This window comes from Microbacterium awajiense (assembly GCF_039536545.1).
Classification (GTDB): domain Bacteria; phylum Actinomycetota; class Actinomycetes; order Actinomycetales; family Microbacteriaceae; genus Microbacterium; species Microbacterium awajiense.
Window position 1 is genome coordinate 311386 of record NZ_BAAAYU010000001.1, and the last position, 41715, is coordinate 353100.

Annotated in this window: 43 protein-coding genes and 1 tRNA gene (1 of these 44 only partly in view); 30 read left to right on the forward strand and 14 right to left on the reverse strand. The window is 70.3% G+C overall.

Annotated elements, in window-relative coordinates:
- Positions 1-870 carry the 5' portion of a glucose-1-phosphate adenylyltransferase gene (locus ABD663_RS01545; RefSeq protein WP_344736086.1) on the reverse strand. 375 nt of this gene lie to the left of the window's left edge, so only the first 870 of its 1245 coding nucleotides appear in the window; it begins with the start codon at positions 868-870; the stop codon falls past the left edge of the window.
- A gap of 46 nt (positions 871-916) precedes the next feature.
- On the opposite strand from ABD663_RS01545, the gene glgA reads away from it, so the two are divergent.
- From glgA to ABD663_RS01560, 3 genes are all read left to right on the forward strand, one after another.
- Positions 917-2110 carry a glycogen synthase gene (gene glgA, locus ABD663_RS01550; protein WP_344736087.1) on the forward strand — a complete coding sequence of 398 codons (1194 nt, stop codon included), beginning with the start codon at positions 917-919 and terminating at the stop codon, positions 2108-2110.
- A 9-nt stretch (positions 2111-2119) separates the two neighbouring features.
- A complete protein-coding gene (locus ABD663_RS01555) occupies positions 2120-2905 on the forward strand; it encodes an ABC transporter ATP-binding protein (RefSeq protein ID WP_344736088.1) in 786 nt (261 codons plus the stop codon).
- A gap of 89 nt (positions 2906-2994) precedes the next feature.
- Complete coding sequence (locus tag ABD663_RS01560) at positions 2995-3249, forward strand: type B 50S ribosomal protein L31 (RefSeq protein WP_344736089.1); 255 nt, start codon at positions 2995-2997, stop codon at positions 3247-3249.
- 57 nt (positions 3250-3306) lie between these two features.
- On the opposite strand, the gene ABD663_RS01565 is transcribed toward ABD663_RS01560, so the two are convergent.
- Positions 3307-4038, reverse strand: coding sequence for a 3'-5' exonuclease (locus ABD663_RS01565; protein ID WP_344736090.1), 732 nt, complete (start codon positions 4036-4038; stop codon positions 3307-3309).
- A 79-nt stretch (positions 4039-4117) separates the two neighbouring features.
- On the opposite strand from ABD663_RS01565, the gene ABD663_RS01570 reads away from it, so the two are divergent.
- Entirely contained in the window at positions 4118-5011 is an 894-nt protein-coding gene (locus ABD663_RS01570; protein ID WP_344736091.1) for an alpha/beta fold hydrolase, read from the forward strand.
- Here ABD663_RS01570 and ABD663_RS01575 read toward each other — a convergent pair.
- Positions 4998-5567 (reverse strand): CGNR zinc finger domain-containing protein, encoded by a 570-nt coding sequence (locus ABD663_RS01575; protein WP_344736092.1) that lies wholly within the window; start codon positions 5565-5567, stop codon positions 4998-5000. The two genes, ABD663_RS01570 and ABD663_RS01575, sit on opposite strands and share 14 nt — an antisense overlap.
- 76 nt (positions 5568-5643) lie before the next feature.
- On the opposite strand from ABD663_RS01575, the gene ABD663_RS01580 reads away from it, so the two are divergent.
- Positions 5644-6612 carry an EamA family transporter gene (locus ABD663_RS01580; protein WP_344736093.1) on the forward strand — a complete coding sequence of 323 codons (969 nt, stop codon included), beginning with the start codon at positions 5644-5646 and terminating at the stop codon, positions 6610-6612.
- 6 nt (positions 6613-6618) lie between these two features.
- Here ABD663_RS01580 and ABD663_RS01585 read toward each other — a convergent pair whose 3' ends face one another.
- The 3 genes from ABD663_RS01585 to ABD663_RS01595 form a co-directional block, all read right to left on the reverse strand.
- Positions 6619-7905 carry a glycosyltransferase gene (locus ABD663_RS01585; RefSeq protein ID WP_344736094.1) on the reverse strand — a complete coding sequence of 429 codons (1287 nt, stop codon included), beginning with the start codon at positions 7903-7905 and terminating at the stop codon, positions 6619-6621.
- Complete coding sequence (locus ABD663_RS01590; RefSeq protein WP_344736096.1) at positions 7902-8363, reverse strand: GbsR/MarR family transcriptional regulator; 462 nt, start codon at positions 8361-8363, stop codon at positions 7902-7904. The genes ABD663_RS01585 and ABD663_RS01590 overlap by 4 nt, the downstream gene beginning before the upstream one ends.
- Positions 8364-8441: 78 nt before the next feature.
- Entirely contained in the window at positions 8442-8918 is a 477-nt protein-coding gene (locus ABD663_RS01595; RefSeq protein WP_344736098.1) for an Lrp/AsnC family transcriptional regulator, read from the reverse strand.
- Between the two features lie 166 nt (positions 8919-9084).
- Here ABD663_RS01595 and pdhA point away from each other — a divergent pair, with 166 nt between their 5' ends.
- Genes pdhA through ABD663_RS01610 form a run of 3 tightly spaced genes read left to right on the forward strand, consistent with a single transcriptional unit; the run spans position 9085 to position 12607 of the window.
- Entirely contained in the window at positions 9085-10215 is a 1131-nt protein-coding gene (gene pdhA / locus ABD663_RS01600; RefSeq protein ID WP_344736099.1) for a pyruvate dehydrogenase (acetyl-transferring) E1 component subunit alpha, read from the forward strand.
- On the forward strand, positions 10212-11222 hold the full coding sequence (locus tag ABD663_RS01605) for an alpha-ketoacid dehydrogenase subunit beta (RefSeq protein ID WP_344736100.1): 1011 nt from the start codon (positions 10212-10214) through the stop codon (positions 11220-11222). The genes pdhA and ABD663_RS01605 overlap by 4 nt, the downstream gene beginning before the upstream one ends.
- Positions 11219-12607 carry a dihydrolipoamide acetyltransferase family protein gene (locus ABD663_RS01610; protein WP_344736101.1) on the forward strand — a complete coding sequence of 463 codons (1389 nt, stop codon included), beginning with the start codon at positions 11219-11221 and terminating at the stop codon, positions 12605-12607. Before ABD663_RS01605 ends, ABD663_RS01610 begins: the two co-directional genes overlap by 4 nt.
- A 13-nt stretch (positions 12608-12620) precedes the next feature.
- On the opposite strand, the gene ABD663_RS01615 is transcribed toward ABD663_RS01610, so the two are convergent.
- On the reverse strand, positions 12621-13217 hold the full coding sequence (locus tag ABD663_RS01615) for a TetR/AcrR family transcriptional regulator (protein WP_344736102.1): 597 nt from the start codon (positions 13215-13217) through the stop codon (positions 12621-12623).
- A gap of 111 nt (positions 13218-13328) precedes the next feature.
- On the opposite strand from ABD663_RS01615, the gene ABD663_RS01620 reads away from it, so the two are divergent.
- From ABD663_RS01620 to ABD663_RS01640, 5 genes are read left to right on the forward strand one after another with little or no spacing between them, the layout of a single operon-like run.
- Complete coding sequence (locus ABD663_RS01620; protein ID WP_344736103.1) at positions 13329-14927, forward strand: carboxyl transferase domain-containing protein; 1599 nt, start codon at positions 13329-13331, stop codon at positions 14925-14927.
- Between the two features lie 5 nt (positions 14928-14932).
- Entirely contained in the window at positions 14933-16936 is a 2004-nt protein-coding gene (locus tag ABD663_RS01625) for an acetyl/propionyl/methylcrotonyl-CoA carboxylase subunit alpha (RefSeq protein ID WP_344736104.1), read from the forward strand.
- A gap of 18 nt (positions 16937-16954) precedes the next feature.
- Complete coding sequence (locus ABD663_RS01630; protein ID WP_344736105.1) at positions 16955-18109, forward strand: acyl-CoA dehydrogenase family protein; 1155 nt, start codon at positions 16955-16957, stop codon at positions 18107-18109.
- 5 nt (positions 18110-18114) lie between these two features.
- Positions 18115-18600, forward strand: a complete 486-nt coding sequence (locus tag ABD663_RS01635) for a MaoC family dehydratase (RefSeq protein WP_344736106.1) — start codon at positions 18115-18117, stop codon at positions 18598-18600.
- Positions 18597-19409 (forward strand): HpcH/HpaI aldolase/citrate lyase family protein, encoded by an 813-nt coding sequence (locus ABD663_RS01640; RefSeq protein ID WP_344736107.1) that lies wholly within the window; start codon positions 18597-18599, stop codon positions 19407-19409. Before ABD663_RS01635 ends, ABD663_RS01640 begins: the two co-directional genes overlap by 4 nt.
- Positions 19410-19415: 6 nt before the next feature.
- Here the strand turns inward: ABD663_RS01640 and ABD663_RS01645 are convergent, their stop codons facing one another.
- Together ABD663_RS01645 and ABD663_RS01650 are read right to left on the reverse strand one after the other, a co-directional pair.
- Complete coding sequence (locus tag ABD663_RS01645; RefSeq protein ID WP_344736108.1) at positions 19416-20033, reverse strand: histidine phosphatase family protein; 618 nt, start codon at positions 20031-20033, stop codon at positions 19416-19418.
- A complete protein-coding gene (locus ABD663_RS01650; protein ID WP_344736901.1) occupies positions 20030-20899 on the reverse strand; it encodes a Sir2 family NAD-dependent protein deacetylase in 870 nt (289 codons plus the stop codon). Before ABD663_RS01650 ends, ABD663_RS01645 begins: the two co-directional genes overlap by 4 nt.
- Positions 20900-20989: 90 nt before the next feature.
- Here ABD663_RS01650 and ABD663_RS01655 point away from each other — a divergent pair, with 90 nt between their 5' ends.
- On the forward strand, positions 20990-21799 hold the full coding sequence (locus ABD663_RS01655; RefSeq protein ID WP_344736902.1) for a TrmH family RNA methyltransferase: 810 nt from the start codon (positions 20990-20992) through the stop codon (positions 21797-21799).
- Between the two features lie 7 nt (positions 21800-21806).
- Here the strand turns inward: ABD663_RS01655 and ABD663_RS01660 are convergent, their stop codons facing one another.
- Positions 21807-22679, reverse strand: coding sequence for an SGNH/GDSL hydrolase family protein (locus tag ABD663_RS01660; RefSeq protein WP_344736109.1), 873 nt, complete (start codon positions 22677-22679; stop codon positions 21807-21809).
- Positions 22680-22786: 107 nt separating this feature from the next.
- Between ABD663_RS01660 and ABD663_RS01665 the strand changes: the two genes are divergently transcribed.
- From ABD663_RS01665 to ABD663_RS01685, 5 genes are all read left to right on the forward strand, one after another.
- Entirely contained in the window at positions 22787-24613 is a 1827-nt protein-coding gene (locus tag ABD663_RS01665) for a DEAD/DEAH box helicase (protein ID WP_344736110.1), read from the forward strand.
- 19 nt (positions 24614-24632) lie between these two features.
- Positions 24633-25103, forward strand: a complete 471-nt coding sequence (locus ABD663_RS01670; protein ID WP_344736111.1) for an SRPBCC family protein — start codon at positions 24633-24635, stop codon at positions 25101-25103.
- Between the two features lie 104 nt (positions 25104-25207).
- Positions 25208-26290 (forward strand): VIT1/CCC1 transporter family protein, encoded by a 1083-nt coding sequence (locus ABD663_RS01675; RefSeq protein ID WP_344736112.1) that lies wholly within the window; start codon positions 25208-25210, stop codon positions 26288-26290.
- 53 nt (positions 26291-26343) lie between these two features.
- Entirely contained in the window at positions 26344-27006 is a 663-nt protein-coding gene (locus tag ABD663_RS01680) for a DsbA family oxidoreductase (RefSeq protein ID WP_344736113.1), read from the forward strand.
- Positions 27003-27134 (forward strand): hypothetical protein, encoded by a 132-nt coding sequence (locus tag ABD663_RS01685; RefSeq protein ID WP_344736114.1) that lies wholly within the window; start codon positions 27003-27005, stop codon positions 27132-27134. The genes ABD663_RS01680 and ABD663_RS01685 overlap by 4 nt, the downstream gene beginning before the upstream one ends.
- Positions 27135-27193: 59 nt before the next feature.
- On the opposite strand, the gene ABD663_RS01690 is transcribed toward ABD663_RS01685, so the two are convergent.
- Positions 27194-27278 (reverse strand) — tRNA-Leu (locus ABD663_RS01690).
- A 110-nt stretch (positions 27279-27388) separates the two neighbouring features.
- Here ABD663_RS01690 and ABD663_RS01695 point away from each other — a divergent pair.
- Positions 27389-28702, forward strand: a complete 1314-nt coding sequence (locus tag ABD663_RS01695; protein WP_344736115.1) for a M20/M25/M40 family metallo-hydrolase — start codon at positions 27389-27391, stop codon at positions 28700-28702.
- Between the two features lie 29 nt (positions 28703-28731).
- Positions 28732-29559 (forward strand): undecaprenyl-diphosphate phosphatase, encoded by an 828-nt coding sequence (locus tag ABD663_RS01700; RefSeq protein WP_344736116.1) that lies wholly within the window; start codon positions 28732-28734, stop codon positions 29557-29559.
- A 7-nt stretch (positions 29560-29566) separates the two neighbouring features.
- On the opposite strand, the gene ABD663_RS01705 is transcribed toward ABD663_RS01700, so the two are convergent.
- Positions 29567-30430 (reverse strand): PAC2 family protein, encoded by an 864-nt coding sequence (locus ABD663_RS01705; protein ID WP_344736117.1) that lies wholly within the window; start codon positions 30428-30430, stop codon positions 29567-29569.
- A 115-nt stretch (positions 30431-30545) separates the two neighbouring features.
- Here ABD663_RS01705 and ABD663_RS01710 point away from each other — a divergent pair, with 115 nt between their 5' ends.
- The 9 genes from ABD663_RS01710 (at position 30546) to lnt (ending at position 40383) form a co-directional block, all read left to right on the forward strand.
- Positions 30546-31229 carry an HAD family hydrolase gene (locus ABD663_RS01710; protein ID WP_344736118.1) on the forward strand — a complete coding sequence of 228 codons (684 nt, stop codon included), beginning with the start codon at positions 30546-30548 and terminating at the stop codon, positions 31227-31229.
- Positions 31226-32227 (forward strand): tRNA (adenine-N1)-methyltransferase, encoded by a 1002-nt coding sequence (locus ABD663_RS01715; protein WP_344736119.1) that lies wholly within the window; start codon positions 31226-31228, stop codon positions 32225-32227. The genes ABD663_RS01710 and ABD663_RS01715 overlap by 4 nt, the downstream gene beginning before the upstream one ends.
- Before the next feature lie 35 nt (positions 32228-32262).
- Positions 32263-33228, forward strand: coding sequence for an FKBP-type peptidyl-prolyl cis-trans isomerase (locus ABD663_RS01720; protein WP_344736120.1), 966 nt, complete (start codon positions 32263-32265; stop codon positions 33226-33228).
- Positions 33229-33308: 80 nt separating this feature from the next.
- Complete coding sequence (locus tag ABD663_RS01725; protein WP_344736904.1) at positions 33309-34244, forward strand: helix-turn-helix transcriptional regulator; 936 nt, start codon at positions 33309-33311, stop codon at positions 34242-34244.
- Complete coding sequence (locus tag ABD663_RS01730; protein WP_344736122.1) at positions 34241-35197, forward strand: helix-turn-helix transcriptional regulator; 957 nt, start codon at positions 34241-34243, stop codon at positions 35195-35197. Before ABD663_RS01725 ends, ABD663_RS01730 begins: the two co-directional genes overlap by 4 nt.
- A 44-nt stretch (positions 35198-35241) precedes the next feature.
- Positions 35242-35478 carry a twin-arginine translocase TatA/TatE family subunit gene (gene tatA / locus ABD663_RS01735; RefSeq protein WP_344736123.1) on the forward strand — a complete coding sequence of 79 codons (237 nt, stop codon included), beginning with the start codon at positions 35242-35244 and terminating at the stop codon, positions 35476-35478.
- 9 nt (positions 35479-35487) lie between these two features.
- A complete protein-coding gene (gene tatC / locus ABD663_RS01740; RefSeq protein WP_344736124.1) occupies positions 35488-36309 on the forward strand; it encodes a twin-arginine translocase subunit TatC in 822 nt (273 codons plus the stop codon).
- Positions 36306-38774 (forward strand): DEAD/DEAH box helicase, encoded by a 2469-nt coding sequence (locus ABD663_RS01745; protein ID WP_344736125.1) that lies wholly within the window; start codon positions 36306-36308, stop codon positions 38772-38774. The genes tatC and ABD663_RS01745 overlap by 4 nt, the downstream gene beginning before the upstream one ends.
- Before the next feature lie 37 nt (positions 38775-38811).
- On the forward strand, positions 38812-40383 hold the full coding sequence (lnt, locus tag ABD663_RS01750) for an apolipoprotein N-acyltransferase (RefSeq protein WP_344736126.1): 1572 nt from the start codon (positions 38812-38814) through the stop codon (positions 40381-40383).
- A gap of 6 nt (positions 40384-40389) precedes the next feature.
- On the opposite strand, the gene ABD663_RS01755 is transcribed toward lnt, so the two are convergent.
- On the reverse strand, positions 40390-40773 hold the full coding sequence (locus ABD663_RS01755) for an RNA polymerase-binding protein RbpA (protein WP_344736127.1): 384 nt from the start codon (positions 40771-40773) through the stop codon (positions 40390-40392).
- 115 nt (positions 40774-40888) lie between these two features.
- Positions 40889-41686, reverse strand: coding sequence for a glycerophosphodiester phosphodiesterase family protein (locus ABD663_RS01760; RefSeq protein ID WP_344736906.1), 798 nt, complete (start codon positions 41684-41686; stop codon positions 40889-40891).
- Positions 41687-41715 lie beyond the last annotated feature (29 nt).

The window sequence follows — 41715 nt, forward strand, 5'->3', positions numbered from 1 at the left end:
GGTGTTGTAGAGGTTGAAGATCGGCAGGGTGGAGATGAGGTCCATGTGGGCGTCGAAGAACGACTCGATCGTTCCCACATCGCGCCAGTAGTAGCGATCGCGAGCGGTCGACCCGGGCACATCGTTGCGATTCATGTCGTAGACGCCCGCCTCGCCGCGCCCGACGAAGTAGGGCACGATGTCGCCGCCCATGTCGTGGTTCGACGTCGGCAGCTCGCCGTCGTACTCGACGGCCTCGATGAGGGCGTCGGTGTCGAAGATGTAGTTGCCCATCGACGCGAGCACCTCGCCGGGGGAGTCGGCCAGGCCCACAGCATCCTGGGGCTTCTCGAGGAACTCGCGGATGCGGGTGGGGTCATCGGCTTCGACGTCGATCACACCGAACTGGTTGGCCAGGCTGATCGGCTGACGGATGCCGGCGACGGTCGCCCGCGCACCCGACTCGATGTGTGCCGCCAGCATCTGTCGGAAGTCCATCCGGTAGACGTGGTCGGCGCCGATCACGATGACGATGTCGGGCTTTTCGTCGTTGATCAGATTCATGCTCTGCAGGATGGCGTCGGCGGACCCCGAGAACCACCGCTTGCCCAGTCGCTGCTGCGCGGGCACCGAGGTCACGTAGGAGTCGAGCAGCGCCGACATGCGCCAGGTCTGCGAGACGTGGCGGTCGAGGCTGTGCGACTTGTACTGGGTCAGCACGACGATCTGGCGCAGCCCGGAATTGATCAGGTTCGAGATCGCGAAGTCGATCAGGCGGTACTGCCCGCCGAAGGGCACCGCCGGTTTGGCACGGTCTGCGGTGAGGGGCATGAGGCGCTTGCCCTCGCCGCCGGCGAGGACGATTCCGAAGACCTTCGGCTGTGCTGGCATGCCACCACACTATGACGCTCTCCGCCGGTGTACTAGCGTTCGACACATGCGCGTCGACATCGTCACGAAGGAGTACCCGCCCGAGATCTACGGCGGTGCGGGAGTGCACGCGACCGAGCTGGTCAAGGCGCTGCGCGCGTCGATCGACGTGCAGGTGCGTGCCTTCGGAGCGCCTCGGAACGAGCCCGGGACGACGTCCTACGGCGTGCCCGCGGAGCTGTCGACCGCGAACCCGGCGCTGCAGACCCTGGGCACGGATCTCGAGATCGTGACCGACGTCGCCGGTGCCGATGTCGTGCACAGCCACACCTGGTACGCGAACTTCGCGGGGCACCTCGCTTCCCTCCTCCACGGGATCCCGCATGTGGTCACCGCCCACAGCCTCGAACCGCTGCGGCCCTGGAAGGCCGAGCAGCTGGGTGGAGGATACGCGGTGTCGAGCTACATCGAGAAGACCGCCTACGAGGGTGCGGCGGCCATCGTCGCGGTGAGTGAGGGGATGCGCGCCGACATCCTGCGCAGCTATCCCGCGCTCGACCCCGACACGGTGCGCGTCATCTACAACGGGATCGACGTCGAGGCGTGGCATCCGGTCGACGATCCCGACCTGCTCGCCGGGTTCGGGATCGACCCGGCGCGCCCGTCGGTGGTCTTCGTCGGGCGCATCACTCGGCAGAAGGGCCTGCCCTACCTGCTGCGGGCGGCCGAGCGGCTGCCCGACGACGTGCAGCTGATCCTGTGTGCGGGCGCCCCCGACACGCCGCAGATCATGGCCGAGGTCGAAGGACTGGTGAGGGGGCTGCAGGAGACCCGCGACGGCGTCGTGTGGATCGACCGGCTGCTGCCGCGCAACGAGCTCAGCGCGATCCTGACGGCGGCGACGACCTTCGTGTGCCCGTCGGTGTACGAGCCCCTGGGCATCGTGAACCTCGAGGCGATGGCGTGCGGCGCCGCTGTCGTGGGAACCGCGACCGGCGGCATCCCCGAAGTCGTCGTCGACGGGGTGACGGGGCGGCTGGTGCCGATCGACCAGGTGCAGGACGGCACCGGGACGCCCACCGACCCCGACGCCTTCGTCGCCGACCTCGCACGCGTGCTGACCGAGGTGGTCGGTGACACCGCGAAGGCCGCCGAGTACGGCCAGGCGGGGCGTCGACGTGCCGCCGACGATTTCAGCTGGCAGCGGATCGCCGAGCAGACCGAGGCGCTGTACGCGGAGGTCGCCCGCACCGGCCGGTAGGCTAGCCGCATGCCGCAGGTGCTCGATTTCGCCGACGTCGTCGTCACAAGGAACGCCAGGGACATCGTCGACCACCTGGACTGGTCGGTCACCGACGATCAGCGCTGGGTGATCCTGGGCCCCAACGGGGCGGGGAAGACCACGCTGCTCCAGCTGGCAGACACCCTCGTGCACCCGACCTCGGGCAGGGTCACCGTGCTCGGCGAGACCCTCGGCCGCACCGACGTGTTCGAGTTGCGCCCGCGGATCGGTTTCGCGTCGACGGCGATGGCGCGCCGCGTCCCGCCGGACGAGACGGTCCTTGACGTCGTGCTCACCGCCGCGTACTCGGTCATGGGCCGGTGGCGGGAGGAATACGAGGACATCGACGAGCGGCGCGCGCTGCGCGTGCTCGCCGAATGGCGGCTCGACGGTCTCGCCGACCGCACGTTCGGCACGCTCAGCGACGGCGAGCAGAAGCGCGTCCAGATCGCCCGTGCCGTGATGACCGACCCGGAGCTGCTGCTGCTCGACGAGCCCACGGCGAGCCTCGATCTGGGGGCTCGTGAAGAGCTCCTGGGGCTGCTGGGCGGATATGCCCAGGCGCCCAGCACTCCGGCGATGGTGATGGTCACGCATCACGTCGAAGAGATCCCGCTCGGCTTCACGCATGTGCTGCTGCTGCGTGACGGCAAGGCCGTCGCGGCCGGTCCGCTGCGCGAGACGCTGACCGCCGACGCCCTCACCGAGACCTTCGGGGCGCGGATCGTGCTCACGGAGGACGCCGGCCGCTACGCGGCGCGCGCCGCGCTCTGACCTCGATTCCGCGTCCGGCGGTCGGTGCTGATAGAATCTTCCTTTGGTGCCATCGCACCGCAGACTTCCCACTGTCCGAAGGATTCCGCATGAAGACCGACATCCACCCCGACTACCAGGCCGTCGTGTTCCGTGACCTCGGCTCGGGCGAGACCTTCCTCACCCGCTCCACCGTCACCAGCGACAAGTCGATCGAGCTCGACGGCGTCGAGTACCCCGTCATCGATGTGGAGATCTCGTCGGCCTCGCACCCGTTCTACACGGGCAAGCAGCGCATCCTCGACTCGGCCGGTCGCGTCGAGAAGTTCAACCAGCGCTTCAAGAACTTCGGCGGCTCGAAGTAATCCCAGCCGCTTCGGAAGACCCCGCCTCGGCGGGGTCTTCCGCGTTGTGCGACCGGTTCAGCGGATCGGCCAGCTGCCGTCGAGCCGCTCCTGTGGGTCGAGCCGGCCGATCTGCACGAAGTAGTCGGTGAGGCTCGCGGCCTGGGCGCGAGCCCACGCGATCTGGCGGGTGTGCATCTCGTGCGCGGTCGCCGGCAGCCACGGCGCGAAACGATCGGCGAGGGCCTGGGCGACGCGACCCGCGGCGACGGCGTCGGCCGACGCCTCATGTGCACCGTCGAGCCGCACCGCGTAGTGCTCGGCGACCACGGCGAGGGTGCGCTTGCCGCGCCGCCACCGGTCGTACGCCTTGTCGACCACGAGCGGGTCGATGACCGGTGACGGGTCGACGATGGGCGGGATGCCGTGGCGCAGTGCCTCGTGCTTGAGCAGTGAGAAGTCGTAGGGCGCGTTGTAGGCGACGATCGGGATGCCTGCGTCGAGCAGCGCACGCAGCGCCTCGACGACTTCGCGCACCACGTCGGGCGCCGGGCGACCCTCGGCGCGGGAACGCTCGGTGGTGATGCCGTGCACGGCCGTCGCGCCTTCGGGGATCGCGACACCGGGATCCGCCAGCCAGTCGCGTGCTCGCACGACACCCCCGTCGGCGTCGAGAACGCCGACGTGCGCGGTGACGATCCGGTCCGAGCGGACGTCGACGCCCGTCGTCTCGAGATCGAACACGCCGACGACTCGCAGCCACTCCGGCCGGTGGAACAGCGGGAGGGTGTCGAGCGAGGGGTCGTGCATGCCGCCCACGGTATGCTCCCGCTCCGACATCCACGGCCAGGCGCTCCGTGGCGTGCGTGCGCGCTCGTAGACTCGCAGGGTGGTGATCGACAATCCGTACGCGGCGGCGCTGGCGGCGATTCCGGTCCGTCGCGCCGAGGCCCAGGTGCTGGGCGCACCGACCGCGTACTGGGTCTACGGCCCCGATGACGCCGAGTCGACGATCATCGCCGTCCACGGGTTCCGCGGCGAGCATCACGGTCTCGAGCCCGTGGTCGCCCACCTTTCCGGCACGCGGGTGATCATGCCCGACCTGCCGGGTTTCGGCGAGACACCCCCGCTTCCGGGTCGCACGCATGATCTGCGCGCCTACGCCGACTGGCTCACGCAGTTCGCCCGCGCGGTCGCGCCCGGTGCCGTCGTGCTCGGGCACTCGTTCGGGTCGATCGTCGCGGCGGCTGCGGTCGCCGACGGGCTCGCCACGCCTGGGCTGATCCTCGTCAACCCGATCGGCGCTCCCGCGCTCGAGGGGCCGCGCGGCATCATGACGCGTCTGGCGATCCTGTACTACGCCGCGGGAGCGCGCCTGCCCGACCGGATGGGCGACGCGCTGCTGCGCAACGGCCTGATCGTGCGTGTCATGAGCGAGACCATGGCCAAGACGAAGGATCCGACACTGCGCGCCTTCGTGCACGACCAGCATGCGACGTACTTCTCCCGCTTCGCCGACCGCGACGTGCTGCACGACGCGTTCGTCACGTCCGTGTCGCACGATGTGCGCGCCTCAGCCCCTCGCATCCCGGTGCCGACACTGCTGGTGGCCGCCGACCGCGACGACATCACTCCCATCGAGAAGGAGCGCGAGCTCGCGACCCTGTTCGCCGACGCCCGGCTCGTCGAGATCCCCGACGTCGGGCACCTCATCCACTACGAGACGCCCGCCGAGGCCGCCGCCGCGATCACTCCCTTCCTCGCCGAGGTCAGGACCCGCTGAGTTCTGCGCGGGCCTTGCGCCGCCGGTACGCGTTGACGTTCATGCGGTTGCCGCAGTTGCCGGTGTCGCAATACCGCTTGGACCGGTTCTTCGAATAGTCGATGTAGACGCTCAGGCAGTCGTCGGCGGCGCACACGCGCACGCGCTCGTACTCGTCCGACCGGATGACATCGACGAAGGCCATCGCTGCTTCGACGAGGATGCGGGTGGCCAGGGGCGCATCCGGGGGTGTGGCGTGGATGTGCCAGTCGTAGTCGTCGTGGATGGCCAACTGCGGCAACGCGTTGCCCTCCTGCAGCATCCGGTTCACGATCGGCACCGCACCGACGCGATCGACCAGCCACAGCTCGCGCAGCAGAGGCCGGATGGCACGGACCTCGGCGAGCTCTTCGGGGCTGCGGTGGATCGATCCCGAGAAGGGATGCGCCGTGAGGAAGGCCTCGAGATCGGCCGGCTTCGAGAGGGTGTCGGCACCTTCGGTGTCGGTGGCGGGGAGGGTGTTGACGAGGTCGACGGCAGCCGCGAGTGAATCTTGGGTGTCATGACCGAAAACCATGTTGACTCCTGACCTTGTGGGGCAGTACTGTCACCAGTGTAATCACCGTTCACTCCTGACTTCCTGGACGGACCGCATGACCGCTCCGACGGCTCCCATCGTCCTCCCCGTCGTCGCACCGGCTCGGCCGCGCCCGACCGGGCTCATCCTCGCCGTCGCGTCGGCGCTGGCCTTCTCGTCGAGCGGCCCGCTCGTGAAGCCGTTGCTGGAAGCCGGCTGGTCGCTCAGCGCGGCCCTGGTCGTGCGCATGGGGATCGCGGGGCTGGTGCTCGCCCCCGCTCTGGTGAAGGCGATCCGCCGCGACCCGCGCTTCCTCATCCGGCACGCGGGCATCATCGTCGTGTTCGGCCTCACCGCCGTGCTCGGCTGCCAGCTGCTGTTCTTCTCGGCGATGCAGCGGATGCCGGTGGCCGTCGCGCTGCTCATCCAGTACCTGGCCCCCGTGATGATCGTCGTGTGGGTGTGGGCGCGCACGCGGCTGCGCCCGTCGCGCCTCGTGATCGGCGGGTCGGTTCTCGCGATCGTCGGACTGGTGCTCGTCGTCGACCTCGCGGGCGCTCGCTTCGACCTGCTCGGCACGCTGTTCGCGCTCGGCGCCGCGGTGTGCGCGGCCGCCTACTTCGTCATCTCCGAGCGCGCCGGCGACGATCTGCCACCGCTCGCCCTCGCCGCGGGCGGCCTGCTGGTCGGAGCTCTGGCCATGATCCTGCTCGCGGTCACGGGGGTCATGCCGTTCCACGCCCCGCCGGTGTCGGTCGAGATCGCCGGTGTCACGCTTCCCTGGTACATCCCGCTGCTGTGGGTCGCGACGGCCTCGACCGCCCTCGGCTACGCGTTCGGCGTGATGGCGGTGCCGCGGGTGGGCTCGCGACTCGCGTCGTTCATCGGTCTGTCCGAAGTGCTCTTCGCCCTCGGCTTCGCGTGGCTGCTGCTGGGCGAGACTCCCGCCCCGATCCAGTTCGTCGGCGGCGGGCTGCTGCTGGCGGGCGTCATCGCCGTCAAGCTCGACGCGGATGCCGGGCGGATCCCCACCGCGGCCCGATAGCGCTCGTCAGCGCGACGCAGCGAGGACGTCGTTGATCTGCGCGACCGCGGTGGCGATGCCGTCCTCGGCCGAGATCGCGCGTCCGATGCCTTCCGCCGTCTCGCGGATGCCGGCATCCGTCGTCGCCTCGCGGATCGCGGCGGCCAGCCGCTCGGCCGTGAGCTTCTTCTGAGGCACCGGGGTCGGACCGGCACCGAGATCGGCGACGCGCGCACCCCAGAAGAACTGGTCGACGATGAACGGGCACACCACCGTCGGGCGGCCCGCTCGGAGGCCCGCCGCGGTCGTGCCGGCGCCGCCATGGTGGACGACGGCCGACACGCGCGAGAAGATCCAGTCGTGCGGCGCCTCGGTGATCGCGAGCACCGAGTCCGGCAGTCCGGCCGTGTCGAGTCCGCCCCAGCCGGATGCCAGGATGCCGCGCACTCCTGCCTGCTCGAGCGCCGCGACGACTTCGCGGGTCATGCGGGCGGGATCGCGGCCCGCCATGCTGCCGAACCCGACGTAGACAGGCGGATCGCCGGCATCGAGGAAATTCACGAGCTCCTGCGGGGGAGTCCAGTCGTCCTCCCCGTCGAGGAACCAGTAGCCGGTGAGGCGGGCGTGCTCCGGCCAATCGGCGGGCCGCGGCAGGACGTGCTCGCTGATGGCGTGGAGCACCTCGATGGGGCGGCCGTCGGGCATGCGCGTCGGCATCGCGGCGTTTTTCACGGGGGCAAGCCCCAGGTCTTCCTCGCGGAAGCGGTTGGCCATCTTCTCGTACTGCCGGTAGCCGGCCGACACGAGGCGGTAGGTCAGTCGGTTGTAGCCCGCGCCGAGGGGAAGTCGGGGCAGCCCGATCACGGGGAAGTCGCCCGTCGGAACGACGACCGGAACCGGCAGCGCCTCGATGGCAGGCACGCCGAGCGCCTCGGCGACGTGCGGACCGGCGAGGGCCTTGGGGTGGTACACGACGAGTTCGGGCTCGGTCGTCCGGGCAGCGCGCCACACGTCGCCGAGCAGACGCTCATTGATCGGGCCGGCCTGCTTGGCGAGCGCGATATTGGTCTTTATCGTTCCCACGAGGCCGCTGGACTCGTCCATCGCGGTGCGCCCGGCATCCGAGTCGAGCAGCAGCAGGATGTCGTCGCTGAGCGGCTCGAACGCGACCCCGTGTCCCGTCACGAAGGAGCGGAACCGCTCGCATGTCGCGACGGTGGGCTCGTGACCCTCTGCGATCAGCCCCTTGGCCAGTGCGACGTAGGGCTGCACGTCGCCGCGCGACCCGACGGTCGCGATGAGAATCCTCGTCATCGTTCCTCTCCCGCCTGGCGCGCGCGGAAATCGTCCATGAGCGCGGGGATTCGCTCGATCATGAACGCGTAGAAGTCGTGGCTGTGCTGAAGTCGCTGTGCGCGGGGCGCATCGTCGCCGACGAGGTCGAGTCCGTTGCGCAGCACTGTCAGGAAGGCGCGCATCTTGGCCGTGGGATCGATCGCGCGGACGAAGGCGTCGTCATCGATCTCGTAGGCGTGACCGCGGCCGTCGGTCGGCACCCGGCGGACCAGACCCGAGCTCTCGAGCGCGCGCATGCCTGTCGACACCGACGCCTTCGACAGTCCGACGGCCTCGCACAGCTGCGCCGTCGTCTGGGCGCGCGGCTCGCAGATCAGCAGCCATCCGAGCAGGGTGCCGAACGACGGGGTCGTGCCCATCTGCGTGAGCGCGACTCCGACTTCCTCGGCATAGCGCCGGGCGTCATCCGCATTCAAGAGTGTTCCAATCGTTCATAATCTTCCGAACACTCTAACAGCAAAAGGATGCGTGTCCCGATGACCGTCAGGCGCGGCTCAGCGCTGGTCTTCGCGGGCGAGCTCGAGCAACGGCACAACGCGATGGCGGATGACCTCACCCATCACCAGGGACGTCTCGGTGCGCTCGACGCCCTCGATCGCGAGGATGCGGGCATCGGTTTCGAAGAGATGCTGCGTGTCACGGCATGCGACGCGCACGAGCAGATCGACCTGTCCGCTCAAGCCGTGGGCCTGCACGATCTCGGGGATGCGCAGCAGCTGCTCGGTGATGCGGGGGAGATCGGCCTGGCGCACGGTGGCGCTGATGAAGGCCTCGATGGGAAAACCCAGCGCGATCGTCGAGATGGACCGCTCGAACGAGAGGAAGACGCCCGATCTCTCGAGTCGGGTCATCCGCGCCTGCACGGTGTTGCGCGACAGGCCGAGCTTCTCGGCGAGGGCGACGACGGTCGCGCGCGGATCGGCTGACAAGGCCGCCAGAAGCTCGAGGTCGACGTGATCGAGGGCACTCATACTGCGAAACGTTAGCACGGTGGATTCGGTTCCTTCTTGGCAACATGCTCAAGTCGATCCGGAATGCTTGAGCTAGGTGCGAGATCGACGTATCGTCGGGCCTGTCGGCGAGGACGCCGGCGATCCGCGACGATCCCTCTCACGAGGAGGGCTCGACACGAGGAGGATGACGATGGCGCACACTCAGACACCGACGGCCGATCTGGCCACCGACGTCGACGACGTCGCACGGCTGCTGAACCCCGACGGCGAACGCGTCGCCGATCCCGACCTCGATCCGTGGGTGAAAGACGTCTCTGTCGACACCCTGCGCGGGCTCTACCGTGACATGGTGATCGTGCGTCGCATCGACACCGAGGGCATCGCCCTGCAGCGGCAGGGCCAGGTCGGCCTGTGGGCTCCCTGCCAGGGCCAGGAGGCCGTTCAGGTCGGCACGGCGCGTGCATTCCGCGACGACGACTTCGTGTTCCCCAGCTACCGCGAGATCGGCGTCAACTACGTGCGCGGCGCGAAGCCCGCCGACTTCGTCCTGGCGTGGCGCGGCGAGGCGCACTCCACGTACAACCCCTACGAGATCAACACCGCGACGCCGCAGATCATCATCGGCGCGCAATCGCTGCACGCGGTCGGCTACGCCATGGGCATCCAGCGCGACGGCACAGACCAGGTCGCCGCAGCGTACTTCGGCGACGGAGCGTCCAGCCAGGGCGACGTCAACGAGGCGATGGTCTTCGCATCATCGTTCCGGGCCCCGGTCGTCTTCGTCTGCACCAACAACCAGTGGGCGATCTCGGAGCCGGTCACCGTCCAGGCGAAGTTCCCGATCGCGGGCCGCGCGCCGGGGTTCGGCATCCCGAGCATGCGCGTCGACGGCAATGACGCGCTCGCGTGCCTTGCCGCGATGCGCTGGGCGCTCGACAACGCCCGTGCCGGGGGCGGTCCCGCGTTCATCGAGGCGGTCACCTACCGGATGGGCCCGCACACCACGTCGGACGACCCGACGCGCTATCGCGACCGTGACGAGGTCGAGGCGTGGCGCCGCCGTGACCCCATCGCCCGCCTCGAGGCTTTGCTGCGCACCGAGGGCGCGTTCGACGACGAGTTCGTCGCCCAGGTCGCCGCGGATGCCGACGCCTTCGGCGCCGACGTGCGCGCCGCGACGCTCGGTGCGAAGACGCGCGAGCCGCTCACGGTGCTCGACGACGTCTACGCCGAGCCGCACTCGGGTCTGGACGAGCAGCGTCGCTGGTACGGCGCCTATCTCGACGGCTTCGCCGACGAGGAGGTGGCGCGATGACGCAGCTCACGATGGCCAAGGCGATCAATCAGGGCCTGCACCGCGCGATGGCCGACGATCCGAAGGTGCTCGTCATGGGCGAGGACATCGGCAAGCTGGGCGGCGTCTTCCGCATCACCGACGGACTGCTCGACGAATTCGGCGGGCAGCGGGTGATCGACACTCCTCTCGCCGAAGCCGGCATCATGGGCACCGCCGTGGGCCTGGCGTTCCGCGGCTATCGTCCGGTCGTCGAGATCCAGTTCGACGGCTTCGTGTACCCCGCGTTCGACCAGATCGTCTGCCAGGTCGCCAAGCTCCATTACCGCACGCACGGCAACGTGAAGATGCCGATCACGATCCGCATCCCCTGGGCCGGCGGTGTCGGCGCGGCCGAGCACCACTCCGAGTCGCCCGAGGCGTATTTCGTGCACACGTCGGGCCTGCGCGTGGTCGCCGTCTCGAACCCGCAGGACGCGTATGTCGTGCTGCGCCAGGCCATCGCCAGCGACGACCCCGTCGTCTTCTTCGAGCCCAAGCGGCTGTATCACTCGAAGGGCGAGGTCGACCTCGACGTGGATCTCGCCGACGCCCCGCCGATGGGGGTCGCACGCGTCGCCCGGGAGGGCTCCGACGTCACGCTGCTGACCTACGGCGCGCAGGTGGCGACGGCAATGGACGCCGCGACCGCCGCCGAGGACGAGGGCATCTCGATGGAGGTCATCGACCTGCGTTCGATCTCGCCGGTCGACTACCGCACCGTGACCGCGTCGGTGCGCAAGACCGGACGGGTCGTCGTCACCCACGAGGCGGCCCGCGAGGCCGGCGTCGGCGCCGAGCTGGTCGCGAGCGTCACGGAGCGGTGTTTCAACTACCTGGAGTCGGCTCCGGTGCGCGTCACCGGGCATGACATCCCGTACCCGCCCGCCAAGCTCGAGAAGTACCACCTTCCCGACCTCGACCGGATCCTCGACGCCGTCGACCGCGTGCTCGACCGGCCGAACAGCCTGACGGGGGTGGAGCTGTGATCCAGGACTTCCTGCTCCCCGACCTGGGCGAGGGTCTGCCCGAAGCCGAGCTCGTCCAGTGGCTCGTCGCCGAGGGTGATGAGGTCACGCTCAACCAGACGATCGCCGAAGTCGAGACCGCGAAGGCGGTCGTCGAGCTGCCGTCTCCGTACGCGGGCACGGTCACGACGCTCCACGCCGCCGCGGGCGATGTCATCGAGGTGGGCTCGGTGCTCATCTCCTACGACATCGGCGGCGATGACACGCCCGCCGCGCCGAAGAAGGAAGCCCCGGTCGAGGCATCCGCCGACGCGTCGGAAGACGAGCCCGAGGAGAAGGCGCAGCCCAACCTTGTCGGCTACGGTGCCGCACCCCGCGCCGGTGGACGACCGAAGCGCCGCGCCCGCGCCGGAGGCGCCGCGCCTGCGTCCGCGGACACCGCCGTCCTCGAGGCTGCGCCGCACGACATCGTGACCGAGCTCGATCACGGCGACACGGTCGTCGAGCGTCCGAGGTCGACGCCGCCGGTGCGCAAGCTCGCGAAGGACCTCGGTGTCGACATCGCGCTGGTGCCTCCGACCGGCGATGCCGGTCTGATCACGCGCGGCGACGTCGAGGAGTACGCCCGTCGTGTGGGATCCGCGCCCACCGCCGGTGCCGCCGCCGAGGATGCCGCGCCGTCGCACCCGCCCGTGACGGCGGGCGAGCGCACGACACGCACGAAGATCCGCGGGGTGCGCAAGCATACGGCGGAGGCGATGGTGCGCTCAGCGTTCACCGCCCCCCACGTCACGACGTTCCTCACCGTCGACGTCACCGCGACGATGGAGCTGGTGGCCTCGCTGCGGGCGGATCGCGCTCTGAGCGAGCACCGCATCGGCGTGCTGGCGATCGCCGCCAAGGCCGTGTGCGCCGCATTGGCCCACCACCCCGAGCTCAACTCGAAGTGGGACGAGGATGCCGGCGAGATCGTCGCCCACCACTACGTCAACCTCGGCATCGCCGCCGCGACAGATCGCGGGCTCGTGGTCCCGAACATCCGAGACGCCCAGGACCTGACGCTCGTCGAGATGTCCGATGCCATCCGGCGGCTCGCCGAGACGGCCCGCGCCGGCAAGACCGCGCCGGCCGACATGATGGGTGGAACCTTCTCGATCACGAACGTGGGCGTCTTCGGCGTCGACGCCGGCACCCCGATCCTCAACCCCGGCGAAGCGGGCATCCTGGCCGTCGGGGCGGTGCGCCGTCAGCCGTGGGAGCACCACGGCGAGATCGCACTGCGCGACGTCATGACGCTGGCGCTGTCGTTCGACCACCGTCTCGTGGACGGCCAGCAGGGTTCGCTGTTCCTGAAGGCCATCGGCGACATCCTGCACGAGCCGGGGCGGGCGATGCTGCTGCGCTGAGAGACGGTGGCGGTCAGGCCAGGAGAGCCGCAGCCGCCATCGCCTCGAGCGTCGCGCGCACCGCGGCGTCCTCCGGGGCGTCGCGCAGGGCGCGCACGCTGTGCGGCGTGGAGTTGATGAGACCGAAGCAGGCTTGCGCTCGCAGTCGCAGGTCCATGGCGTCGTGATCGGGCAGAAGATCGCCGAGGACGGCGACCCACAGGTCGACGTACGATCGCTGGAGTCGCCGCACGCGGTGGCGATCGTCATCGCCGAGGCTCGCGAGATCGCGGTCCTGCACGCGGATGACGTCGGCGTCGGCGAGCGCGAAGTCGACGTGGAAGCGGATGAGCCCGTCGAGTCGCTGCCGGGCAGAGCCGTCGGCGTCGACGACGGCCTCGCCGCCCGCCAGGAGGCGTTCGCTGACGCCGACGAGGACCGCGCCCAGGAGGGCCTGCTTGTTCGCGAAATGCCGGTAGAGGGCAGGTCCGCTCACCCCGACCGCGCCGCCGAGATCCTCGAGGCTGACTCCGCTGAAGCCGCGCTCGGCGAACAGCTTCGCGGCTTCGTGCAGGATCGCCGAATAGCGGTCGGCCTTGGCACGATCGCGCTCGGTGGCACCGCTTGTCATTTCAGTTAATCCCCGCTAACCTGGATGCTCAGTTAGTGCACACTAACCGTATCCCGCGCGCGCCGCCAACCGGCGTGACCGGATCGTGACGTCGACGGAGATGACAGGACGATGCTCAGCACCGCGGTGACCCACGACGAGACGTTCGAGCGCACCCGCGACGAGCAGAGCGCCCTGGCGACGGAGCTGCGGGAGCGGCTGCGCGTCGCCGGACTCGGCGGCCCGCAAGCCTCGCGCGAGCGCCACGTCGCGCGCGGCAAGCTGCTGCCCCGCGATCGCGTCGACCGGCTGCTCGACGAGGGCAGTCCCTTCCTCGAGGTATCGCCCCTCGCCGCCGACGGACTCTACGACGGGGATGCTCCCGCTGCTGGCGTGATCGCCGGCATCGGCCTCGTGCACGGCCGGCACGTGATGGTCGTGTGCAACGACGCGACCGTCAAGGGCGGCACGTACTTCCCGCTCACGGTGAAGAAGCATCTGCGCGCGCAGGAGATCGCCCTCGAGAACCGCCTGCCGTGCGTGTACCTCGTCGACTCGGGCGGTGCGTTCCTGCCCATGCAGGACGAGGTGTTCCCCGACCGCGACCACTTCGGGCGCATCTTCTACAACCAGGCGAGACTGTCGGCCGCGGGCATCCCGCAGATCGCCGCCGTGATGGGGTCATGCACCGCGGGAGGCGCGTACGTGCCCGCGATGAGCGACGAGACGGTGATCGTCCGCGGTCAGGGCACGATCTTCCTCGGCGGCCCGCCGCTGGTGAAGGCCGCGATCGGTGAGGTCGTGACCGCGGAGGAGTTGGGCGGGGGAGAACTGCACGCCAAGCGATCGGGCGTCGTCGACCATCTCGCCGAGGACGACGAGCACGCGCTCGAGATCGTGCGCGACATCGTGGCGACCCTGCCGCCTCCACAGGATCCGGCATGGGACGTCCAGCCCGCCGTCGCGCCGGCCGTCGATCCCGCCGACCTCTACGGGGTCGTGCCGGTCGACGTCAACCAGCCGTATGACGTCCGCGAGGTGATCGCGCGACTCGTCGACGGCAGCGAGCTCCACGAGTTCAAGCGCGAGTACGGCGACACCCTCGTCACCGGATTCGCCCGGTTGCACGGGCATCCCATCGGCATCATCGCCAACAACGGCGTGCTGTTCAGCGAGTCGGCGCAGAAGGGCGCGCACTTCATCGAGCTGTGCGACCAGCGCGGAATCCCGCTGCTGTTCCTGCAGAACATCTCGGGCTTCATGGTGGGTCGAGACGCCGAGGCGGGCGGCATCGCCAAGGACGGCGCGAAGATGGTGACCGCCGTCGCGACCACGCGCGTGCCCAAGCTCACCGTGGTGATCGGCGGGTCGTTCGGAGCGGGCAACTACTCGATGTGCGGCCGCGCGTACTCGCCACGGTTCCTGTGGACCTGGCCGGCCAGCCGAATCTCGGTGATGGGCGGCCCTCAGGCGGCGTCCGTCCTGTCCACCGTCAAGCGCGACCAGCTCGAGGCCCGTGGTCAGGAGTGGTCGGCACAGGACCAGTCCGACTTCGAGGCCCCGATCCGCGCGCGCTACGAGGAACAGGGCAGCCCGTACTACGCCACCGCCCGGCTGTGGGACGACGGCATCCTCGATCCCGCCGACACACGCGCCGCGCTCGGCCTGGCGCTCGACGTCGTCTCGCGCACCCCTCTTCCCGAACCGCAGTTCGGCGTCTTCCGGATGTGATCGACATGACCTCGACTTCTTCGCCGACCGTCGGATTCGACACCGTGCTCGTCGCGAACCGCGGCGAGATCGCACGGCGGGTCATCCGCACGCTGCGCCTGCTCGGCATCCGCTCGATCGCCGTCTACAGCGACGCCGACGCGGATGCTCCGCATGTGCGCGAGGCGGATGCGGCGGTGCGGCTCGGGCCCGCCGCAGCGTCCGAGTCGTACCTCGCCATCGATCGCGTCCTCGCGGCCGCGGTCGAAAGCGGCGCGCAGGCCGTGCACCCGGGCTACGGGTTCCTGTCGGAGAACGCCGCGTTCGCGCGCGCGTGCGCCGACGCCGGCATCGCCTTCATCGGCCCGGGGGAGCGGGCCCTCGAGGTGATGGGCGACAAGATCCGCGCGAAGGAGCATGTGGCCGCGCACGACGTCCCCGTGGTGCCGGGCTTCAGCGCCGCCGGGATGAGCGACGCGCAGATCGCGGCGGCGGCGGATGATGCCGGGTACCCGCTGCTGGTGAAGCCGTCAGCCGGCGGCGGCGGCAAGGGGATGCAGGTCGTGCGCGATGCCGCCGACCTCGCGGATGCCCTCACGACGGCGCGCCGCGTCGCCCGATCGGCGTTCGGCGACGACACGCTGCTGCTCGAGCGGCTCATCGAGCGCCCGCGACACATCGAGGTGCAAGTGCTCGCCGACGCTCACGGCCGGGTCATCCACCTCGGTGAGCGGGAGTGCACGCTGCAGCGTCGCCACCAGAAGGTGATCGAGGAGGCACCGTCGCCGGTCATCGATTCGGCCACGCGCGACCGCCTCGGCGCGGCCGCATGCGCCGCCGCGGCCTCGGTCGACTATCGCGGAGCCGGAACGGTCGAGTTCCTCGTCGCCGGTGACCGCCCCGACGAGTTCTTCTTCATCGAGATGAACACGCGCCTGCAGGTCGAGCATCCGGTGACCGAGCTCGTCACCGGCGTCGACCTGGTCGAGCAGCAGCTGCGGATCGCCGCGGGCGAGCCGCTCGCTCTCGCGCAAGACGACGTCACGCTCACCGGCCATGCGATCGAGGCGCGCGTGTATGCGGAGAGTCCCGAGCGCGGATTCCTGCCGGCGACCGGTGACGTCCTGGTGTGGCGGCCCGCCGACGGAGTGCGCACGGATGCCGCCGTCGAGAGCGGTTCGATCGTCACCGCCGACTACGACCCGATGATCGCCAAGGTCATCGCGTTCGGTCACGACCGGCCGCACGCGCTCGATCGCCTCGACGCCGCACTCGCCGACACCGTGCTGCTGGGCGTGGAGTCGAACATCGGCTTCCTGCGCACGCTGCTCGACGACCAGGCCGTGCGCGACGGCGACATGGACACCGGACTCATCGACCGGATGCCGCCGCGTGAGCCCACGGAGCCGTCCGCCACCGCACTCGCCGCCGTCGCACAGGCGCACGGCCGACGCGCGAGCGGACGGAACCGGTCGGCTCGCAGTGGTGCGCTGTGGCGCGACGGCAGCGGCTGGCGGATGGGTGCACCCAACCGACCCGTTCAGGTCGTGTTGGCGGGCGATGACGGCTCCGTCTACGACGTCGCGGCGCCCGAACCCGGTGCAGAGGTCTTCGTCGGGGCATCGCGCGCGACCGCACGTGCGGTCGGTCGCGCGACACCCGCAGGCACCGCGGTCGCGCCCGACGCCGACGGCTGGATCTGGGTGCATGCCGACGGTGAGACGCATCGCCTGCGGCCGCTCACGCGCCGTGAGGCGATGCAGCGTCGATTGGACGCCCGCGAAAGGGATGCGGCGGCATCCGATCCCGAACTGCGCGCGCCGATGCCGGGCGCCGTCGTCGCCGTGCACGTCGCCGACGGCGACGAAGTGGCGGCCGGACAGCGCATCGTCACGATCGAGGCGATGAAGATGGAGCACCCCGTCGTCGCCGCCCACGACGGCGTCGTTCGCCTGGACGTCGCCCTCGGCGACCAGGTGCGGCGCGATCAGCCGCTCGCGCACGTCACCGCCCACCAGACCGACTCCTGACACCCCGAGGACGAACACATGGACAGCTATCAGCTCACCGACGAAGAGCGCGAGCTCGCGGGCATGGTCCGCGACTTCGCGGACGAGGTCGTCGCACCCCAGGCCTACGAGGCCGATCGCACCAAGACGCTCTCGATGGACGTCGTCGGCCAGATGGGCGAGATGGGGTTGTTCGGGCTGCCGTTCCCCGAAGAGTACGGCGGACAGGGCGGCGACTACTTCGCCCTGTGCCTGGCCATCGAGGCTCTCGCCCGGGTCGATCAGTCCATCGCGATCACCCTCGAGGCCGGCGTCAGCCTCGGTGCGATGCCCGTGTTCCGATTCGGCACCGAAGAGCAGAAGCAGGAGCTCCTGCCCGATCTCATGTCCGCACGCGCCCTCGCAGGCTTCGGCCTCACCGAGCCCGAAGCGGGATCGGACGCTGGTGCCACGCGCACCACCGCGCGCCTCGACGGCGACGAGTGGGTCGTCAACGGTGCGAAGCAGTTCATCACCAACTCGGGCACTGCCATCACCCGGTTCGTCACGGTCACGGCCGTCACCGGCACCACCGACGCCGGCGGGAAGGAGATCTCGACGATCATCGTGCCCAACGGCACGCCGGGATTCACCGTCGAACCCGCGTACGACAAGGTCGGCTGGCACGCCTCGGACACGCATCCGCTTACATTCCAGGACGCACGCGTGCCCGCGGGCAACCTGCTCGGCGAGCGCGGTCGGGGCTTCGCCAACTTCCTCCACATCCTCGACGAGGGGCGCATCGCGATCGCGGCGCTCGCCACCGGCGCCGCCGAGGGGTGTCTCGAAGCCGCAGTCGCGTACGCCGGCCAGCGCATCGTCTTCGGCGAGGCGCTCTCGACGCGCCAGAGCATGCAGTTCCTGCTTGCGCGGATGCAGCAGCGGGTGCACGTCGCCCGTCTCGCCTGGCACCACGCCGCGCGGCTGCGCGACGCCGGAAAACCGTTCAAGACCGAGGCGGCGATGGCCAAGCTCACCGCGAGCGACGCGGCGATGGACAACGCGCGCGACGCGACCCAGGTGTTCGGCGGCAACGGATTCATGAACGAATTCCCGGTTGCTCGCCACTACCGCGATTCGAAGATCCTCGAGATCGGCGAGGGCACGAACGAGGTGCAGCTGCTCGTCATCGCACGCGCCCTCGGGGTAGCGTGAGGGACGTGTCCGAGATCGTCCAGCGCGGCCTGTACGTCGACGAGCTCGAAGTCGGCGCCCGCTACGTGCACCGACCGGGGCGCACCGCGACCGAAGCCGACAACGTGCTGTTCTCGTCGATCACGATGAACACGCAGGCGTTGCACCTGGATGCCGCGTACTCGGCGACCCAGCCGTTCGGTCAGCGGCTCATGAACTCGATGTGGACGCTCGCGACCATGGTCGGAGCCTCGGTCAGTCAGATCACACAGGGCACGCTGGTCGCCCAGCTCGGGCTGACCGACATCTCCTTCCCCGCGCCGCTCTTCCACGGCGACACGCTCTGCACCGAGACCGAGATCCTCGACGTGCGCCCGTCGGCGTCGCGCCCCGGACAGGGCATCGTGACCATGCGTCACACCGGCCGGAACCAGGACGGCACGGTCGTCGCCGTCGCGACCCGGACGGCGCTGATGTGGTACCGCGACGCCACCGAGAGGAGCTCGTCATGAGCGTGTTCGACCATGGTCCGGCGCTGCTGTTCTGCCCCGCCGACCGCCCCGAGCGGTTCGCGAAGGCGCTCGACCGGGCCGACGCGGTCATCCTCGATCTCGAGGACGCCGTGATCCCGGATGCCCGTACGGCCGCGCGCGGCGCGATCATCGAGTCCGACCTCGACCCCGCCCGCGTGATCGTGCGGGTCAACGCACCCGGCACCGCGGACTTCACCGCCGACCTGGCCACCCTGTCGCAGACCGATTACCGCACCGTGATGGTCGCCAAGGCCGAGTCGCCCAAACGCCTCAAGCGCGTCGACGCCCGGTTCCGACTGATCGCCCTCTGCGAGACCGCGCGCGGTGTCTCGGAGGCGAACCGCATCGCCGCCCTCGAGAACGTGACCGCACTGATGTGGGGCGCCGAGGATCTGGTCGCCTCGATCGGCGGCACGGCAAGCCGCAAACCGAACGGCCGCTATCGCGACCTCGCTCGGTACGCGCGTGCGCGCGTTCTCGTCGAGGCCGCCGCGCGCGGAAAGCACGCCATCGACGCCGTCCACCTCGACATCGGAGACGTCAAGGGACTTCGCACCGAGGCAGCCGATGCCGCGGCCTCGGGCTTCACGGCGACCGCGTGCATCCACCCCGACCAGGTCGCGGTCATCCGCCAGGCCTACCGCCCCGACGACAAGGCCGTAGCGTGGGCGCGAGCGGTGCTCCGTGCCGCCGAGGGAGAGCGCGGAGCGTTCTCGTTCGAAGGCCGCATGGTCGACGGTCCCGTGCTGCGGCACGCCCGCACCGTCGTCCAGCGCGCCGGAGGCTGAGGGCGGCTACCGTGCCACGGGGTCGGCGAGCGCATCGGCCCAGCTGAGCACGCGGAGCCGCTCGCGCTCGACGAGGATCGACACGATCGAGCCGTTGGGCAGTCGCTCGTCTTCGTGGGGTCGCTCTCCGCCCGAGGCATGTCGGATCACTTCGCGGATGAGCGCACCGTGCGAGACGACCACGATCGGGACGTCGACCGGGGCGTGACGCGATCGTGCGTCACGGACGGCGCCGCGGATTCCCCGCAGCGCCCGGTGGCGCAGCTGCGGCCAGGTCTCGGCGCCGGGGATCTCGGCACTGCGCCACGGACCCCACTGCGCACGGAACTCGTCGACGTCCATGCCCTCGGCCCGGCCGTAGGCCCGCTCCCGCAGGTCGGGGTACGGACCGGCGACGTCGACGTCGAACTCGCGCGCGATGATCTGGGCGCTCTCGCGGGCGCGCGACAGATCGCTCGATGCGACGACGGGGGTGCGGCCCTCGAGCATCGTGCGCAGGCGCACGGCGGCATCCCGCGCCTGGGCGCGACCCTCGTCGTTCAGCGGGATGTCGACCGAGCCTTGGATGCGCCCGCCGCGGTTCCAGTCGGTCTCGCCATGTCGTACGAGGAAGAGAGTCGTCACCGTTCCACCGTATTCGAGTGTGGACTCGCCCCGGACAGTGCCGATCCGAGCGCGCTGAGCACCTCGCTCGTGCCGGCATCGATCTTCACGGTCGCCCTCGCGTCAGCGCGCGTCGCCCCACGGTTCACGATGACGATCGGCAATCGTCGCCGTCGTGCCCGCTCGATCAGCCGGATGCCGGAGTTCACGACCAGCGACGAGCCCGCCACCAGCAGCGCCTCGCTGGCGTGCACCAACTGCTCGGCCTCGCGGAACTTCTCAGCCGGGATGTACTCGCCGAAGAAGACCACGTCCGGCTTGAGCATCCCTCGGCACACGCTGCAGGCGGGCACCACGAATCCCTCGGTGGACTCGGGCAGGACGTCGCCGTCGGGCCCGAGGGCGACACTGTCGGGCACCGTGATCCAGGGGTTGTCGGCCTCGACGCGCTCGGCGAGGTCGCGCCGGTCGAACACCTGTCCGCAGCGGGTGCAGAACACGCGGCGCATCGTCCCGTGCAGCTCGACGACCCGCCGGCTTCCGGCACGCACATGCAGCCCGTCGACGTTCTGGGTGACGACGCCGGTGGCGATGCCCCGATCTTCGAGCTCCGCGAGGGCACGGTGTCCTGGATTCGGCGCTGCACCGGCGAACGCCTGCCAGCCGAGGTGGCTGCCGATCCAGTACCGGCGACGTGCGGCATCCGACGAGAGGAACTGGTCCACCGTCATCGGCGTGCGCACCGGGGCGCCCTGGCCGCGATAGTCGGGGATGCCCGAGTCGGTCGAGACCCCGGCGCCGGTGAGCACCGCGATCCGTCGACCGGCGAGCGCATCGACCGCCGCGGCCACACTCGCCGCGGCCGTCCGGTCGGTGTCGGCCGTCATGCTCACGCTGGACCCCCTTCCGGGACCGAGTGTAGGCGGCCACGTTTTCGGGGATGTTACGGTCGCCTGCTCTGCCAGAGTGGGAACGTGGTGCACGTCGTCGAGATTCCGGACGCCGCCGATGCGCGGCTGCACGACTTCCGCGACCTCACGGACGTGGCACTGAGGCGCGTGGTCGAGCCTGAGAACGGTCTGTACATCGCGGAATCGGCCAAGGTGCTCGCACGGGCCCTGGCGGCCGGGCATCGCCCGCGGTCGGTCGTCACCCAGCCCAAATGGCTCGATGACGTCACGGGGCTTCTCGCGGACGTCCCCGACACGCCGGTGTACGTCGTGTCGGCCGAGGTGGCCGAGTCGCTCACCGGCTACGCCGTCCACCGCGGCCTGCTGGCCGCGATGCATCGCCCCGCGCTGCCCGCGGTCGACGCCATCGTGCGCGACGCCCGGCTGGTCATCGTGCTCGAAGACATCGTCGACCACACCAATGTCGGCGCGATCTTCCGGGCCGCCGCGGGGCTCGGCGCCGACGCGGTGCTCGTCTCGCCGCGCTGCGCAGACCCGCTGTACCGCCGCAGCGTGCGGGTGTCGATGGGGACCGTGTTCCAGGTGCCGTGGACGCGGCTGCCCGAATGGGCCGAGGCGGGTCCGCAGCTGCGTGGCGAGGGTCTGCACCTGGCGGCGCTCGCCCTCGCCGACGACGCCGTTCCGCTGGATTCCTTCGCGCGCGCCGGGCACGAGCGCGTCGCGCTGCTGCTCGGCGCGGAGGGCGACGGGCTGAGCGCGCGGGCGGTGGACGAAGCCGACACCGTCGTCACGATCCCGATGAGCGGGGGAGTGGATTCGCTGAACGTCGCCGCGGCATCCGCCGTCGCGATGTGGGCACTGCGGCCCGGCCGCTGAGCTCGCGTCAGGCGTCGGTGCCGGGCCGCGCCGCGGCGTCCTTGCCCGGCAGCAGCGTCTCGACCGGCAGCGGCTCGGGACGCTTGGCGGTGATCGCATCGCCGGACGACTGATGGCGCAGCCGGCGCAGCACCCACGGAACCAGGTACGAGCGGGCCCACACCAGGTCGACGGCGCGCGCTTCGCGCCACGTGCGCGACGGCAGCGGGTCGGGCTGCATCGGCAGAAGGTCGTTCGGCACATTCAGGGCGCGCAGCACCATGCGCGCGACCTCGTGATGACCCAGCCGGTTCAAGTGCAGGCGGTCGTCGTCGAAGAACCGCATGTCCTGGATCTCCTTGAGGGCCCACTGGTCGGCGACGATGCAGTCGTACTTGTCGGCGATCGCGCGGATGTTCTCGTTGTAGATCGCGACTTTGCCCCGGATGCCGCGGAACACCGGTGTGAAGTTGGTGTCGATGCCGGTGAAGACCACCAGCGTCGCGCCGTCGGAGCCGAGGCGCACGACGGCGTCCTCGAACTGCTCGGAGACGAGGTCGGGGTCGCTGCCGGGGCGGATGACGTCGTTGCCGCCCGCCGAGAAGGTGATGAGGTCGGGCTTGAGCGCGATCGCCGGCTCGATCTGCTCGGCCACGATCTGGCCGATCAGCCGACCGCGCACGGCGAGGTTCGCGTAGGCGAAGTCGGGTGCCTGCTGCGACAGCACCTCCGCAACGCGGTCCGCCCACCCGCGATGCCCCCCGGGCGATGCCGGCTCGGGGTCGCCGATCCCCTCGGTGAACGAGTCGCCGATCGCGACGTAACGGCGCCACGGGTGCACCCCCGCGTTGGGTACGTACGGAGTGCGGTTCTCCTCGGTGTGCGGATCGTTTCGCGCCATGCGTCCTCCTCGGCTCGTGGCCGAGTTCGAGATTACCCTCGACGTCGCCGGCGTGGCCTAGGGTGGTGACTCGTGCGTCCGCGGGGAGGCGCGGGAAGGGCGGATGCATGACCGACGAGTCCGCCGCCGTCCACATCGGCGGATTCGCCGCAGAGCACCTCTCGCCCTCGTATCCGCAGCGCGCGCCGTGGGGGACCGCCCAGCGTCTGCGCGCGTGGCAGGCCGAGGCGCTCGACCGCTACTTCGCCCTCGACGGCCCCGACGGCATCGGCAGCGGACCCCGCGACTTCCTCGCCGCCGCGACACCGGGGGCAGGCAAGACGACCTTCGCGCTGCGTCTGGCCAGCGAGCTGCTGCGCCGCGGGGTGGTGGACCGCCTGGTGGTGGTCGCGCCCACCGAGCACCTCAAGACGCAGTGGGCGGATGCCGCCGCCCGGGTCTCGCTGCGCCTGGACCCGCTGTTCAGCAACCGCCATTCGGTGCCGGCGCGCCACTACCACGGTGTGGCTGTGACCTACGCCCAGGTCGCTGCGAACCCGGGTGTGCACCAGCGCCTGACCGAGGGTGCGCGCACGCTGGTGATCCTCGACGAGGTGCACCACGGCGGGGATGCGCTGAGTTGGGGGGAGGCCCTGCGCGAGGCGTACCGTCGCGCGACCCGACGCCTGCTGCTGTCGGGCACGCCGTTCCGCAGCGACACCGCGCCGATCCCGTTCGTCGAGTACCACCCCGACGAGCGCGGCATCCGCATCTCGCGCACCGACTACGCCTACGGCTACCGGCGGGCCCTCGAAGACGGCGTGGTGCGTCCGGTGATCTTCCTCGTGTACGCGGGGCAGATGCGCTGGCGCACGCGCGCGGGCGAAGAGATGGAGGCGCAACTCGGTCAGGACAACACCAAGGACATCACCGCGCAGGCATGGCGCACGGCGCTCGATCCGCACGGGGAGTGGATCCCCGCCGTGCTGCGCTCGGCCGATCGGCGATTGAGTGAAGTGCGCGCCCAGGTGCCGGATGCCGGAGGCCTCGTCATCGCGTCGGACCAGACGGCGGCGCGCGCCTACGCGAGCATCCTTCGCGAGGTCGCCGGTGAGGAACCGGTCGTCGTGCTGTCCGACGAAGCGGAGGCATCCGGTCGGATCGAGGCCTTCGCGCAGGGCTCGGCGCGCTGGATGGTCGCGGTACGCATGGTGTCGGAGGGCGTCGACGTGCCGCGGTTGGCCGTCGGTGTCTACGCGACGTCGGCGTCGACACCGCTGTTCTTCGCGCAGGCGATCGGCCGCTTCGTCCGCGCGCGGCGCCGGGGCGAGACCGCCAGCGTGTTCCTGCCGCACGTGCCCGACCTGCTCGCTCTCGCGGGCGAGCTCGAACGGCAGCGCGATCACGCGCTCGACCGCGACATCGACGACGAGATCGACCTCGAACAGGATCTGCTCGACGCCGCCGAGCGCGAGGACTCGGCCTCCGACGCCCTCACCGATGAGTTCGAGTACCAGGCGCTCGACTCTGTCGCCCACTTCGACCGGGTGCTGTACGACGGTCGCGAGTTCGGGCAGCTCGCGGTGCCCGGCACGCCCGAAGAGGAGGAGTTCCTGGGCCTTCCGGGGCTGCTGGAGCCCGAGGCCGTGCACGACCTGCTCATGCAGCGGCAGGCGCGCCAGAGCCGTCACCGCATCGCGCGCGAGCGGCGTGCGTCCGAGCAGCCGGCCGAGGAGGCGGCGGCTGCGCCGCCTGCGGCACTGCATCGCACCCTGCGCGAGCAGCGGCAGCTGCTCAACAGTCTCGTCGGACTCTACGCGCGGCAGAGCGGCGAACCGCACGGCCTGGTGCACGCTGAACTGCGACGGCTGTGCGGGGGACCGGCGGTCTCTCACGCGACGGTGGCGCAGCTGCAGGCGCGCATCGATGTGCTGCGTGCCCGCGTGCGCTCCTGAGCCGCCTAGACTCCGGGTCGTGGCGGCCGATTATTCGTTCGTGTCGCGTTGGCGGGTGCCGGCGCCCCGCGAGCGCGTGTGGACGGAGCTTGTCCGCATGCTCGAGCTCGGCGGTGCGCCGTCGTGGTGGCGCGCGGTCACCGTCACCGAGCGCCCCGACGCCCTCGGTGCCGGTGCGCTCGTCGGGCTGCGGGTGCGCAGTCCGCTCGGCTATGCGTTGCGCGTGCGTCTGGTGATCACCGCCGTCGAGGCGGGCCGACTGCTCGCGGCGGACGGAGTCGGCGACCTCACGGGGGCCGGCCGGATCGAGATCGAGGAGGCGGAGGAGCACGCATCCGTCGTGATCATCCACTGGGACGTCGCCACCACGCGCGCCTGGATGAACCGCACCGCGTGGGTGCTGCGGCCCGCCTTCGAGCGCGCGCACGCCCGGGTCATGCTGGCCGGCGAGGCGGGACTGCGTCGCGCGCTCGACGAGCAGCGCCGCTGATCTGTTCGGATCTCCGAAATGCTGGCAATAGCGCGCACCGGCGGGATCGCGTGGGCGTGGCTCGCTAGCGTTGACGGCAACCCCGATCGCGCCCAGGAGGCCCCGTGAGCTCTCCCGCCGCACCCACAGACGCCGACCGCCGCCGCTGGGCGCGCTACCTCGTCGATGAGCGCGCCGAAGCCGCCGTGTATCGGCACCTCGCCGCGCGCCGCCGCGGCGAGGAACGCGAGATCCTGTTGGCACTGGCCGAGGCCGAAGGACGCCACGAGGCCCACTGGCTGGCGCTGCTCGGCGGCGAGCCCACGCGGCTGCCCCGCGCCGGGGCGGATACGCGGATGCTGGGCTGGCTGGCGCGTCGGTTCGGCTCGATCTTCGTGCTCGCACTCGCGCAGAACGCGGAAGCCCGCTCGCCCTATGAGGGCGAGCCCTTCGCCACCCCGGCGATGGTCGCTGACGAAAAGGTGCACCACGAGGTCGTGCGCGGTCTGGCCGCGCGGGGACGCCGTCGCCTCTCCGGCACCTTCCGCGCCGCCGTCTTCGGTGCCAACGACGGGCTCGTGTCGAACCTCGCGCTGGTGATGGGCATCGGTGCCACCGGCGTCGCCCCTCAGTTCGTGCTGTTCAGCGGCATCGCGGGCCTGCTCGCGGGTGCACTGTCGATGGGGGCGGGCGAGTTCGTCTCGGTGCGGTCGCAGCGCGAGCTGCTCGATGCCACGCAGCCCAGCGACTTCGCCGACGATGCCCTTCCCGACCTCGATCTCGATGCCAACGAGCTCGCGCTCGTGTATCGCACGCGCGGCATGCCCGAGGTCGAAGCCATCGCGCGGGCGCGCGAGGTGCTCGCGAGCCTCGGCGGGCCCGACCCGGTGCCCCTCGTGAACCCCGAGCGCGCGGACGACCACGAAGTGGTCGGCGGCGCGTGGCGGGCGGCCGGTTCGAGCTTCCTGTTCTTCGCCTCCGGCGCGATCATCCCCGTTCTGCCGTGGCTCCTGGGTCTCAGCGGGCTCGCGGCGATCGTGACCGCCCTCGTCCTGGTCGGCATCGCCCTGCTGACGACGGGCGCAGTGGTGGGTCTGCTGTCGGGTGCACCGCCCCTGCGGCGCGCACTGCGCCAGCTCGCCATCGGCTACGGGGCTGCGGCGGTCACGTACGCGCTCGGACTCCTGTTCGGGGTGAGCGTCGGCTGAGCAGTCGGGCGCCTGCCGGGAATACCCGCTCACCGGCGTCGGTTTGCGTCCGCGTGAGTGATTCCCCCGTTGCCCCGATCAAGGTCGATGTCTGGTCCGATGTGCAGTGCCCCTGGTGCTACATCGGCAAGAGGCGTTTCGAGAGCGCAGTGGATGCCTCGGGCATCCCCGTCGAGATCGAGTACCGTTCGTTCGAGCTGGCGCCCGACACGCCCGTCGAGTACGACGGAACGCCCGTGCAGTACCTGGCCGAGCGCAAGGGCGTCTCGCCCGACCAGGCCCGTCAGATGGTCGATCACGTGACGCAGCTGGCCGCCGCAGAGGGCCTCGCGTACGACTACGACCACATCCACCAGACCAACACCGTGCGCGCGCACGAGCTGCTGCACTACGCGAAGGAGCGCGGTCGTCAGTCCGAGATGAAGGAGGCGCTGCTGCAGGCGTACTTCGTCGACGGCGGCCATGTCGGCCGGATCGCCGAGCTCGCCGACCTCGCAGCGACCGTGGGCCTGGATCGCGACGACGTGGTGCGCGCGCTCGAGTCCCGCCGGTACGCCGACGCGGTGGCGGCGGATGTCGCCCAGGCGGCGGCATACGGCATCAACGGCGTTCCCTTCTACGTGTTCGAGGGCAGGTACGGCGTCTCGGGCGCGCAGGCCGGCGAGGTGTTCGCGGACGTGCTCGCCAAGGTGGCCGCCGAGCGGGTCGAGGCGTGACCGGTGCGCAGGCGCAGGCGACGGCGAGCGCGCTGACGGTGATCGGCGGCTCCGGGATGGCCTGCGACGGCGATGCCTGCACGGTCCCCGCCACGGGCGAGAACACGGGCACACCCGCGCCGAGCTAGCGCGGAAAAGACTCAGCCCCTGACCGGGAATCCCAGGTCAGGGGCTGATTCACATCTCGTGCGCGAGGGGGGACTTGAACCCCCACGCCCTATACGGGCACTAGCACCTCAAGCTAGCGCGTCTACCTATTCCGCCACCCGCGCAGGTGGTGTGTCGGTCTCTCAACCGAAGATCGACCCTACCATGTCCAGCGACCGCGCCACGAATCCGCGCCCGGCGGAGAGAGGCCTCGGCGCGGGGTAAGTTTGTCGGCATGCCCGACCCTCAGGCATCCGCCGTCGACGACCTGCCCGAGGTCGCGCGGCTCGCGCGCGACCTCATCCGCTTCGACACCACCAATCACGGGGGCGGCCGTGCCGCGGGGGAGCGCGAAGCGGCGGAGTATGTGGGCGCCTACCTCGAGTCGATCGGTCTGACGCCGCGCTACTACGAGCCCGTGCCGCGGCGCACCAACGTCATGGCTCGCGTGCCCGGGCGCGATCGTGATCGCCCGGCACTCGTGCTCCACGGTCACCTCGACGTCGTTCCCGCCGTCGCGGATGACTGGTCGGTGGACCCGTTCGCCGGCGAGGTGCGCGACGGGATGCTGTGGGGTCGCGGTGCCGTCGACATGAAGGACATGGACGCCATGATCCTCACGTCCGTCGCCGAGCTGCTGCGGCGCGGTGAGCAGCCCGAGCGCGACCTCGTGCTCGCGTTCTTCGCCGACGAGGAGGACGGCGGCGGTGAGGGCTCCGCCCTCGTGGTGCGCGACCACCCCGAGTGGTTCGACGGCGCCACCGAGGCGATCAGCGAGGTCGGCGGCTACTCGATCGCGGTCGACGGGCGTCGCGCCTACCTGCTGCAGGTCGGCGAGAAGGCGCTGCTGTGGATCCGACTCGTCGCCCGTGGACGCGCCGCGCACGGTTCGAGCCGCCACGACGACAACGCGGTCACACGGCTCGCCGAGGCGGTCGCCGCCCTCGGCCGCACCGAGTGGCCGGTCGAGCTCACGGACACGACGCGCGAGATGACCGCGCGGCTCGCCGAGATCACCGGCGCCGACCCCGGCGATCCGGATGCGCTGGCCGCGGCGTCCGGACCGGCGGCGGGCTTCCTGCGGTCGACGCTGCGCACGACGTCGAATCCGACCGTCCTCGGCGCGGGCTACAAGCACAACGTCATACCGGACCGTGCCGAGGCCCTCGTCGACGTCCGGGTGCTGCCCGGCACGGAGGACGTCGCCCTGGCCGACATCCGCCGCATCGTCGGCGACGGCGTCGAGGTCGAGATCGTCCACGCCGACATCGGCCTCGAGGTGCCGTTCGCCGGCGACCTGGTCGACGCGATGGTCGCCGCGCTGGGACGCCACGACCCGGGCGTGCCGGTGATCCCGTACCTCATGGGCGGTGGCACCGACAACAAGGCGCTGGCCGCGCTCGGCATCGCCGGCTACGGGTTCGCCCCGCTGCGGCTGCCCGCCGACCTCGACTTCACCGGGATGTTCCACGGAGTCGACGAGCGTGTGCCGATCGATGCACTCGTGTTCGGCCAGCGCGTTCTGACCGATCTGCTGCGCACCTGCTGACGCGGGTCCACTTCTCCACGAAAGGCGCCATGAACCTCCTCGAGGCGATGCTGCTCGGCCTTGTGCAGGGGCTGACCGAGTTCCTGCCGATTTCATCGAGCGCGCACCTGCGCATCCTCGGGGAGTTCCTCCCCTCCGCTCAGGACCCCGGGGCGGCGTTCACCGCGATCACGCAGATCGGCACCGAGGCGGCCGTGGTGGTCTTCTTCTGGCGTGACATCGTGCGCATCATCGGGCAGTGGTTCCGCGCGCTGTTCGGTCGCATCCCGCGCAACGATCCGGACGCGCGCATGGGGTGGCTGATCATCATCGGCTCGATCCCGATCGTCGTGCTCGGCCTGCTCTTCCAGGACCAGATCGAGACGACGCTGCGTTCGCTGTGGCTCATCGCGGGCATGCTGATCTTCTTCGGCGTGCTGCTGGGCATCGCAGACCTCGTCGGCGCGAAGAAGAGGAAGCTGCAGGATCTCACCGTCGCCCACGGCGTCGTGTACGGGTTCGCGCAGTCGCTTGCGCTGATCCCCGGGGTCTCGCGCTCGGGCGGGACGATCACCGCCGGACTGTTCATGGGCTACGAGCGGGCCGCCGCGGCGCGCTACGCCTTCCTGCTGGCGATCCCGGCGGTGTTCGGCAGCGGCTTCTATCAGCTCGCCAAGAGCTGGAACGAGCCCGGGGTGTTCACTCTCGGCGAGACGGCGGTGGCCACCCTCGTCGCCTTCGTCGTCGCCCTCGCCGTCATCGCCTTCTTCATGCGCTGGATCTCACGGCACAGCTTCCTGCCGTTCGTCGTCTACCGCGTGGCGCTCGGGGCGACGCTGCTCGTGCTGCTGAGTCTGGGCGTCATCCAGCCGTACTGACGCGGCGTCAGCGGCGCGGGTCGTCGCGGCCCGGCTTCGTGGGCCCGTCGCCGCCGCGGCGAAGGTAGCGTTCGAACTCCTGCGCGATGGCGTCGCCGGACGCCTCGGGGGAGTCCCACGTGTCACGGGTGCGTTCGAGCTGCTGGATGTACTCCGTCATCTCCTCGTCGTCGGCCGCAGCCGCGTCGATCGACGCCTCCCAGGCCGCCGCTTCGGTCGGCAGATCGCCGCGGGGGATCGAGGCACCGGTGATGTCCTCGAGTCGATCGAGCAGGGCGAGCGTGGCCTTCGGCGACGGCGTGTGGCCTGCGACGTAGTGCGGAACGCTGGCCCACAGCCCGGCCGACGGGATTCCCGCGGCATCCGCTGCGTGACCGAGGACGCTGAGGATGCCCACGGGCCCCTCGTAACTGCTGCGCTCGAGCCCCAGCGCGGTGCGCAGCGATTCGCTCTCGCTGCCGCCGAACACCGAGATCGGCCGCGTGTGGGGCACGTCGGACATCATCGATCCGAGCGAGACGAACCCGGTCACATCCTCGCGCAGAGCGACGTCGATGAACTCGGACGCGAACGCCTGCCAGGCGCGGGCCGGCTCGACGCCGATCAGCAGCCACAGCTGCGTGCCGCGCGTCGTGCGCTTCGGACGCAGGATCGTGGCCTCCGGCCAGCGCAGCACCCGCTGGCCCTCGGCGTCCATCGCGACCTGCGGCCGCGTGTACTGGTAGTCGAAGTACAGCTCGGGATCCACCGAGAACACCGGTTCGTAGTTCCCGCTGTCTCGCAGCTGGTTCAGCGCCGAAGAGGCCGCCTCGCCCGCGTCGTTCCAGCCGTCGAAAGCGGCGACCAGCACTCTGCGACCCAGTCCGTCCACGCGACCTCCTCCGCCCGCCGGCGCGGGTTCGTTCCAGGATAGGCGCGGTCGCCGGACCGGTGGGCCGAATGCCCGGCGCGCCGGGTGTCCGGACGCGCATCGATACGATGGGGTCGTGAGCACCCCCTTGTCCGCCGTCCTGTGGGACATGGACGGAACCCTCGTCGACACCGAACCCTATTGGATGGCCGCAGAGGGTCCCCTCGTGGAGAGCTTCGGGGGCACCTGGTCGCACGAGCAGGCGCTGCGCCTTGTGGGGCTCGGCCTCGATGACGCCGCACGCATCTTCCAGGACGCCGGCGTGCGGATGGGCGTTCACGACATCGTCGATCACCTCACGGACGACGTGATGCGTCAGCTCGGCGAGAAGGGTGTTCCCTTCCGGCCTGGAGCGCGCGAGCTTCTCGCGGACCTGCGCCGGGCCGGCATCCGCACCGCCCTGGTGACCATGTCGCTCAGCCGCATGGCTCGACGCGTGGTCGATCTCATCGAGTTCGAGGCGTTCGATCTCATCGTCGCCGGCGATGAGGTGACGCGACCCAAGCCTTTCCCCGATCCGTACCTGCGCGCGTGCGAGCTGCTCGGCATCACCCCCGGCGAGGCCGTCGCGATCGAGGACTCGCCCAACGGTCTGCGTTCGGCGGTCGCGTCGGGGGCCGCCGTCATCGGCGTGCCGCACATGGTCTCGCTCACCGGCGTCGGCGCACACGCGCTGTGGCCGACACTCGAAGACCGCACCGCCGCCGACGTCGTCTCGTTCCACCGTGCGCACCGCGAACGGACGGGGGACGTGGCGTGACCGCGCGACCGAGCGGTCCGTTCCGCGTCGGCGACCGCGTGCAGCTGACCGGTCCCAAGGGCCGCCTGCACACCATCACGCTCCGCGAGGACGGCGAACTGCACACGCACCACGGCGTGCTGCGCCATGCCGCCCTCATCGGCCTCCCCGACGGCTCCGTCGTCGCGAACTCGGGCGGGCACGAGTACCTCGCGCTGCGGCCCCTGCTGCGTGATTTCGTGATGTCGATGCCCCGGGGCGCCGCGATCGTCTACCCGAAGGACGCCGCGCAGATCCTCGCCGCGGCCGATGTCTTCCCGGGAGCGACGGTGGTCGAGGCGGGCGTCGGCTCGGGCGCGCTCTCGCTGTGGCTCCTGCGCGCCGTCGGCGACGAGGGCAGCCTCATCTCCTTCGAGCGGCGTGCCGAGTTCGCCGATGTCGCCCGCGCGAACGTCGAGACGTTCCGCGCAGCGGCGCCCGAGAATTGGACGGTCGTCGTCGGCGACCTCGTCGAGCAGCTTCCGACGGCCGTCGAGCCGGCATCGGTGGATCGCATCGTGCTCGACATGCTCGCGCCCTGGGAGTGCATCGACGTCGTCGCCGATGCACTCGCACCGGGCGGCGTCGTGGTCTGCTACGTCGCCACGGCCACGCAGCTGAGCCGAGTGGCCGAGTACATCCGCGGCACCGGGCTGTTCACCGAACCGGAAGCGAACGAGACCATGGTGCGCGGATGGCATGTCGAGGGCCTCGCGGTGCGTCCGGATCACCGGATGGTCGCCCATACCGGGTTCCTCATCTGGGCGCGACGACTCGCGCCGGGGGCCGTGCCGCCCGCCGTCAAGCGCCGCGCGTCGAAGTCGAGCTACGGCGACGAGGATGTCGAGCTGTGGACGCCCGGGGCCGTCGGCGACCGCGAGATCACCGACAAGAATCTGCGCAAACGGGTCCGCGAGGCGCAGAGGGCCGCGGACGGGGCCCGGACCGCTGCGGCGGATTCGCACACCGACGGGCGGTGAGCGTGGCCGGCTCGGCCACCGCCTAGACTTGCCGGGTGCGCAAACTCCCCGCTTCCCTCGCCGTGCTCGCACTCGCGTCCGTCGGATTGGTGGGATGCTCCATCCCCGCCGCAGCAGATTGCCCGCGTCCGCAGGTGGTCGACCCCGACGTGATGGAACTCATCACGATCGACGGGCAGCTGGGCACCGAGCCGCAGATCGACGTGTACCTGCCGCTGAGCACGCCTGAGACCGCCTACCAGGATGTGGTCCGCGGAGACGGCGCGGCCATCACCGACGCGGCGCAGCTCGTCGCCCTCGACATCACGATCGTGAGCGGCGAGACCGGCGAGACCCTCGTGGCGACCGCGTACGACGGGTCGGTCGACAGTGTGTTCTCGGTCGAGCGCTGGGAGGAGACGATCCCCGCGTTCGACGAGGCCCTGTCGTGCGCGACCGAAGGTTCGCGCATCGCCATGGCCCTCGCGCCCGGCGGCATCGCCGAGCAGGCCGCCGTGAGCCTCGGCATCGCCGAGTCTGAGTCGGCGGTCGCCGTCGTCGACGTTCGCAAGGTGTACCTGCCTGCGGCGAACGGTTCCCTGGTGTTCAACTCCGGCCACGGGATGCCCTCGGTCGTCCGTGCGCCCGATGGGCGACCCGGCATCATCGTGCCCGACTCGGCAGCCCCCACCGAGGTCGTCGTGCAGACGCTCAAGAAGGGGGACGGCGCCGTCGTCGACGGCTCAGCCCCCGTGCGCGTGCACTACACCGGGCTCACGTGGGACCAGCGTGAGGTGTTCGACACGTCGTGGGACGGCGAGCCTGCCTCGCTGACGCTCGACGGGGTCGTGCCCGGCTTCGCCGAGGCGCTCGACGGGGCGACCGTCGGTTCGCAGATCCTCGTCGTGATCCCGCCCGACCAGGGCTACGGCGACCAGGACCAGGGAGCCATCCCGGGTGGATCGACCCTCGTGTTCGTCATCGACGTGCTGGGCCTCGACACGCTCGAGCCCGCCGAGTGATCACGCCCGCATCCTAGGATGATGGGGTGCCTGCCAGGAATGCGCCCGAGGAACGTCTCGTCAACCTCGTCGTCGCGCTCATGGCGACCCAGCAGGGACTGACGAAGGACGCGATCCTCGCCTCGGTCGCAGGCTACCGCGAGCAGGCGGAGGCCGGCGCGAAGAAGGACGCGCTCGAGAAGATGTTCGAGCGCGACAAGGAGAACCTGCGCGGCATGGGCGTGCCGATCGAGACGATCGGCGATCGCGCCGACCCGGACGATCTCCGAGAGGCCCGCTACCGTGTGCCCAGCAGCGAGTACGAGCTGCCGGCGGACATCTCCTTCACTCCGGCCGAGCTCGCGCTTCTCACGATGGCGGGGGGTGTGTGGCGCGATGGGTCGATGTCGGACGAGGCGCGCAGCGGGCTGCGCAAGATCCGCGCCCTCGGAAACGTCGTCGATGAGCCCATCCTGGGGTTCTCGCCGCGGATCAACGTGCGCGAGCCCGCGTTCGCCCCGTTGCGTCACGCGGTGGATCGCTCGCAGGTCGTCTCGTTCCCGTACCTCAAGCCGGGCGACACCGCCCCGCGTACCCGCCATCTGCACCCGTTCGCGCTCGTCGAGTACGAGGCGCGCTGGCATGTCTTCGGCTTCGACACCGACGTGGACGCCGAGCGCACGTTCCTGCTCTCGCGCATCGTGGGGCCGGTCGAGATCTCGCGTCGCACCTTCGACTCCGAGCGGCGCATCGGCGCCGGCGACCGCGCGCTGGCAGGCCTGGCCGAGGTGGCGGCGCGCAACAGCGCGCTCGTCGAAGTCGTGCCCGGCACCGAAGCCGCGCTGCGGCTTGCACGGCGCGGCACACCGGCTGCCCCGCAGGGCCTGCGCGTCCCCTTCGTCGACGTCCACGTCCTCGCCGATGAGCTCGCGTCGTACGGCCCCGAGGTGCGTGTCGTCGAACCCGCTCAACTGCGCGACGAGGTGATCGCGAGGCTTGAGGCGACGCTCGCCCTACATCGGGAGACGGCATCATGACACGTCCGAATCTCGCGACGGATCGGGCGGCGCTGCTGCTGCAGCTCGTGCCGTATCTCGTGGGCAAGGGAGAGGTCTCGATCGCCGAGGCTGCCGACGAGTTCGGCGTGACGCAGGTCGCCATGCGCGAGATGGTCGCCAAGATCCCGATGATCGGACTGCCCGGCGAGGGCGGTTTCTGGGGGATGCCCAACGACCTCTTCGACATCGACTGGGATCTGCTCGAGACGCAGGACCTGGTGGTCGTGACCCACACGGTCGGACTCGAACGCAGCCCGCGTCTCACCGCGCGCGAAGCGGCGGCCCTTCTGGCCGGCCTCACGCTGGCGGGCTCGATTCCGGGCGTCGGCGACAGCGATCTCTACCACGGCCTGCTCGCCAAGCTCTCTCGGGGTGCGTCGGCGGCGCCGACCGAGGTGATCGTCGCGCCCGCCCCGGTCGACGAGGTCCGTACAGCCGTTGCCGAGGCGCTGCGGCGCGGCGTGGCCGTGTCGTTCACCTACAAGGCCCCGGATGCACCCGAGACCACGCGGACGGTCGATCCCGCGAAGATCCTCATCGCGGACGGCCAGTGGTATCTGCAGGGCTGGTGCCACCTGCGCGAGGCGATGCGCACCTTCCATCTGGATCGCGTGAGCGACCTCGAGCTGACCGGCATCCCGATCACGCACGGTGAGTCGCCGGTGCCCGACTGGTTCGAGACCGGCGCTGACGACCTCGTCGCCCGCGTGCGCTTCCCCGCCGGTCTCGCACCGCTTCTCGGGGACTACCTCGATCGCGCCGAGGTCGACACGGTCGACGGGGTGTCCACCGCGGTGATGCCCATCGCCGATGAGGTGGCGCTGCGCAGGCTCGCCGCCCGACGGGGCGGCATCGTCGAGATCATCGATCCGCTCGGGGCGCGTCGGGCTGCCGCCGACTGGGCCGACGCGGGGCTGGCGCAGTACCGCTGAGCGTCGGCAGGGGTACACTGACACGAGGACTCGGAAGGAACATCATGGGAATCCAAGGCTGGCAGTGGCTGCTCATCCTCGCAGTGATCCTGCTGCTCTTCGGCGCCGCCAAGCTGCCGGCGCTCGCGAAGAGCATGGGGCAGTCCGCGCGGGTGTTCAAGGGCGAGATGAAGGCGATGAAGGACGAGGACGCCACGCGCGCCGACTCCGAAGCGACCACGACCGACAAGCCCGAGGTGGCGCCCTCCGACACGAGCGGCAAAAGCTCGAGCACTCCCTGAGTCGGGGGCATGGTCACGACGGGACCGCCGCGCGTCGACGATCCCGACTCGCCGCGGCGTGACAAGAAGATGTCGCTGGGCGCCCACCTCGTCGAACTGAGGAGGCGCCTGGTCATCGCGGCGATCGCGTTGGTCGTCGCCATGGTGGTGGCGTTCTTCATCACGGATCCGGTGCTGTGGGTCATCACCGACCCGATCCGTCAGGTCGCAGAGTCGCGCGGCGAGGGCGGCAGGGTCGAGCTCATGTTCAGTTCTGTCACCTCGGGGTTCGACCTGCGACTGCGCATGTCGATCGCGATCGGCATCCTGCTGTCGGCGCCGATCTGGGTGTGGCAGGTGTGGGCGTTCGTCACCCCGGGCCTGACCCGCAAGGAGATCAAGTACACGATCGGCTTCGTCGCCGCCGCGATCCCGCTGTTCTTCCTCGGCTGCGCGACCGGCCTGTACGTCATGCCGAACATCGTGCGGCTCATGGCGAGCTTCGTGCCCGACGGCGCCGCCGCCTTCTACGACTCGGGCTACTACTACGACTTCGTGTTCAAACTGCTGCTGTTCGTGGGCGTCGCCTATGTGCTGCCGGTCTTCCTGGTCGCCCTCAACCTCGCGGGCATCATGTCGGGCAGGGCGATCCTCAACGGCTGGCGCGTCGCGATCATCGTCTCGGTCGTGTTCGCCGCCGTGGCCACGCCGCCGGCGGACATCGCGACGACGTTCATCCTCGCCGGCATCCTGATGGTGCTCTTCTTCGCCGCGGCCGGCCTGTCGATGCTCTTCGACCGCCGCAAGGCCAAGCGCAACCGCGACATCCTGCCGCCGGAGCCGGCCGCGTGACGGTGGATCCGGACTTCCCGGTCACTGCTGCCTTCGCGGCATCCCAGAAGTTCCGGCTCGACGACTTCCAGATCGCCGGATGCCGTGCCCTCGAGGCCGGGCGCAGCGTGCTGGTGGCTGCGCCGACGGGCGCCGGAAAGACCATCGTCGGGGAGTTCTCCATCCACCTGGCGATGCGCGAAGCCGGCGACAAGGCGTTCTATACGACGCCGATGAAGGCGCTGTCGAACCAGAAGTTCCGCGAGTTGGTCGACGTCTACGGCGCGGACGACGTGGGCCTGCTCACGGGCGACACGAACATCAACTCATCGGCGCGTGTCGTGGTGATGACGACCGAGGTGCTGCGCAACATGCTGTACGCCGACTCACCGGCGCTGCGCGGACTGCGATACGTCGTGATGGACGAGGTGCACTACCTCGCCGACCGGTTCCGGGGCGCCGTGTGGGAGGAGGTCATCATCCACCTCCCCGCCGACGTGCGACTGGTCTCGCTCTCGGCGACCGTCTCGAACGCCGAGGAGTTCGGCGATTGGCTCGACACCGTGCGCGGCGACACCGAGGTCATCGTGTCGGAGACGCGTCCGGTGCCCCTCGAGCAGCACGTGCTCGTGCGCGGCGATCTGCTGCCGCTGTTCGATGACCGCGCCGGTGTCGCGACCGCCCAGGTCAATCAGGAGCTCACGCGAATCCGCTCCATGAAAGGCGGCGGCTACGAGGGCAATCGCCGAGCGCAGCAGATGCGCAGCGACGCACACCGCAGCGGGTACGGCGGAACGCGTCGCCGCCCGCACAAAGGCGGCCGACGCCCCGTCCGTTCCGCGAACATCCAGCGCATCGAGCGCCTCGATCGTCCCGACGTCGTCCAGCTGCTCGAGCGCGCGAATCTCCTGCCCGCGATCTTCTTCATCTTCAGTCGCGTCGGCTGCGACGCGGCAGTGCAGCAGGTGCGTCGATCCGGCGTGCGCCTCACGTCTCCCGAGGAACGGGCCGAGATCCGCTCGATCGCGCAGGAGCGCACGCGCTCACTCCTCGACGAGGACCTCGCGGTACTGGGCTACTGGGAGTGGCTCGACAACCTCGAGCGCGGCATCGCCTCCCACCATGCCGGTCTCCTGCCCGCGTTCAAGGAGGTCGTCGAGGAGCTCTTCCAGCGCAAGCTCGTCAAGGTGGTCTTCGCCACCGAGACCCTGGCGCTCGGGATCAACATGCCCGCCCGCACCGTGGTGCTCGAAAAGCTCGAGAAGTTCAACGGTGAGGCGCGCGTCGCGATCACCTCGGGGGAGTACACCCAGCTGACCGGTCGGGCGGGGCGCCGGGGAATCGATGTCGAGGGTCACGCCGTCGTCCAGTGGACCGAGGGCATGGATCCGCAGGCGGTCGCCGCGCTGGCATCCCGTCGGACGTATCCACTGAACTCCAGCTTCCGTCCCACCTACAACATGGCCGTCAACCTCATCGACCAGTACGGCCGCGCGCGCGCCCGCGAGATCCTGGAGTCGTCGTTCGCGCAATTCCAGGCCGACCGCGCCGTCGTCGGCCTCGCGCGCCAGGTGCGCGAGCAGGAGGAGTCGCTGGCCGGCTACGAGCGCGCGATGGCGTGCGATCGGGGTGACTTCGTCGACTACGCGGCGATCCGCCGCGAGCTGAGCGACCTGGAGAAGCTCAACCGCAAAGACGCCACCGCGTCGCGATCGACGAGGGACGCCCGCCAGCGTGCGATCCAGTCGTTGCGCAAACGGATGCAGCGACATCCGTGCCACTCGTGCCCCGACCGCGAACACCACGCGCGGTGGGGCGAGCGGCAGGCAAGGCTCTCGCGCACGATCGGCAAGCTGCGCAAGCAGATCGACAGCCGTACCGGCACGGTCGCGCGCATCTTCGACCGGGTGGTCGACGTGCTCGCCGCCCTCGACTACGTGCGCATCGACGACGACGGCACGACGGTGCTCACACCGGCCGGCCGCACGATGCGCCGCATCTACGGCGAGCGCGACCTGCTGGTCGCCGAGGCCCTGCGCACCGGCATCTGGAACGACCTGGATGCACCGGCCTTGGCTGCGCTGGCGTGCTGTCTGGTCTACGAACCGCGACGCGAATCGGGGCGCTCGGGCGGCTCGGGCCTGGGGGAGCGAGGACTGCCGCGGGGGCCGTTCCGGCGGGCTCTCGACGGCACCCTCGACCTCTGGCAGCGTCTCGACGACCTCGAGCAGGATCACCGTCTGCCGGGCTCTGAGGCGCCGTCGCCGGGACTGGCCGCCGCGATGTATGCGTGGGCCCGCGGCGGGACGCTCGATCGGGTGCTGGTCGACGCCGACATGGCGGCGGGCGACTTCGTGCGCTGGGCGAAGCAGACGATCGACCTGCTCGACCAGCTGTCCCTGGTCGCCGAGCCGGCGGTGGCGACGGTGGCGCGACGCGCGCTCGAGGCCGTGCGCCGGGGGATCGTCGCCTACTCCGGCGTCTGACAGCCGCCCCTCAGCTGTCGCGATCTAGGGTGGATCCGTGCCTCTCGCCGACGCTCCGCGACCTCTGCTGCCCCTCTGGGGTGCGGTGCTCGCCTCCGCCGTCGGCGGCGCCGTCCTCGACCTCGCTTACCCCGACGTCGGCTGGTGGCCACTTGCGTTCGTAGGTGTCGGGTTCGCTCTCGTGTCGCTCATCGGGCGCAGCGTCGGCGGAGCGCTGCTGGTGGGTCTGATCTTCGGGGCATCCTTCTACCTGATCCACATCGTGTGGATCACGCGGTACCTCGGCGTGATCCCCTGGTACGCCCTCGCCGGCATCGAGACGCTCTTCATGGGACTCGGGTCCATCCTGCTGACCCTCGCATATCGTTGGGTGCCGCGCGTCCTGACCGGCCGGTGGGCGCGACTCATCGTGCTTCCGATCCTCGTGGCGGGGGTGTGGACGGCGCGCGAGCTCTTCATGGGCTCGTGGCCGTACACCGGGTTCCCGTGGGGGCGCATCGGCATGAGCCAGTCGGAGAGTCCGCTGGCCCACCTCGCATCGTGGGTCGGGGTCGCGGGCCTCACGTTCCTCATGGTCGCGTTCACCGCGGCCGTGATCGAGTGGATCCGCCTGGCTGCGTGGCGCGACGTGCGCACCGCGATCCCGGCGGCCGTGATCGGCGTGCTTCTGGTCGTGACGCCCGCCTTCCCCACGACGCCGTCCGGCGAGCTGCGGGTCGCCGCGATCCAGGGCAACGGGCCCTCGGGCTATTTCGACGAACGCGAGCCGAATGCCGTGCTCGCCGCGCAACTCCAGGCGACCGTGCCGGTCGTGGGGCAGGAAGTCGACCTCGTCGTGTGGCCGGAGGGCGGCATCGATTCCGATCCGCTGCGCAACGCCGGTACGGCGGCGATCCTCGACGACGTCGCCGACACCGTCGGCGCGCCGCTGCTGGTCAACGCGGCGACCACGCGCGGCGACGACACGTTCAACACCTCCATGCTGTGGGTGTCGGGCGAGGGTGCCGTCCAGCTGCACGACAAGACGCATCCCGTGCCGATGGGCGAGTACGTGCCCGACCGCTGGTTCTTCGAGTCGATCGCGCCCGACCTCATCGGCCTCATCCAACGCGAGTACACACCGGGGACGAATCCCGCCTACGTCGATGTCGACGGCATCGGCATCGGCCTGGCGATCTGCTTCGACGTCATCTACGACGACGTCATCTGGGACTCTGCCGACCGTGGGGCGCAGGCGTACGTGTTCCAGACCAACAACGCGGACTTCCGCGACACCGACGAGAACCTCCAGCAGCTCGCCTTCGCACGCATGCGCGCCATCGAGACCGGGCGCTCCGTCGTCAACCTCTCGACCGTCGGCACGAGTCAGGTGATCGCACCGGACGGCTCGACCGTCGACGGGCTGCCCGCGGACGAGCCCGGGGCATTGGTGACGACGGTCGAACTGCGCACGGGGCTCACGCCCGTCGTGATCGTCGGGCCGTGGGTGCAGGCCGTCATCGGCTGGGGGAGCCTGGCAGCCCTGGTCGGGTTCGGTGCGATCGTCGCGGCGCGCGGTCGGCGCACAGCGAAGACGCCGGCCCCGCAGAGGGCCGGCGTCGAGGGGTGACCGAGGTCAGGCGCTGATCTTGTCGACCGATGCGTCCTCAGCCGCGCCACGACGGGAGCGGATGAAGGCCAGGCGCTCTTCGAGCAGCTGCTCGAGCTCGGGAATGGTGCGACGCTCGAGGAGCATGTCCCAATGGCTGCGGGGCGTCTTGTCGCCGGAGTGGTCGACGGTCGCCGTGCCTTCGCCGATGCGCAGCAGCGCCTCAGCGCCGCATGTGCGGCACTCCCAGGCCTCAGGGACCTCGGCGTCGGCCGCGAAAGTCATGGTGGTGTCACGGTCGCACGACGTGCACTGGTAGGTGTGCTGTGCGCGCTCGTGGAACACGACGCCCTCTTCGCTCTGTAGGCTCTGGGCGCCGAGTCGGATGCCTCGAAGGCTGCGATCTGCCATTGTGTGGTCCTCTCGTCCGATGTCATGTCTAACGGCCTCACCTGGGTGGACAATCCGAACCGGGCGCGCTGAAAGACCTTTCACAGCCGATGCTCAGCGGATGCCGGGAAACGGCTCAGCCGGTCGCGATCGTGCGCAGCGCGACGTCGGCGCGATCGGTCACGATCCCGTCGACGCCGAGTGCGAGGAGTCGGCGCATGTCGGCCTCGTCGTTGACCGTCCACACATGGACCTCGACGCCGTTGCGGTGGGCCGCGGCGAGCATCCGCCGCGAGACGATGCGGATCGCTCCGCGTCGCTCGGGTACCTGCACGGCGTCGACATCGCGCAGGATGCGGCGCGTCCAACCGCGGGCGCCGACGGCGACCGACAGCAGCAGACGCGCGATCGTCGCGGTGCCCGCCGAGGTCGCGGGCGGCTGCGTCCCGGCCCGGGAGGCGGCTCTCAGCGCGGCACGGCGACGGGCATCCGAGAAGCTCGTCAGCAGCACACGTGCGCCATGGGCAGCGACGAGGCGTCCGACCGGCTCGGCAGCGGCCGGTGCCTTCACGTCGAGGTTGAAGCGCACGGTCGGGAATGCCTCCAGGGCCTGGGCGAGTGTGATGAGCCCGCCCCGATCGGCCATGAGATCGCCGAGTTCGCGCGACGATACATCGGCGACCTTGCGCGGATCGCCCGTCACGCGCGAGAGGTCGTCGTCGTGGAACAGGACGACCACGCCGTCCGCGGTCAGGTGGCAGTCCGACTCGACGTAGAGCGCGCCGGCGGCGTTGGCCGCCGCGACCGCGGCGAACGAGTTCTCGACGACCCCGTGCGAGGCGTCGGAATCGGTGACCAGCCCCCGGTGGGCGAGCACCCGCGGTGGGTGCCCGGCGAACCAGGGGTGCGGTCGGCGGTCAGGCGCCCGGTTCACCGGCGACGCCCGGCGTGCGGTTGCGCGCT

What these genes read in the sequence shown, in the direction of transcription:
- glgA (WP_344736087.1), top strand. Translation starts at nt 917, where the DNA reads ATGCGCGTCGACATCGTCACGAAGGAGTACCCGCCCGAGATCTACGGC.
- ABD663_RS01555 (WP_344736088.1), top strand. Translation starts at nt 2,120, where the DNA reads ATGCCGCAGGTGCTCGATTTCGCCGACGTCGTCGTCACAAGGAACGCC.
- ABD663_RS01560 (WP_344736089.1), top strand. Translation starts at nt 2,995, where the DNA reads ATGAAGACCGACATCCACCCCGACTACCAGGCCGTCGTGTTCCGTGAC.
- ABD663_RS01565 (WP_344736090.1), bottom strand. Translation starts at nt 4,038, where the DNA reads ATGCACGACCCCTCGCTCGACACCCTCCCGCTGTTCCACCGGCCGGAG.
- ABD663_RS01575 (WP_344736092.1), bottom strand. Translation starts at nt 5,567, where the DNA reads ATGGTTTTCGGTCATGACACCCAAGATTCACTCGCGGCTGCCGTCGAC.
- ABD663_RS01580 (WP_344736093.1), top strand. Translation starts at nt 5,644, where the DNA reads ATGACCGCTCCGACGGCTCCCATCGTCCTCCCCGTCGTCGCACCGGCT.
- ABD663_RS01585 (WP_344736094.1), bottom strand. Translation starts at nt 7,905, where the DNA reads ATGACGAGGATTCTCATCGCGACCGTCGGGTCGCGCGGCGACGTGCAG.
- ABD663_RS01595 (WP_344736098.1), bottom strand. Translation starts at nt 8,918, where the DNA reads ATGAGTGCCCTCGATCACGTCGACCTCGAGCTTCTGGCGGCCTTGTCA.
- pdhA (WP_344736099.1), top strand. Translation starts at nt 9,085, where the DNA reads ATGACGATGGCGCACACTCAGACACCGACGGCCGATCTGGCCACCGAC.
- ABD663_RS01605 (WP_344736100.1), top strand. Translation starts at nt 10,212, where the DNA reads ATGACGCAGCTCACGATGGCCAAGGCGATCAATCAGGGCCTGCACCGC.
- ABD663_RS01615 (WP_344736102.1), bottom strand. Translation starts at nt 13,217, where the DNA reads ATGACAAGCGGTGCCACCGAGCGCGATCGTGCCAAGGCCGACCGCTAT.
- ABD663_RS01620 (WP_344736103.1), top strand. Translation starts at nt 13,329, where the DNA reads ATGCTCAGCACCGCGGTGACCCACGACGAGACGTTCGAGCGCACCCGC.
- ABD663_RS01625 (WP_344736104.1), top strand. Translation starts at nt 14,933, where the DNA reads ATGACCTCGACTTCTTCGCCGACCGTCGGATTCGACACCGTGCTCGTC.
- ABD663_RS01630 (WP_344736105.1), top strand. Translation starts at nt 16,955, where the DNA reads ATGGACAGCTATCAGCTCACCGACGAAGAGCGCGAGCTCGCGGGCATG.
- ABD663_RS01640 (WP_344736107.1), top strand. Translation starts at nt 18,597, where the DNA reads ATGAGCGTGTTCGACCATGGTCCGGCGCTGCTGTTCTGCCCCGCCGAC.
- ABD663_RS01650 (WP_344736901.1), bottom strand. Translation starts at nt 20,899, where the DNA reads ATGACGGCCGACACCGACCGGACGGCCGCGGCGAGTGTGGCCGCGGCG.
- ABD663_RS01660 (WP_344736109.1), bottom strand. Translation starts at nt 22,679, where the DNA reads ATGGCGCGAAACGATCCGCACACCGAGGAGAACCGCACTCCGTACGTA.
- ABD663_RS01665 (WP_344736110.1), top strand. Translation starts at nt 22,787, where the DNA reads ATGACCGACGAGTCCGCCGCCGTCCACATCGGCGGATTCGCCGCAGAG.
- ABD663_RS01695 (WP_344736115.1), top strand. Translation starts at nt 27,389, where the DNA reads ATGCCCGACCCTCAGGCATCCGCCGTCGACGACCTGCCCGAGGTCGCG.
- ABD663_RS01700 (WP_344736116.1), top strand. Translation starts at nt 28,732, where the DNA reads ATGAACCTCCTCGAGGCGATGCTGCTCGGCCTTGTGCAGGGGCTGACC.
- ABD663_RS01725 (WP_344736904.1), top strand. Translation starts at nt 33,309, where the DNA reads ATGGCGACCCAGCAGGGACTGACGAAGGACGCGATCCTCGCCTCGGTC.
- ABD663_RS01730 (WP_344736122.1), top strand. Translation starts at nt 34,241, where the DNA reads ATGACACGTCCGAATCTCGCGACGGATCGGGCGGCGCTGCTGCTGCAG.
- tatA (WP_344736123.1), top strand. Translation starts at nt 35,242, where the DNA reads ATGGGAATCCAAGGCTGGCAGTGGCTGCTCATCCTCGCAGTGATCCTG.
- tatC (WP_344736124.1), top strand. Translation starts at nt 35,488, where the DNA reads ATGGTCACGACGGGACCGCCGCGCGTCGACGATCCCGACTCGCCGCGG.
- ABD663_RS01755 (WP_344736127.1), bottom strand. Translation starts at nt 40,773, where the DNA reads ATGGCAGATCGCAGCCTTCGAGGCATCCGACTCGGCGCCCAGAGCCTA.